The sequence below is a fragment of the Polynucleobacter sp. JS-Fieb-80-E5 genome, assembly GCF_018882015.1.
In the GTDB taxonomy this organism is placed as follows: Bacteria; Pseudomonadota; Gammaproteobacteria; order Burkholderiales; family Burkholderiaceae; genus Polynucleobacter.
Map to the genome: position 1 here is coordinate 115,344 of NZ_JACVPH010000005.1, position 57,671 is coordinate 173,014.

54 protein-coding genes (2 of these 54 cut by a window edge) are annotated in these 57,671 nt (G+C 45.7%); 41 read left to right on the forward strand and 13 right to left on the reverse strand.

The genetic code is table 11. The features are described from left to right. Nucleotides 1-993, reverse strand: the 5' portion of a protein-coding gene (locus tag ICN44_RS08735) for a [protein-PII] uridylyltransferase (RefSeq protein WP_216263569.1). Its footprint begins 1,605 nt before the window's first position; only the first 993 of its 2,598 coding nucleotides appear in the window; it begins with the start codon at nt 991-993; its stop codon lies off the left edge, out of view. 4 nt (nt 994-997) lie between these two features. Next, entirely contained in the window at nt 998-1,834 is an 837-nt protein-coding gene (gene map / locus ICN44_RS08740; RefSeq protein ID WP_216263570.1) for a type I methionyl aminopeptidase, read from the reverse strand. A 268-nt stretch (nt 1,835-2,102) separates the two neighbouring features. Here map and rpsB point away from each other — a divergent pair, with 268 nt between their 5' ends. The 16 genes from rpsB (at nt 2,103) to ICN44_RS08820 (ending at nt 17,085) form a co-directional block, all read left to right on the forward strand. After that, nucleotides 2,103-2,852: a 30S ribosomal protein S2 gene (rpsB, locus tag ICN44_RS08745; RefSeq protein WP_071465348.1), complete on the forward strand. Its 750-nt coding sequence runs from the start codon at nt 2,103-2,105 to the stop codon at nt 2,850-2,852. Further along, nucleotides 2,852-3,736 carry a translation elongation factor Ts gene (gene tsf / locus ICN44_RS08750; protein WP_215392247.1) on the forward strand — a complete coding sequence of 295 codons (885 nt, stop codon included), beginning with the start codon at nt 2,852-2,854 and terminating at the stop codon, nt 3,734-3,736. The genes rpsB and tsf overlap by 1 nt, the downstream gene beginning before the upstream one ends. Nucleotides 3,737-3,921: 185 nt before the next feature. Continuing rightward, the gene (pyrH, locus tag ICN44_RS08755; RefSeq protein WP_216263571.1) at nt 3,922-4,632 is read left to right on the forward strand and encodes a UMP kinase; all 711 of its coding nucleotides are present in this window, start codon (nt 3,922-3,924) and stop codon (nt 4,630-4,632) included. A 24-nt stretch (nt 4,633-4,656) separates the two neighbouring features. After that, complete coding sequence (gene frr, locus ICN44_RS08760; protein WP_215321691.1) at nt 4,657-5,217, forward strand: ribosome recycling factor; 561 nt, start codon at nt 4,657-4,659, stop codon at nt 5,215-5,217. Nucleotides 5,218-5,242: 25 nt separating this feature from the next. After that, complete coding sequence (uppS, locus tag ICN44_RS08765; RefSeq protein WP_216263572.1) at nt 5,243-6,016, forward strand: polyprenyl diphosphate synthase; 774 nt, start codon at nt 5,243-5,245, stop codon at nt 6,014-6,016. A gap of 28 nt (nt 6,017-6,044) precedes the next feature. Next, nucleotides 6,045-6,872 carry a phosphatidate cytidylyltransferase gene (locus ICN44_RS08770; protein ID WP_216263573.1) on the forward strand — a complete coding sequence of 276 codons (828 nt, stop codon included), beginning with the start codon at nt 6,045-6,047 and terminating at the stop codon, nt 6,870-6,872. After that, nucleotides 6,872-8,068, forward strand: coding sequence for a 1-deoxy-D-xylulose-5-phosphate reductoisomerase (gene ispC / locus ICN44_RS08775; protein ID WP_216263574.1), 1,197 nt, complete (start codon nt 6,872-6,874; stop codon nt 8,066-8,068). Before ICN44_RS08770 ends, ispC begins: the two co-directional genes overlap by 1 nt. After that, the gene (locus tag ICN44_RS08780) at nt 8,056-9,189 is read left to right on the forward strand and encodes an RIP metalloprotease (protein ID WP_216263575.1); all 1,134 of its coding nucleotides are present in this window, start codon (nt 8,056-8,058) and stop codon (nt 9,187-9,189) included. Before ispC ends, ICN44_RS08780 begins: the two co-directional genes overlap by 13 nt. After that, the gene (gene bamA, locus ICN44_RS08785) at nt 9,186-11,525 is read left to right on the forward strand and encodes an outer membrane protein assembly factor BamA (RefSeq protein WP_370624893.1); all 2,340 of its coding nucleotides are present in this window, start codon (nt 9,186-9,188) and stop codon (nt 11,523-11,525) included. The genes ICN44_RS08780 and bamA overlap by 4 nt, the downstream gene beginning before the upstream one ends. Before the next feature lie 18 nt (nt 11,526-11,543). Continuing rightward, nucleotides 11,544-12,071, forward strand: a complete 528-nt coding sequence (locus ICN44_RS08790) for an OmpH family outer membrane protein (RefSeq protein ID WP_216263576.1) — start codon at nt 11,544-11,546, stop codon at nt 12,069-12,071. Between the two features lie 5 nt (nt 12,072-12,076). After that, nucleotides 12,077-13,144, forward strand: a complete 1,068-nt coding sequence (gene lpxD / locus ICN44_RS08795; RefSeq protein ID WP_216263577.1) for a UDP-3-O-(3-hydroxymyristoyl)glucosamine N-acyltransferase — start codon at nt 12,077-12,079, stop codon at nt 13,142-13,144. A 46-nt stretch (nt 13,145-13,190) separates the two neighbouring features. Then, nucleotides 13,191-13,640 carry a 3-hydroxyacyl-ACP dehydratase FabZ gene (fabZ, locus tag ICN44_RS08800; RefSeq protein ID WP_216263578.1) on the forward strand — a complete coding sequence of 150 codons (450 nt, stop codon included), beginning with the start codon at nt 13,191-13,193 and terminating at the stop codon, nt 13,638-13,640. Continuing rightward, nucleotides 13,640-14,437 (forward strand): acyl-ACP--UDP-N-acetylglucosamine O-acyltransferase, encoded by a 798-nt coding sequence (lpxA, locus tag ICN44_RS08805; RefSeq protein ID WP_216263579.1) that lies wholly within the window; start codon nt 13,640-13,642, stop codon nt 14,435-14,437. The genes fabZ and lpxA overlap by 1 nt, the downstream gene beginning before the upstream one ends. After that, entirely contained in the window at nt 14,397-15,653 is a 1,257-nt protein-coding gene (gene lpxB / locus ICN44_RS08810) for a lipid-A-disaccharide synthase (RefSeq protein WP_216263580.1), read from the forward strand. The genes lpxA and lpxB overlap by 41 nt, the downstream gene beginning before the upstream one ends. 10 nt (nt 15,654-15,663) lie before the next feature. Beyond that, a complete protein-coding gene (gene rnhB, locus ICN44_RS08815) occupies nt 15,664-16,257 on the forward strand; it encodes a ribonuclease HII (protein WP_216263581.1) in 594 nt (197 codons plus the stop codon). A 3-nt stretch (nt 16,258-16,260) separates the two neighbouring features. After that, complete coding sequence (locus ICN44_RS08820; protein ID WP_216263582.1) at nt 16,261-17,085, forward strand: RNA methyltransferase; 825 nt, start codon at nt 16,261-16,263, stop codon at nt 17,083-17,085. Nucleotides 17,086-17,101: 16 nt separating this feature from the next. Here ICN44_RS08820 and ICN44_RS08825 read toward each other — a convergent pair whose 3' ends face one another. Then, a complete protein-coding gene (locus ICN44_RS08825) occupies nt 17,102-17,929 on the reverse strand; it encodes a pyruvate, water dikinase regulatory protein (RefSeq protein ID WP_216263583.1) in 828 nt (275 codons plus the stop codon). Nucleotides 17,930-18,035: 106 nt separating this feature from the next. Here ICN44_RS08825 and ppsA point away from each other — a divergent pair, with 106 nt between their 5' ends. After that, nucleotides 18,036-20,441: a phosphoenolpyruvate synthase gene (gene ppsA, locus ICN44_RS08830; protein ID WP_216263584.1), complete on the forward strand. Its 2,406-nt coding sequence runs from the start codon at nt 18,036-18,038 to the stop codon at nt 20,439-20,441. An 89-nt stretch (nt 20,442-20,530) separates the two neighbouring features. Here the strand turns inward: ppsA and ICN44_RS08835 are convergent, their stop codons facing one another. The 5 genes from ICN44_RS08835 to smpB form a co-directional block, all read right to left on the reverse strand. Beyond that, nucleotides 20,531-21,427: a peptidase gene (locus ICN44_RS08835; RefSeq protein ID WP_216263585.1), complete on the reverse strand. Its 897-nt coding sequence runs from the start codon at nt 21,425-21,427 to the stop codon at nt 20,531-20,533. A 56-nt stretch (nt 21,428-21,483) separates the two neighbouring features. Then, nucleotides 21,484-22,281 (reverse strand): transglutaminase family protein, encoded by a 798-nt coding sequence (locus ICN44_RS08840; protein WP_216263586.1) that lies wholly within the window; start codon nt 22,279-22,281, stop codon nt 21,484-21,486. Nucleotides 22,282-22,298: 17 nt separating this feature from the next. Then, the gene (locus ICN44_RS08845) at nt 22,299-23,276 is read right to left on the reverse strand and encodes an alpha-E domain-containing protein (RefSeq protein ID WP_216263587.1); all 978 of its coding nucleotides are present in this window, start codon (nt 23,274-23,276) and stop codon (nt 22,299-22,301) included. 26 nt (nt 23,277-23,302) lie between these two features. Next, nucleotides 23,303-24,715 (reverse strand): circularly permuted type 2 ATP-grasp protein, encoded by a 1,413-nt coding sequence (locus tag ICN44_RS08850; RefSeq protein ID WP_216263588.1) that lies wholly within the window; start codon nt 24,713-24,715, stop codon nt 23,303-23,305. A gap of 144 nt (nt 24,716-24,859) precedes the next feature. Beyond that, entirely contained in the window at nt 24,860-25,312 is a 453-nt protein-coding gene (gene smpB, locus ICN44_RS08855) for an SsrA-binding protein SmpB (RefSeq protein ID WP_072583017.1), read from the reverse strand. A gap of 25 nt (nt 25,313-25,337) precedes the next feature. Between smpB and ICN44_RS08860 the strand changes: the two genes are divergently transcribed. The 4 genes from ICN44_RS08860 to guaA are packed head-to-tail and all read left to right on the forward strand — an operon-like array spanning nt 25,338 to nt 29,246. Further along, nucleotides 25,338-25,769: a type II toxin-antitoxin system RatA family toxin gene (locus tag ICN44_RS08860; protein WP_216263589.1), complete on the forward strand. Its 432-nt coding sequence runs from the start codon at nt 25,338-25,340 to the stop codon at nt 25,767-25,769. After that, nucleotides 25,762-26,112, forward strand: a complete 351-nt coding sequence (locus ICN44_RS08865; RefSeq protein WP_216263590.1) for an RnfH family protein — start codon at nt 25,762-25,764, stop codon at nt 26,110-26,112. The genes ICN44_RS08860 and ICN44_RS08865 overlap by 8 nt, the downstream gene beginning before the upstream one ends. A gap of 26 nt (nt 26,113-26,138) precedes the next feature. Further along, complete coding sequence (guaB, locus tag ICN44_RS08870; RefSeq protein ID WP_216263591.1) at nt 26,139-27,602, forward strand: IMP dehydrogenase; 1,464 nt, start codon at nt 26,139-26,141, stop codon at nt 27,600-27,602. A gap of 36 nt (nt 27,603-27,638) precedes the next feature. Continuing rightward, on the forward strand, nt 27,639-29,246 hold the full coding sequence (guaA, locus tag ICN44_RS08875; protein WP_216263592.1) for a glutamine-hydrolyzing GMP synthase: 1,608 nt from the start codon (nt 27,639-27,641) through the stop codon (nt 29,244-29,246). Between the two features lie 326 nt (nt 29,247-29,572). Here guaA and ispH read toward each other — a convergent pair whose 3' ends face one another. Next, nucleotides 29,573-30,520, reverse strand: coding sequence for a 4-hydroxy-3-methylbut-2-enyl diphosphate reductase (gene ispH, locus ICN44_RS08880; RefSeq protein ID WP_216263593.1), 948 nt, complete (start codon nt 30,518-30,520; stop codon nt 29,573-29,575). 173 nt (nt 30,521-30,693) lie between these two features. Next, entirely contained in the window at nt 30,694-32,466 is a 1,773-nt protein-coding gene (locus ICN44_RS08885; protein WP_216263594.1) for an ABC transporter transmembrane domain-containing protein, read from the reverse strand. A 323-nt stretch (nt 32,467-32,789) separates the two neighbouring features. Between ICN44_RS08885 and ICN44_RS08890 the strand changes: the two genes are divergently transcribed. The 5 genes from ICN44_RS08890 (at nt 32,790) to bchL (ending at nt 38,156) form a co-directional block, all read left to right on the forward strand. Then, nucleotides 32,790-33,767: an NAD(P)-dependent oxidoreductase gene (locus ICN44_RS08890; protein WP_216263595.1), complete on the forward strand. Its 978-nt coding sequence runs from the start codon at nt 32,790-32,792 to the stop codon at nt 33,765-33,767. A gap of 122 nt (nt 33,768-33,889) precedes the next feature. Then, nucleotides 33,890-34,093, forward strand: coding sequence for a hypothetical protein (locus ICN44_RS08895; RefSeq protein WP_216263596.1), 204 nt, complete (start codon nt 33,890-33,892; stop codon nt 34,091-34,093). A gap of 270 nt (nt 34,094-34,363) precedes the next feature. Further along, nucleotides 34,364-35,647: a ferredoxin:protochlorophyllide reductase (ATP-dependent) subunit N gene (locus ICN44_RS08900; protein ID WP_216263597.1), complete on the forward strand. Its 1,284-nt coding sequence runs from the start codon at nt 34,364-34,366 to the stop codon at nt 35,645-35,647. After that, nucleotides 35,644-37,212: a ferredoxin:protochlorophyllide reductase (ATP-dependent) subunit B gene (gene bchB, locus ICN44_RS08905; RefSeq protein WP_216263598.1), complete on the forward strand. Its 1,569-nt coding sequence runs from the start codon at nt 35,644-35,646 to the stop codon at nt 37,210-37,212. The genes ICN44_RS08900 and bchB overlap by 4 nt, the downstream gene beginning before the upstream one ends. A gap of 59 nt (nt 37,213-37,271) precedes the next feature. After that, nucleotides 37,272-38,156 (forward strand): ferredoxin:protochlorophyllide reductase (ATP-dependent) iron-sulfur ATP-binding protein, encoded by an 885-nt coding sequence (gene bchL / locus ICN44_RS08910; RefSeq protein WP_370624898.1) that lies wholly within the window; start codon nt 37,272-37,274, stop codon nt 38,154-38,156. A 44-nt stretch (nt 38,157-38,200) separates the two neighbouring features. Here bchL and ICN44_RS08915 read toward each other — a convergent pair whose 3' ends face one another. Beyond that, nucleotides 38,201-39,184 (reverse strand): protochlorophyllide reductase, encoded by a 984-nt coding sequence (locus tag ICN44_RS08915; RefSeq protein ID WP_216263600.1) that lies wholly within the window; start codon nt 39,182-39,184, stop codon nt 38,201-38,203. Between the two features lie 61 nt (nt 39,185-39,245). Between ICN44_RS08915 and ICN44_RS08920 the strand changes: the two genes are divergently transcribed. Next, nucleotides 39,246-40,172: an alpha/beta fold hydrolase gene (locus tag ICN44_RS08920; RefSeq protein WP_216263601.1), complete on the forward strand. Its 927-nt coding sequence runs from the start codon at nt 39,246-39,248 to the stop codon at nt 40,170-40,172. A 2-nt stretch (nt 40,173-40,174) separates the two neighbouring features. Further along, a complete protein-coding gene (bchO, locus tag ICN44_RS08925; protein ID WP_216263602.1) occupies nt 40,175-41,029 on the forward strand; it encodes an alpha/beta fold hydrolase BchO in 855 nt (284 codons plus the stop codon). 8 nt (nt 41,030-41,037) lie between these two features. Here bchO and ICN44_RS08930 read toward each other — a convergent pair whose 3' ends face one another. Then, nucleotides 41,038-42,966, reverse strand: a complete 1,929-nt coding sequence (locus tag ICN44_RS08930) for a VWA domain-containing protein (protein ID WP_216263603.1) — start codon at nt 42,964-42,966, stop codon at nt 41,038-41,040. A 27-nt stretch (nt 42,967-42,993) separates the two neighbouring features. Beyond that, the gene (gene bchI, locus ICN44_RS08935) at nt 42,994-44,040 is read right to left on the reverse strand and encodes a magnesium chelatase ATPase subunit I (protein WP_216263604.1); all 1,047 of its coding nucleotides are present in this window, start codon (nt 44,038-44,040) and stop codon (nt 42,994-42,996) included. 256 nt (nt 44,041-44,296) lie between these two features. On the opposite strand from bchI, the gene ICN44_RS08940 reads away from it, so the two are divergent. From ICN44_RS08940 to pufM, 13 genes are all read left to right on the forward strand, one after another. Beyond that, nucleotides 44,297-48,115, forward strand: a complete 3,819-nt coding sequence (locus ICN44_RS08940; protein ID WP_216263605.1) for a magnesium chelatase subunit H — start codon at nt 44,297-44,299, stop codon at nt 48,113-48,115. 10 nt (nt 48,116-48,125) lie between these two features. Further along, the gene (locus tag ICN44_RS08945; protein WP_216263606.1) at nt 48,126-49,028 is read left to right on the forward strand and encodes a polyprenyl synthetase family protein; all 903 of its coding nucleotides are present in this window, start codon (nt 48,126-48,128) and stop codon (nt 49,026-49,028) included. A gap of 39 nt (nt 49,029-49,067) precedes the next feature. Next, nucleotides 49,068-50,195, forward strand: a complete 1,128-nt coding sequence (locus tag ICN44_RS08950; protein WP_216263607.1) for a methyltransferase — start codon at nt 49,068-49,070, stop codon at nt 50,193-50,195. 153 nt (nt 50,196-50,348) lie between these two features. Further along, entirely contained in the window at nt 50,349-51,296 is a 948-nt protein-coding gene (gene bchC / locus ICN44_RS08955; RefSeq protein WP_112294332.1) for a chlorophyll synthesis pathway protein BchC, read from the forward strand. Beyond that, nucleotides 51,293-52,300, forward strand: a complete 1,008-nt coding sequence (locus ICN44_RS08960; protein ID WP_088524707.1) for a chlorophyllide a reductase iron protein subunit X — start codon at nt 51,293-51,295, stop codon at nt 52,298-52,300. The genes bchC and ICN44_RS08960 overlap by 4 nt, the downstream gene beginning before the upstream one ends. Nucleotides 52,301-52,324: 24 nt before the next feature. Continuing rightward, nucleotides 52,325-53,863, forward strand: a complete 1,539-nt coding sequence (gene bchY, locus ICN44_RS08965) for a chlorophyllide a reductase subunit Y (RefSeq protein WP_255537544.1) — start codon at nt 52,325-52,327, stop codon at nt 53,861-53,863. Continuing rightward, entirely contained in the window at nt 53,863-55,320 is a 1,458-nt protein-coding gene (gene bchZ / locus ICN44_RS08970; RefSeq protein ID WP_216263608.1) for a chlorophyllide a reductase subunit Z, read from the forward strand. Before bchY ends, bchZ begins: the two co-directional genes overlap by 1 nt. Beyond that, nucleotides 55,317-55,466: a hypothetical protein gene (locus ICN44_RS08975; RefSeq protein WP_216263609.1), complete on the forward strand. Its 150-nt coding sequence runs from the start codon at nt 55,317-55,319 to the stop codon at nt 55,464-55,466. Before bchZ ends, ICN44_RS08975 begins: the two co-directional genes overlap by 4 nt. Then, a complete protein-coding gene (gene pufB / locus ICN44_RS08980; RefSeq protein ID WP_112294336.1) occupies nt 55,463-55,615 on the forward strand; it encodes a light-harvesting antenna LH1, beta subunit in 153 nt (50 codons plus the stop codon). The genes ICN44_RS08975 and pufB overlap by 4 nt, the downstream gene beginning before the upstream one ends. A gap of 27 nt (nt 55,616-55,642) precedes the next feature. Beyond that, nucleotides 55,643-55,867 carry a hypothetical protein gene (locus tag ICN44_RS08985; RefSeq protein ID WP_215304490.1) on the forward strand — a complete coding sequence of 75 codons (225 nt, stop codon included), beginning with the start codon at nt 55,643-55,645 and terminating at the stop codon, nt 55,865-55,867. Nucleotides 55,868-55,876: 9 nt separating this feature from the next. After that, entirely contained in the window at nt 55,877-56,083 is a 207-nt protein-coding gene (pufA, locus tag ICN44_RS08990; protein WP_216263610.1) for a light-harvesting antenna LH1, alpha subunit, read from the forward strand. A gap of 91 nt (nt 56,084-56,174) precedes the next feature. Continuing rightward, nucleotides 56,175-56,993, forward strand: coding sequence for a photosynthetic reaction center subunit L (gene pufL / locus ICN44_RS08995; protein ID WP_255537546.1), 819 nt, complete (start codon nt 56,175-56,177; stop codon nt 56,991-56,993). Between the two features lie 16 nt (nt 56,994-57,009). Continuing rightward, nucleotides 57,010-57,671 carry the 5' portion of a photosynthetic reaction center subunit M gene (gene pufM, locus ICN44_RS09000; protein WP_216860498.1) on the forward strand. The gene runs 352 nt beyond the window's last position, so 662 of the gene's 1,014 nt are visible here — the first part of the coding sequence; it begins with the start codon at nt 57,010-57,012; the stop codon falls past the right edge of the window.

A 57,671-nucleotide genomic window follows, 5' to 3' on the forward strand; every position in this document is an offset into this window, starting at 1 on the left:
GTACTCATTACCCTCGCCCGGAATAGAGAGGATTGTCTTAGACTCTTGCGGAAAGAGAAGAGCTTCAATGTTTTGCAAGAGAACGTCATTGAGCTGGGTAACTGCTTTTGCTGCCCAGTAATAGCGACGCATAATGGCTTCACTTGCTTGACGGGAGGATTCTTGTTTGATTCCCATCGATGCTGCTAATGCTGCTTGCAAATCAAATGCAAGAACGTCTTGCCTACGTCCGGCTAACAAATGGAGGTTGGCGCGTAGGGTTTCCAGGAAGCGTTGATTGCGTATGAGTTCAGTGAGTTCGCGCTGCGTCACCAGACCAGCTTCATTGAGGTCCTTGAAGGTATCACCCAATAATGCAGCCTTACTTACCCAAGAAATCACCTGTAAGTCACGCAAGCCCCCAGGACTCTCTTTGCAATTAGGCTCTAGGGAGTAAGGGGTATTCTGATATTTGTAATGGCGCTGAATTTGTTCGGCTTGTTTGGCCTGAAAAAAGGCTTTCGGATCCATCGCCGCTTCAAAAGCTTTGGCGAAGTCTTTAAAGAGTTGCTTCTTGCCGCAAATGAGTCGCGCCTCTAAGAGGGAGGTCCGCACAGTAATGTCTTGCTCTGACTCAGAGATGCATTCAGCAACATTTCTGACTGAGGAACCAATCTCTAATCCAGTATCCCAGCAGCTTGCAACAAATTGCTCAACTTGCTTTGAAAGAGCTCTAGCCTGTTCTTCATCAGCGGGCAGCAAAATCAGAATATCAATATCGGAGTAAGGAAATAGCGCACCTCTACCGAATCCGCCAACTGCGACTAAGGTAGCTTCATTATTTAAGCCGCAGTTACTCCACAGATGGGAGAGGAGTTGATCGCTTAACTTAGAAAGTTGTTTAGTTAATTTACCAACAGACTGTGTTTTTCTAAACTCGTCGTAAGCTATTTCGCGAGCGGCACGCAGGCTAGCTGCATCAATAACATTGCTAACTGCTTGCGACTGACCCATTTTATTAAGCGCTTACTAATGTCGGTCTAAATGAAAGGCCTTTAACGCAATCAGGAGGTGGGTTGCTACCTTCTGACCAAGTCAGTACCTCAACGCCTGTTGGGGTAACCAACAGCGTATGTTCCCATTGGGCTGACAAGCTACGATCTTTTGTCTTCACGGTCCACTGGTCAGGCATGGTGCGAATGTCTCGTTTGCCCGCGTTGATCATTGGCTCGATCGTAAAGGTCATGCCGACTTCTAGCTTTTCACCAGTACCCGGTTTGCCGTAGTGAAGAATCTGTGGGTCTTGGTGGAATACTTTACCAATGCCATGACCGCAGTATTCGCGTACGACTGAGTAACCTGCTTTTTCTGCGTGAGTTTGTATCACGTGACCGATATCGCCAAGAGATGCGCCTGGTTTCACTTGAGCAATTCCCAGCCACATGCATTCAAAAGTAATTTGCGTAAGGCGTTTGGCCATGACAGAAACTTCACCCACCATGAACATGCGACTAGTGTCGCCATAGTAACCATCGGGAGTAATCACTGTGATGTCTAAGTTAGCAACATCACCAGTCTTGAGGACTTTGTCACCCGGGATGCCATGACAGATCACATCATTTACAGAGGTGCAGATGGATGCTGGAAACGGCGGGTATCCAGGCGGTTGGTAATTTAATGGAGCAGGAATGGTCTTTTGGACGTCGCGCATGTATTCATGGCAAATCCGGTCTAGCTCTCCGGTAGTAACCCCGGCCTTGACGTGGGGAGTCACATGATCCAAAACTTCGCTGGCTAAGCGGCCAGCTTCGCGCATCCCAAGGATATCTTTTTCTGCAGTAAATACACTATTCATGCCTTGATTATCAACGACTTGGAGAGTTTTAGCTTGCCATTATTGCCTAAAATTTAGGCAAGTATCCCGTTTTTGGGGCTTCTGGGGGTCATTTTGAGGGTAAGTCCCTTTTATTGCTTGGGGGTTAGGGTGGCTAGAGCATTGATATTTAAGCTATAATTTCGATCTCAGGTCTATTTTGGACTTGAAATCGCGAGTTGAGTCTTCCAGGGTGGCGTTTTTTAGCGCAGCTAGGACTCAACTTTAGAAACAACCCTTAGGAGAAGTTATGTCAGTAACTATGCGTCAAATGCTGGAAGCCGGTTGCCATTTTGGTCACCAAACTCGCTTCTGGTCACCAAAGATGGCCCCATTTATTTTCGGTCATCGCAACAAAATCCACATCATCAACTTGGAAAAAACATTGCCAATGTTTCAGGACGCCCTGAAATTTGCAAAACAAGTTGCTGCTAATCGTGGCACGATTTTATTTGTTGGTACTAAGCGTCAATCACGCGAGATCATTGCTGAAGAAGCTGCTCGTGCTGGTATGCCTTACATCGACAGCCGTTGGTTGGGTGGCACACTCACCAACTTCAAAACTGTTAAAGGTTCCCTCAAGCGTTTGAAAGACATGGCAGTTGCTAAAGAAGCTGGCGACTGGGAAAAGCTTTCTAAGAAAGAAGCTTTGACTAACGACCGTGATCTCGACAAATTGCAAAAAGCACTTGGCGGTATTCAAGATTTGAACGGTGTTCCTGATGCGATTTTCGTAGTAGACGTTGGCTATCACAAGATTGCTATTACTGAAGCTAACAAGCTTGGTATTCCAGTAATCGCTGTTGTAGATACTAACCACTCACCAGAAGGTGTTGATTACATCATCCCTGGTAACGATGACTCCAGCAAAGCGGTTCTCCTTTATGCACGTGGCATTGCTGACGCAATCCTCGAAGGCAAAGCTAACTCTGTTCAAGAAATTTTGACAGCAGTTAAAGAAGGTGAAGAAGAGTTTGTTGAAGAAGGGAAAGCTGAATAATGGCCGCTATTACCGCTGCAATGGTTGGCGAGTTACGCGCCAAAACTGATGCTCCGATGATGGAGTGCAAAAAAGCTTTGACTGAGGCTGATGGTGATATGGCTCGTGCAGAAGAAATTCTGCGCGTTAAGCTGGGTAGCAAGGCTGGTAAAGCAGCTTCTCGTGTAACAGCCGAAGGTATCGTTGCTACTTCTATCAATGGCACTACTGGTGCTTTGTTAGAAGTGAACTGCGAAACCGATTTCGTTTCTAAGAACGACGATTTCTTGGCATTTGTAAATGACTGCGTGAAGTTGGTTGCTGAAAAGAATCCAGCTGACGTTGCTGCATTGTTAGCTTTGCCATTGAATGGTCAAACTGTTGATGAAGTTCGTAGCGCATTGATCGGTAAGATCGGCGAGAACATCATGCCGCGTCGCTTCAAGCGTTTTGCTGGTAGCAATAAGTTGGTTTCTTACCTCCATGGCACTCGTATTGGTGTAATGGTTGAGTTCGAAGGCGACGAAACTGCTGCTAAAGACGTAGCAATGCATATTGCTGCCATGAAGCCAGTGGCCTTGTCTATGGCCGACGTTCCTGCTGAAGCGATTGCTGTTGAACGTAGTGTTGCCGTTCAAAAAGCTGCTGAATCTGGCAAACCACCAGAAATCGTTGAAAAGATGGTTGAAGGTTCTATTCAGAAGTACCTCAAAGAGGTTTCTTTGTTGAACCAGACTTTCGTTAAAAACGACAAGCAATCTGTAGAGCAAATGCTCAAGGCTGCAAATACAACAATCAAGGGTTTCACCATGTTTGTTGTAGGCGAGGGCATTGAGAAGCGTCAAGACGACTTTGCGGCTGAAGTAGCTGCACAAGTAGCTGCCGCTTCTAAAGCAACAGCTTAATAGGCTAGTTTGGGGCTTGCCCCACTGGTTGGTAATACCCAAAAGGGCATAGAAACCTTAGTTTCTGTGCCCTTTTCTTTGATCCCTCCTAAGCCCTTTATAATTTGGCGGAGATATTAAAAAGTGCTTAAAGATCAATAAGCTAAGTAAGTTAATTACTTGGCAAATTACGGAAAATAAAAAACATGCCAGCCTACAAACGAGTCCTCCTAAAACTATCTGGTGAAGCCCTTATGGGTGATGATGCTTTTGGCATCAATCCAGTCACTATCGATTCCATGGTTAAAGAAATCGCCGATATTGTGAATATTGGAGTAGAGCTAGCGATTGTGATTGGTGGCGGAAACATTTTCCGCGGAGTTGCAGGTGGTGCCGCCGGTATGGATCGCGCAACTGCCGATTACATGGGCATGTTGGCAACCATGATGAATTCCTTAGCATTGCAAGATGCGCTGCGTCAAAAAGGTGTTGAAGCGCGCGTGCAATCCGCTCTTCGTATGGATCAAGTGGTTGAGCCCTATATTCGTCCACGTGCAATTCGCGCGATGGCTGAGGGTAAAGTCGTTATTTTCGCAGCGGGTACGGGCAATCCATTCTTCACTACTGATACTGCTGCCGCTCTGCGTGGGGCTGAGATGGGTGTTGAGATCATGCTCAAAGCAACCAAGGTAGATGGTATTTACAGTGCCGATCCAGTAAAAGATCCAACTGCCACTTTATATAAAACTATTACGTTTGACGAAGCGTTAATCAAGAATCTACAAGTCATGGATGCAACTGCATTTGCACTATGCCGTGATCGCAAATTACCAATCAAAGTATTTTCAATTCTCAAGCCAGGCGCATTAATGCGTGTAGTGCAAGGTGAACCTGAAGGTACTTTAGTACACGTTTAAGGTGCATTTTTAATAGGGGGCCTGATGTCTGCAGCAGAAATTAAAACCAATACCGATCAAAAGATGCAAAAGTCTCTAGAGGCTTTGAAGACCAATTTAGCCAAGATTCGCTCTGGTCGTGCTAACCCAGGAATTCTGGAGCACATTCAGGTGGATTATTACGGTAACCCAACGCCATTAAGTCAGGTTGCTAGCCTAGGCTTAGCAGATGCGCGCACTATCAACGTTCAACCATTTGAAAAAACGATGGTTGCGGTGATCGAAAAAGCAATCCGTGATTCAGATTTGGGTCTAAACCCAGCATCTCAGGGCACTGTAATCCGCGTGCCTATGCCTGCTTTGACTGAAGAGCGTCGCCGCGATCTCACTAAGGTTGTAAAGAATGAAGGTGAAGAAACTAAGATTGCTGTTCGTAATTTGCGTCGTGATGCAAATGAGCATTTAAAGCGCCTTACTAAAGATAAAGAAATTTCCGAGGATGAAGAGCGCCGTGCTACTGATGACATTCAGAAGATGACGGATAAAGCAGTGATTGACGTTGATAAGATCGTTTCTGAAAAAGAAAAAGAGATCATGACGGTTTAAAACCGCCTTGAATTCTTTGCCTCTCATGACTCAACACTCTAGTTCAACCCTAGCCATCCCCGAGGTAAGTGCTATACCTCGCCATGTGGCGATCATCATGGATGGCAATGGGCGTTGGGCTAGTAAGCGAATGATGCCTCGTGTTGCTGGGCACTCAGAAGGCTTGAGCGCTGTGCGAAAAATCGTTGAAGAATGCCGTAAGCTTGGCGTTGAATATCTCACTGTATTTGCCTTTAGCTCAGAGAACTGGCGTCGCCCACCAGAAGAAGTGGGCTTCTTGATGAAGTTATTCCTGAAGTCACTCAAGGGTGAAGTATCTCGTCTGGCAGAAAACGATATCGCTTTGCGATTAATTGGCGACTTGAGTCGATTTGATTCTACTATCCAAGAGATGGTGCAATTCTCTGAGCAAAAGACTGCTGGATGTAAAAGCTTAACTTTTACGATTGCCGCTAATTATGGTGGCCGCTGGGATATCTTGCAGGCAATGCGCCAATGTCTTTCTGCTAATCCCAATTTGAAGCCAGAACAGGTTACTGAAGAATTGCTTCAGCCTCATCTTTCAATGGCTTACGCACCAGAGCCGGATTTATTTATTCGTACTGGTGGTGAGCAGCGCGTCAGTAATTTCTTGTTATGGCAACTGGCATACACCGAGTTGTACTTCACAGATGTTTTGTGGCCTGACTTTGATGACAAAGAATTGCACAAGGCGTTTGATTGGTTTAGCCAGCGCGAGCGCCGTTTTGGTCGTACCAGTGCTCAGCTTGCATCCCAAGCAATGAGTGATGCAGTTTGACTCTACCAATTACTAAGCTAAATTCCCTATGTTAAAAACCCGAGTCATTACCGCCCTTGTTCTATTGGCGGTATTGCTACCTATTCTGTTTTTGCTCCCGGCAATGTATGTTGGCGCATTCTTTTTGGTGGCTTTATTGGTAGCTGCTTGGGAATGGAGCCGCTTATTGGCGCCTGAGGCAGGACGTGCTGCCTGGCTATACGCATTATTTTGCTTGGCCATTATTTTGTTTTTGCTGGGCATGCAAAACGCCTCATGGCAATTTGCCTTATTACTTCTAGCCGTTATTTTCTGGTTCTTCGTTGCGCCGTTTATATTGGCCAAAGGTATGAATCTTTCTCTAGAAAAGTTACGACCTTTTTATGTGGTGCTCGGCTTAATTTTGTTGCCAGCTACCTGGTTTGCATTGGTGTTCTTGCGTGAGTTAGGTCTGATCTTTTTGCTCAGTAGTATGGCTCTAGTTTGGGTTGCCGATATTGGTGCTTACTTTGTTGGTAAGGCCTTTGGTAAGCACAAACTTGCATTGCAAATTAGCCCAGGAAAATCAATTGAAGGCGCAATTGGCGGCTTAGTGCTTTGTTATGTTTATGCGTTTGCATGCGTTTACTTTCTATCTTTTGAATCTACTTTGTTTGGTGCATGGGCTATTCGCTTTGGTTGGGTTCCCATGTTCCTGATGGTGACAGTATTAACAGCCTTTAGTATTTTTGGAGACTTATTTGAGTCTCAGTTAAAGCGTTTAGCTGGCGTCAAAGATTCAAGCCATCTATTGCCAGGCCATGGCGGCGTATTGGATCGAGTGGATGCTTTGATTCCGGCAATGCCAATCGCAGCGCTCTTAGCGGGATTTGTGTAATGTCGGTCAAGCAGGTCGCGATTCTAGGCTCAACCGGGTCCATTGGCGTTAACACGCTCGATGTGATTCGTGCCCACCCAGATCGCTTTAAGGTGGTCGCACTTACTGCAGCAAAACAGGTTGATCTGCTGGCTGAGCAGTGTGTTGAATTTAAGCCAACCATTGCGGTAGTGGCAGATGCTGATGGAGCCGCTCGCTTAAGCAAGATTTTGCTCGAGAAAAAAATCAAGACTCAGGTCTTGCATGGACCGCAAGCTTTAGTTAGCGCTGTTACTGAATCGGATTGCGATACCGTTATGGCTGCGATTGTAGGTGCTGCAGGATTGATGCCCGCTTTGGCTGCTGCAAAAGCTGGCAAAAGAGTGTTACTCGCAAATAAAGAAGCCTTGGTGATGTCTGGCGATTTATTTATGCAGGCGATGAAGGCAGGGGGCGGAGAATTGCTGCCAATCGATAGTGAGCACAATGCCATCTTTCAATGTCTGCCTAATCAATTTTCTAAAGCCCCTAATCCGAGCTTTGGGGTTGAAGAGCTGTGGTTGACTGCCTCCGGTGGACCATTCAGAAATACGCCTCTTGATCAATTGGCCAGCATTACTCCTGAGCAAGCTTGCGCACATCCGAACTGGGTGATGGGTAGAAAAATTTCAGTTGATTCTGCGACGATGATGAACAAGGGTCTTGAAGTGATCGAGGCGTTTTGGTTATTTGGTTTGCCTTTGGAAAAAATTAAAGTATTAATTCATCCGCAAAGCGTTGTGCATTCGATGGTTCGTTATCGTGATGGTTCTGTACTTGCTCAACTGGGTCAGCCCGACATGAGAACTCCTATTGCTTATGGCCTGGCGTGGCCAGAGCGTATTGAGGCGGGTGTGGCTCCACTGAGTTTGGCGCAGTTGGCGAATTTAAGTTTTGCCGATCCGGAGCTAGAGCGCTTTCCTTGTCTCTCATTGGCGTTTGCTGCCGCTAAAGCTGGGGGTACTGCACCAGCGGTTTTGAACGCTGCCAATGAAGTTGCAGTAGCAGCATTCTTAGATGAGGGCCTGCCGTATTTGCAAATCCCCCGTGTGGTGGACAGTGTGTTGAACTCCATTTCTTCCGTCAATGCAGATTCCCTAGAGTTAATTTTGGATGTTGATGCTCGCGCTCGTCAAGCGGCGCAAGTAGTGGTGAAGGAAATTCTTTGCAGGCATTGATTACTATTGCGGCTTTTTTGTTAACCCTGGGTGTCTTGGTTAGCTTTCATGAGTTTGGGCATTTCTTTGCTGCTCGTTGTTGTGGTGTTCGGGTCCTTCGCTTCGCAATTGGCTTTGGTAAACCGCTATTCACTTACCATGCAAAAAATAATACAGAGTGGGTATTAGCTTCAATTCCATTGGGCGGCTATGTGAAATTACTCGATGGTCGCGATCGTCAGCAAGTGATTACTCCGGCCGATGAATCCGAAGCTTTTGATAAAAAGCCCTTATGGCAGAGATCATTGATTGTGGCTGCGGGCCCATTAGCTAATTTCTTTTTAGCGATTGTCTTTTTTGCCCTGATCTATATTTCCGGCGCCCCACAATTACCAGCCGTTCTGCAAAGTCCCCCTGAGCATTCTGTTGCTGCCAAGCTGGGGGTAATAGCGGGTGATCGGGTGGTCGGTTGGCAGAATTTGGGCTCCGAGGAGGGTAGTACGCCCCTTTTAGGGGATTTTGATGCTGTGCCAAGCTGGAATGCCTTGCGCTGGAACTTGATGGATGCGCTTACCGGAGAGAGTGGATTTGCCCTAGAGCTAGCAACACCTACTGGCGGAAGCGCAATAAAGTCCTTTTATGCCAAGGATTTACCCAAAATCAGCCCTAATCAGGATCCGATGTTGGCTCTGGGTATTCTGCCGGCATCAACGCCCTTGGGACAGTGGCAGGACCTGAAATTGGGGCCAATAGATGCGCTCATTTTTGCCTCAAAGCGGGTGTGGGTAATTACCAAGGTTTCTGCAAGGCTAATGGCAGGATTATTCACCGGAAATACCTCCTTAAAACAGCTGGGCGGACCCCTCAGTATTGCGGACATGGCGGGGAAATCAGCCCAGGTAGGGTGGCAGCCATTTTTAGCCTTTTTGGCGCTTATGAGTATTAGCATTGGTTTACTGAATTTGCTCCCTTTTCCAATGCTTGATGGGGGTCAGCTACTGTATGATGCATGGGAGTTGGTCGCCGGTAAGCGGATTTCGACATCAATGCAGGAGCGGCTCCAAAAAGTGGGCTTTATTTTGCTGATTTCTATGTCATTACTGGCCTTGTTTAACGATTTACAACGCTATATTTCGCCTTGAATCCTCTGACACATTCTTTCCGTATTTTTGCCCGCTTCATTACTTATATCTTGGTATTTTCTGCGCTTGGGTTGAGTTTGAATGCCTCTGCGGCCGAGTCATTTGTGGTGAAAGATATTCGTGTTGAAGGTTTGCAGCGTGTAGAGCCTGGAACAGTATTTAGCTATTTGCCTGTTCAGGTGGGCGACACCTTTACCGAAGAAAAAGGTGCGGAATCTATTAAGGCCTTGTATAGCACTGGATTTTTTAGGGACGTGCAAATTCAAGAGCAGGGCAATGTTCTGATTGTGATTGTGGAAGAGCGCCCAACAATTTCTCGTATTGAATTTACGGGGATGAAAGAGTTTGATCCCGAAATCGTGCGTAAGTCTTTAAAAACAGTTGGCGTTGCAGAAGCGCGTTTTTATGACAAAGCACTTATTGATAAAGCAGAACAAGAATTAAAGCGCCAATACGTTGGTAAAGGTATGTATGCGGCAGAGGTTGTTGCTACAGTTACCCCGGTTGAGCGCAATCAGGTGGCCGTCTATTTCAATATCGACGAGGGCCCTGTTGCCAAAATTCAAGAGATTAATTTTATTGGTAACGAAGTGTTCAGTGAAGGCACTTTAAAAAGTGAGATGCAGTTAAAAACTGGCGGTTGGTTATCTTGGTACAGTAAAGACAACCTTTATTCCAAGCAAAAGCTCACTGCCGACTTGGAGTCCATTCGCTCTTATTACCTCAATCGTGGGTATCTTGAATTTGTAATCGAATCCACGCAGGTGTCAATTACTCCGGATAAAAAGGGTATCTACCTCACTATTAGTATTCGCGAAGGTAAAAAGTTTACCGTTAAGGATGTGCGTTTAGCAGGTGAAACTTTAGGTAAAGAAGCTGAGTTGATGCAGTTGATTGTGTTAAAGCCTGGAGATACTTTCTCGTCAGCTAAATTAACCGAGAGCACCAAGGCAATTGCTGAAATCTTGGGTTCTTATGGTTATGCATTTGCAACCATCAATCCGCAACCAGATATTCGTCGCGACGTAGCTGAGGTAGATCTGACCTTGGTGGTGGATCCTGGCCGTCGTATCTATGTGCGCCAAGTGGCAATTTCTGGAAACGCCAGAACTCGCGATATGGTGATTCGTCGCGAAATACGTCAGTTTGAAAGCTCTTGGTTTGATAGCGACAAGATCGACTTATCTAAAAAACGTTTAGGCCGTTTAGGCTACTTCACTGAAACCGACATTACTACTGAAGATGTCCCTGGATCTCCTGACCAGGTGGATGTCAATGTCAAGGTCACTGAGAAGCCAACGGGAGCAATTACTGTTGGCGCAGGCTTCTCCTCAACTGAGAAGTTGATTTTGTCTGCAGGTATTAATCAAGACAATGCCTTTGGCACCGGTACATCTGTGGGCTTAAATGCTTCCCTCGGTAAGATCACTCAAAATCTAACCCTATCTAACTATGACCCATACTTCACTGAAGATGGTATTAGTCGCTATACCGATCTTTACTATCGTTCATCCAAACCTTTGTACTACGCCGGGGATCCAGATTATCAAATTAAGTCGGTTGGTTCCAACATTAAGTTTGGTGTTCCGTATACCGAGGTTGATCGTGTGTTCTTCGGAACCGGTATTGAGGTGTTTAGTATCTATGCCACCACCAATACGCCGATCCCTTATCAGAATTATGTAACTAGCTATGGCGGAACAGTACCGGGCCGCTTGCAAACTTATAACGTACCGGTAACTGTAGGTTGGGCGCGTGATGGCCGTGACAGCACATTGATTCCTTCTGAGGGCTCCTTGGAGCAATTATCTGGTGAAGTTGGTACACCTGTCGGTGATCTCACTTTTTATCGTATCTATGGCCAGTACCAGAAATATCACTCCTTCTCGAAGGGCAATATCTTGTCCTTTAATGGCGAGATTGGTTACGGCGAGGCTTATGGCACAAAACCATTCCCAATTACGAAAAACTACTATGTTGGTGGTATTGGATCAGTTCGCGGCTATGCTCCTGGATCTTTGGGGCCTCAGTACTACAACACCCAGATTGGCGCTTATCAGCCAACAGGCGGTCAATCTAAGATTGTTACTAATGTGGAATACACCTTCCCCGTTCCGGGATCTGGTGTTGATAAGACCTTACGTCTATTTACCTTCGTAGACGGCGGTAATGCCTTTGGGGAAAACATCAATCTAGTTCTGCGATATTCCTACGGATTGGGTTTATCATGGATATCACCGCTAGGACCACTGAAATTCAGCTACGGTATTCCGTATAAGTCACAACCAACGGACAATATCCAGCGTTTGCAGTTCCAAGTGGGTACAGCGTTTTAATTGTTTAAGGAAAGTTTTATGAAGCTTTATCAAGCTACTAAATGGATTCGAGTTGGCCTGATTGCTGCTATGACAGTGATCGCAACTCCTCAAGTTTTTGCTCAAGATGCAGGAACGCGCGTTGCAGTTGTGAACTCTGAGAAAGTCTTCAATGAGTCCAACTTAGCAAAAGCAATGCAAACTCGCTTGCAGAACGAATTTACTAAGCGCCAAAACGATTTGCGCGATAGCGCTCAAAAAATTAAATCTGCTGCTGAAAAGTTAGATCGTGATGCTGCCGTGATGAACGAAGCTGAGCGCGTTCGTCGCCAACGTGAGTTGGCTGATCAAGATCGTGAACTGCAACGTAAGCAACGCGAATTTACTGAGGATCTCAATCAACGTACTTTCGAAGAGCGCGCCAAGATTGCAGAGAAAGCAAATGCAGTATTGAAGCAAATTGCAGAACAAAGAAAAATTGATGTCATTGTTCAAGAAGCCGCTTATGTCAGCCCTAAGGCAGATGTAACCGATGACGTTATCAAGGCTTTAAATAGCCAGAAGTAAGCTTTATGCCGACCGCCATTGAGCTGGCCGAACAGTTTCAAGCAAGCTTAGTGGGGGAGGCTTCCCATGGATTAACTGGCCTCGCTCCTTTGGAGCGAGCGCAGCCAGATCAGATATCCTTCCTATCCAATCCCCTTTATAGACAGCAAGCAAGCGATAGCGCTGCTGGCGCCTTGATTGTTGGCAAGTCTGATTTAGAGTTTTTGCAGGCAAATCCTAGCGTGCATTCTGCAAAGCGGGTGTACTTTGTTTCTAAAAATCCATATGCTACATTCGCAAGAATGGCGCAGCACTTTGCAAAAGTAAGTAGCCCAATTTACGCTCCCGGCATTCATCCTAGTGCAGTCATTGATTCCACTGCAATCGTTCCATCTTCCTGTCACATTGGACCATTTGTTCAGATTGGCGCAGGTGTAAAGTTAGGCGAACGTGTTTCGATTCTGGGAAATACCACCATTGCCAAAGATAGTGTTATTGCCAGCGATACCTTGATCTATCCATCGGTTTCCATTTATTACAATACTCAGATTGGTGAGCGTTGCATTATTCATAGCGGCGCTGTGCTCGGTGCCGATGGCTTTGGTTTTGCTCCAGACTTTTCTGCTTCAGGTGGGGAGTGGGTCAAGATTCCCCAGACGGGGCGAGTGGTTATTGGCAATGATGTGGAGATTGGCGCCTCAACCACGATTGATCGTGGTGCAATGAGTGACACAGTTGTAGGCGCAGGAACAAAAATTGATAACCAGGTGCAAATAGCGCATAACGTTGTGATCGGTAATTGCTGCGTTGTTGCTGGATGTGCTGCCATCTCTGGCAGCACCAAAATTGGTAATTTCTGCATCATTGGCGGCGCAGCAAACTTTGCGGGTCATCTCACGATTGCCGATAGAACAACAGTTTCTGGTAATACTTCCATAATTCGATCTATTACAGAGCCTGGGCAGCATTTCACAGGCGTTTATCCATCAATGCTCCACGGCGCCTGGGAGAAAAACGCTGCCATCTTGCGTGGGCTAGATAAAATACGTCAGCGCTTGCGCTTGTTAGATAAAAACAAAACTACAGAGTCTTGAGATTCTGTAGAACCAAAATTAATATTTACTTTTCAGCGGGTCATTTATGAGTACACCAATCGCAATCGACATCAATAAGATTCTTCAATTGCTACCGCATCGCTATCCATTCCTATTGGTAGACCGGGTATTAGAAATTACCCCGCGTGAGAGTATCACCGCATTAAAAAACGTCACCATGAATGAGCCTTTCTTTCAGGGTCATTTCCCAGATTTCCCAGTTATGCCTGGTGTGTTAATTATTGAGGCTTTAGCGCAAACAGCTGCTTTACTGACTTTCTCTGAAGAACGCGCGGAAGATGCAATCTATTACTTTGCCGGTATTGATGGCGCGCGCTTTAAAAAGCCAGTGTTGCCTGGGGATCAACTCATCATGACTGCAAAATTAGAGCGTGAACGCGCAGGTATTTATAAATTTTCAGTGCAAGCATCTGTAGATGGTGAGATTGCTGCAGAGGCTAACATTACTTGTGCAGTACGTTCGAAAGGCGCGTAATGACTCGTATTCATGGAACTGCTGTAGTCGATAGTAAGGCTGAGCTGGCTGGCGATGTTGAGGTTGGCCCGTATTCCGTCATTGGCCCTAACGTGAAGATTGGCGCTGGTACTAAAGTAGGCTCTCATACAGTGATTGAGGGTTACACCACAATCGGTGCGCAAAATAGCTTTGCCCACTTTGCAGCTATTGGTGGCCCTCCGCAGGATATGAAATACCGTGGCGAGCCAACCCAGTTGATTATTGGTGATCGTAATACTGTGCGTGAATTCACGACGATACATACGGGTACATCGCAAGACGAAGGCATTACTCGCATTGGTAACGATAACTGGATCATGGCGTATGTGCATATTGCGCACGACTGTCAGGTTGGTAATCACACAATTTTTTCAAGCAATGCGCAAATCGCTGGCCATGTTCAGGTTGAAGATTGGGCCATCATGGGGGGCATGTCTGGTGTGCATCAATTTGTTCGCATCGGTCAGCATGCAATGTTGGGCGGTGCTTCTGCGCTAGTGCAAGATATTCCGCCATTTGTAATTGCTGCTGGAGATAAAGCTTCTCCTCATGGTATCAACGTTGAGGGTTTAAAGCGCCGCGGTTTCTCAAGTGAGACTATCTCAGCCTTGCGTCAAGCTTATAAAGTACTTTATAAGGATGGGCTCAGTTTTGAGGACGCTAAAGTAGAGATTCAGAAGCTGGTTGTTGCTTCTGCGGCAGATACAGCTACTGCTGAGAAGCTCGCACAGTTCCATGACTTTATTGCCGCCTCTACACGCGGCATTATTCGGTAACGGAAATACTTTGCCAAAGTTAGCTTGTGTGGCTGGCGAACCTTCTGGCGATCTATTAGCAGCGCCAGTTCTTGGTGCGCTAAATCAAATACCGGACATGGCTGGTCTTGAGGTTTATGGCATTGGTGGTCCTCGCATGCAAGCCGAGGGTATGCGCTCCGATTGGCCAATGGAAACCTTAAGTGTGCGCGGTTATGTAGAGGCTATTAAGCAGCTTCCAGCTATTCTGAAACTGCGTAAAGAGCTCATTCAAACTCTCCTGAATGAAGGTCGTCCAGACGTTTATCTGGGTATTGATGCCCCGGATTTTAATTTGGGTGTCGAACTGCAATTACGCAAAGCAGGTATCCCCACTTTGCATTTGGTCTCGCCTTCTATTTGGGCATGGCGAGCAGGGCGCATCAAGAAGATCTCCCAAGCAGTAGAGCGCATGCTGTGCATCTTCCCCTTTGAAACTGACATTTATGACAAAGCTGGTGTGGCATCGACTTATGTTGGCCATCCATTGGCTAGTGAAATTCCGCTTGAACCCAATATTGAGCAAGCGCGAGAAAAATTAAGTAAACACCTCAAAATTCCTACTACCTCCCTTGAAGGATTGGTAATTGCTGTCTTACCTGGAAGCCGTGGATCAGAGATTGAGCTCATAGCCCCCGTCTTTTTTGAAACCATGCAGATCCTATCGGAGAGATTAAAAGGTCAGAAGCTTCACTTTTTAATTCCAGTAGCGACACCGCGATTACGTGAGCCTCTTGAGCAACTTTTACTTAAGACAAAAAACACCAATCCAGATATCCAGATTCATCTGCTGGATGGCATGGCTGATGAAGTGCTAGAAGCATCGGATGTTGTACTTATTGCTAGTGGTACAGCCACTTTGCAAGCAGCTCTATGGAAAAAGCCGATGGTGATTTCTTATAAGGTGCCTTGGTTAACTGCGCAGATCATGAAACGCCAAGGCTATATGCCTTATGTAGGCCTGCCAAATATCTTGTGCGGTGAGTTTGTTGTTCCTGAGCTCCTGCAGGATGATGCTACTCCAGAAAAACTGGCTAATGCTGTACAAGCCTGGTTAGAGCATCCAGCTAAAGTTGCCACTCTCAAAGAACGCTTTGCGCAGATGCATGAAACTTTGCGTCGTCCAACGGGTTTATTGGTTGCGCAAGCGATAGCTCAGACGATCGCCAATAATCGCAAGAAGCAAGTAAGCGCATGAAAGTAAGCACATGAGTCTCATTTGGGTTTGCGGCGTAGATGAAGCGGGGCGAGGACCATTGGTTGGTGCAGTGGTTGCTGGTGCCGTAGTGCTTGATCCCAATAATCCAATTGAAGGTTTAAAAGATTCTAAGAAGTTAACTGCTGTTCGTCGTGAATACCTCTATGAGCAGATTATGGAAAAGGCAAAAGCCTGGGGCGTTGGCGAAGCCAGTCCGGCTGAGATCGATAAGATTAATATTTTGCAGGCCACGATGCTGGCAATGCGCAGGGCAATTGAAGATCTCACCATTCGCTTAGGCGCTTGGCCTGATAAAGCATTGATTGATGGCAATCGCTGCCCAGAATTGCCAATAGCTGCAGAAGCAATTGTGAAGGGTGATGCTAAGGAGCCTGCAATATCAGCGGCATCGATCGTTGCCAAAGTCACGCGTGACCGCCAAATGCAAATATTGCATGAGCGCCATCCGGAATATGGATTTGCACAACATATGGGTTATCCAACGGAAGCGCATTTTGCTGCACTTAAACAATTTGGCGCATGCGATCAACATAGAAGAAGTTTTTCACCGGTGCGCAAAGTTCTAGAAAATCAAAACTATTAAGTCATGAACTTCGATCTCATCACCTCCAAAGAGAATCCTTTGTTTAAAGAGATTCGTAACCTACAGGCCACTGGATCTAAGGGGCAGAAGGCTAGGCTCGCTAGCGGCCAAGCATTATTGGAAGGTATTCATCTGGTGCAGACTTGGGTAGGTGATCCAGCCTTAAAGACATTGCTTACTTCAGAAATTGGTTTGAAGAATGCGGAAATCTCACAAGCTGTCTACGAACATATCGAGATCTGTCCAAAAACTAAGGTATTTCAGTTAGATAGCGCTCTCTGGGACTTGCTTTCTGATTTAGTGAATGCGCCGCATATTGCTGGTTTACTTGATCTTCCAAAATCTACACTCACAACACCTCAATCTATTACAAACTTTGATGGTGACGTGGTGATACTGGACCGGGTACAAGATGCGGGTAACGTTGGCTCTATTCTGCGCACTGCAGCAGCCGCAGGCTTTACCCAAGTCATCGCTTTATCAGGCTGTGCCCATCTGTGGTCTACAAAAGTATTGCGCGCAGGTATGGGCGCACACAAACTTCTAGATTTATATGAAGGCTGGTCTAACCAGCAATTACTGAGTGCAGTTACAGCACCATTACTTGCAGCTACAGCAGATGCAGAGCAAGATCTCTACGCCCTGAAAAAAGAACTGTTCCACCCAGTCGCCTGGGTAATGGGCAGTGAAGGGCACGGTGTATCTGGCGATTTACTTGCTCAAGCTAAAGGGGTGTCAATCCCGATTGATCCGCGGGTGGAATCGCTTAATGTCTCAACTGCGGCGGCGGTATGTCTGTTTGAGACTCTGCGGATTAGGCGTACTTAAACCATGGGGTTAAAGCTTACCCCAGTATTGTTTTATCCGACTTGATTGCTTGCAGCACAGTAGTTGCAATCTCTTCAATGGATTTGCTGGTAGTGAGCACCCATGGAATGGACTGCTTTTTCATCATCGCTGTTGCTTCATTAATTTCATAGCGGCAGTTTTCTAGCTTGGCGTAGTTACTACCAGGTCTGCGTTCATTACGAATCTCTGAGAGTCGCTCTGCATCAATCATCAGGCCAAAGATTTTTTGGCGATATGGGACTAAATCCTTCGGAAGTTGTCCTCGTTCGAAATCTTCCGGTATCAGGGGGTAGTTAGCCGCCTTAAGTCCGTATTGCATTGCCAGATAAAGACTGGTTGGTGTCTTACCAACCCGGGAGATGCCAATCAGAATGACATCGGCTTCAGCCAAGTTTTGATTGGACTGGCCATCATCATGGGCCAAGGAATAGTTAATGGCCTCAATTCGGTTTTTATAGGCCTCGGTATCTGCATTATGGTGAAGGCGATTCATGGCATGGGTGGATTTCATGCCCAAAGCTGCCTCTAATGGGGCTACAAAAGTCTGGAACATGTCTAGGATCAGTCCATTTGCCTTGCCAACAATGGCATTGAGCTCGGAGTTCACCAAGGTGGTGAAAACAATCGGCTGAGCCCCATATTTACTGGCTGCCTGGTTGATGCTGCTGACGGCGTCATGGGCCTTGTCTACGCTATCCACAAAGGGCACCCGAATATGCTTAAAAGTGGCCTCAAATTGGGCCAAAATCGACTGGCTGAAGTTCTCGGCAGTAATGCCGGTGCCGTCAGAGACAATAAAAACAATGCGGGTTTCGTTAGACATGGATTTGGCTTAAAAGTCAGGGTCAGCACTACAATAGAATCATATTAAAGCATGCCCCCTTTAGGGCGGCCGCTACACCAGTTTCCTTATCTTTTGAGAGTATTTTATGTCCAACCAACAGCAACAAAATAGCAGTATGGCTGATGCCTATGTTTTGCCTTTTGAACAACTCCGCATGACTGATGTTGAATCAGTGGGCGGTAAGAATGCGTCATTGGGAGAGATGATTTCTCAGTTGGCTTCTACTGGAGTTCGTGTTCCTACAGGTTTTGCTACGACTTCGTTAGCATTCCGTGACTTTCTAAAGCACAACAATCTGACTGAGCGTATTCAACAGCGTTTGGATGGTTTGAATATTGATGATGTGCGTGCATTAGCGCAAGCCGGCTCAGAAATTCGTGGCTGGATCGAAACTGCGCCATTTCAGCCAAAGTTGGATGAAGAAATTCGTAAAGCATTTGCAGTGTTGGATGATTCTGGTAAAGGCTCGTTTGCAGTTCGTTCATCAGCGACTGCTGAAGACTTGCCAGATGCTTCCTTTGCAGGTCAGCAAGAAACATTCTTGAACGTCGAAGGTATTGATGATGTTCTCAAGAAAATTCGTGAAGTATTTGCTTCTTTGTATAACGATCGTGCGATCTCCTACCGTGTTCACAAGGGCTTTGCTCACGCTGAAGTAGCCCTATCTGCTGGTATTCAACGTATGGTTCGCTCTGACTTGGGAGCTGCTGGCGTGATGTTTACTCTGGATACCGAGTCTGGATTTGAGGATGTGGTTTTCATTACCTCTAGCTATGGCTTGGGTGAGACTGTTGTTCAGGGTGCAGTAAACCCGGACGAGTTTTATGTATTCAAAACCACTTTGGCTCAAGATAAGAAGGCAATTATTCGCCGCTCCTTGGGTTCAAAGTTAATTCAAATGCAATTTGCCCCTAAAGGCTCTGCAGAAAAAGTACAAACTGTTGATGTCACCCCAGAAAAGCGTAACCGCTTCTCTTTGGAGGATGCCGATATCACTGAGTTGGCTAAATATGCAGTGATCATTGAGAAACACTACGATCGTCCAATGGACATCGAATGGGGTAAAGATGGTCAAGATGGCCGTATCTACATTCTGCAAGCACGTCCTGAGACTGTGAAGAGTCAGGCAGCTGGCCAAGTAGAGATGCGCTACAAGTTGAAAGGCAGCTCAAAGGTATTGGCAAAAGGTCGCGCAATCGGTCAAAAGATTGGTGCAGGCCCTGTACGTATTATTCGTGACCCAAGCGAAATGGATCGTGTTCAGCCAGGCGATGTCTTAGTCGCCGATATGACTGACCCTAACTGGGAACCAGTCATGAAGCGTGCTTCAGCGATTGTGACCAATCGTGGTGGACGTACATGCCACGCAGCAATTATTGCTCGTGAATTAGGTGTACCTGCAGTTGTTGGTTGCGGTGATGCCACTGAGCATTTGCAAGACGGCATGATGGTGACAGTTTCTTGCGCCGAAGGTGATGAAGGTCATATTTATGATGGCTTGATCGAAACTGAAGTCACTGAAGTATCCCGTGGTGTATTGCCTGAGATTCCAGTGAAGATCACGATGAATATCGGAAATCCTCAGTTGGCATTTGATTTCTGTCAGATTCCGAATGCTGGTGTTGGCTTAGCTCGTCTTGAGTTCATTATTAACAACTACATTGGTGTGCATCCACGTGCTGTATTGGAATATCCAAATATTGATCCTGACCTCAAACGTGCAGTTGAGAGCGTTGCTCGTGGCTATGCTAGTCCGCGTCAGTTCTATGAAGATAAGTTGGTTGAAGGTGTAGCAACGATTGCTGCTGCTTTCTATCCAAAGCCAGTGATTGTTCGTTTGTCAGACTTCAAATCCAATGAATATAAGAAGTTAATTGGTGGATCACGTTATGAACCAGATGAAGAAAACCCAATGTTGGGATTCCGTGGTGCGTCACGTTACGTTTCTGAAGACTTTGGTGAAGCCTTTGCTCTCGAGTGCGCTGCAATGAAGCGTGTTCGTGAAGATATGGGCTTGGACAACGTAGAAATCATGGTTCCGTTTGTACGTACCATCAATCAGGCTAAGCGCGTGATCGACATGATGGAGAAGTTTGGTCTCAAGCGTGGTGTGAATGGTTTGCGTCTGATCATGATGTGCGAGATCCCATCTAATGCGATTTTGGCTGATCAGTTTCTTGAGTACTTTGATGGTTTCTCAATCGGCTCAAACGACATGACTCAATTAACTCTGGGCCTAGATCGTGACTCCGGTATGGAATTGTTGGCTATCGACTTTGATGAGCGTGATCCAGCGGTAGAGTTCATGATTGCTCGTTCAATTGATGCTTGCCGTAAGCAAAATAAATATGTTGGTATTTGCGGTCAAGGCCCCTCAGATCACCCAGACTTTGCTCGTTGGTTGGTTGAGAAGGGAATCACTTCAATCTCATTAAATCCAGATAGCGTAGTGGCTACCTGGGAGATGTTAGGTAAGAATTTAAAAGCCTAAACCAAAGCGGATAGCGTTAAAGCAAAAGGCCTAGAAAAAATCTAGGCCTTTTTGTTTATAAATGCATCCAACGCTTCAATATTGGAAACTTACTTTTTCTTTGCAGTCGCCTTCTTCGGCAAAACTTTCTTTGCCGCCTTATTTACGGGAGTGGCCTTAGTTGTTCTTGTGGCCTTTTGAGCTCTTGCCTTAGATGGCGGATGATTGATAGGAACAATCCCCATTTTTTTAGCGGGAGTGGAGATATCGCTCGATTTATGAGCGCCGCTCCAACTGGGTTCCGCTATGGAATTAAAGGCCTCGCGTAGTTTCTCGCCCCATGCTTGATGGATCATTGCGAAATAGGGGTTGGCATCATCTAGAGTGACGAGCTTCGTGGCTTTCAGAGAATTTTTTTCGTAAACCAGCATATCCAGAGGTAGTCCAACGGAAATGTTACTCTTCAGAGTCGAATCCATAGAGATGAGGGCGCACTTGGTTGCCAGATTAAGTGGTGTATTGAAATTGAGTACTCGATCTAAGATGGGCTTGCCGTACTTAGATTCACCAATCTGGAAATAGCAAGTCTCGGGAGTAGCCTCAATAAAGTTCCCAGCCGAATAAATATTAAATAGGCGCGGTTTCTCGCCTTTCACTTGACCACCAAAAATCATATTGCAGTTAAATTCAAGGCCCGATTTTTCAAGTGCAATATGATCGCGTTCATACACTTGTTTAATGGCGTCACCCACAACAACTGCGGCTTCATATGAGTTTTTAGCTGTCCAGAGGTTTTTGCCCTTAAAAAGCTGTCCTTGCAGCAGGATTTCTTTAACGGATTGGGTAATGGCAAGATTGCCGGCACTCATCAAGGTAAAGAAGCGATCCTTGTTTTGAAACAAAGACATCTTTCTAAAAGTGCCAATTTGGTCTACGCCAGCATTTGTCCGGGTATCAGATAAGAAAACAAGACCATCTTTAAGGCAAAGACCAACGCAATACGTCATACACAGACCCTCTTCATTATTTCTTGGAATTATCTCTTAAATATCCCAGAGGGTTGCTATGGCAACTGTTGAATCGAAATATTGGCGCTAAGTTCTTCTCCGCCGCCGCCAGAGCGTACCCCTTTAACAGGAGCGGCGGAATAATAATCTCTACCAATGGCAAGGCGAATATGACGTGAGTCAACTAAGCAGGCGTGGGTTATATCTACGCCGGTCCAGATACCTTTATCGATATCACTGCAAAAGTCAATCCAAGCATGGCTAGCAAGATTTGGAGACTCTTCTGCAAAGAAATAACCACTGACATATCGCGCTGGAATTCCAGAGGCGCGGCATAGACTCAACATAATGTGCGCATGATCTTGGCAAACACCAGATTTCATGGCAAAGGATTGAGCTGCAGTCGTGGCAAAGTTCGTTTGGCCAGGAGAGTACACAATCAAGCCTTGAACTGCCTCAGCGAGTTTTAGCACTTGATCAACTGAATTTTTCTTTGGAATGCCATAAGAGAAATATTCCAACATTTCATCTGTAGATTCAGTGAGATTCGTTTGCTGCAAAAGATAGTAGGGCGAAACTGCTTTAGCATCATCAACAAATTCAAATGCATCTTGTGTATGCACTTCACCTTCAGCCTCAATCATCATTGAGGTGTAAGGGGTTTCCTGTACAAATACACTGCAAAGATTGCCAAAAGTATCTATAGAGCTAGATGCTTTAATTGGCGTACTAATTCTCCATTTATCGACTTGTTGGCCAGCTAGAGCGGGAGGCGTCAAGCGCAACTCTTGTATGGAATAACGCACGGGTGTTTCATAGCGATATTCTGTGCGATGGCGAATTTTAAGATGCATATAGTCTTTGTGATTTCTTAGGCAACAGCCAGTGGAATGAGATAAGCATTGCTAAACTCATCGGCTATGTAGTTAATGCGCTCTAAGAAAGCCTCAATAAATTCTTCCAAGCCTTGCTCAAATACCTCATCAATATCAGAGTAATCCAAGCTTGCCTTGAGCTTTCCAAGTAAACGTTCAATTTCTTTGGATTGCTGATTCTTGACCTCAGAAATGAGGGGGATTAATTCATTGACGCAGGATACCAAGGAGCGAGGCATCTGCTTGTTGAAGATGAGTAGTTGTGCGACTTGTTTTGGTGTGACTTGATCAGAATAAATTTGACGATAGATCTCAAATGCGGATACGGAGCGCAGTAAAGCTGCCCAGTGATAGAAGTCAAAGAATTCACCATCAGTGCCATCTTCCGAAGATTTCTTAGCGCCAAGAACCCGCAGTACTGCTGGGTCCTCATACTTAGTTTCCAAAATACGTGCGGTGTTATCGGCGCGCTCTAGCAAGGTTCCCACGCTGATAAAGTAAAAGGCCTCATTCTTCAGCATCGTGCCGTATAAGACGCCCCTAAAGAGGTGGCAACGGTGCTTCACCCACTCCAAAAGGCGACTAGGATCGGCTTGATGTCTTGCTTCTAGGATGCGCTGTAGCTCAAGCCAAGTGGTGTTTTGGGTTTCCCAAACTTCGGAAGTAATCTTGCCGCGGATAACGCGGGCATTCTCACGCGCAGCAAACAAGCAAGAAACGATGCTCGAAGGATTGCTGGTTTCATAAATCATGAAGTCCAAAACATTCTCACGATTAACCACATCATATTTGCTGAGGAAGGCTTCTTCCAGCTTGGAAATTGTGAGTAGTTTTTTCCAACTCTGCTCTAAAAACTCTGCAGGCTGTGGAAGCAGGGAGGTTTGATGGTTTACATCGAGCATGCGGGCAGTATTCTCTGCGCGCTCGGTGTAACGGGCCATCCAATAAAGACAATCAGCGGTACGACTCAACATATTTTCTTATTCCCCATACTCATCTCTCACTCTTCCAATACCCAAGTATCTTTAGTTCCGCCACCTTGGGAGGAGTTCACTACTAAAGAACCTTCTTTGAGTGCGACCCTAGTCAATCCGCCAGGAACCATCTTGATCGTTTTGCCCGAGAGAACAAAAGGCCTTAAGTCGATATGTCTTGGTGCAACACCAGACTCTACAAAGGTAGGGCAGGTGGATAGCGCTAAGGTAGGTTGCGCAATATATTTGTCTGGATTGGCAATAAGGTGCGTTCTAAATTCTTCAATCTCTGCTTTGGTTGATGCCGGACCAACTAACATGCCATATCCACCGGCGCCATGAGTCAATTTCACTACCAACTTATCTAGATTGGCTAAGGTATAAGCTAAGTCATCTGCCTTGCGGCACTGGAAAGTAGGAACGTTATTAAGAATTGGTTTCTCGCCAAGATAAAACTCGATCATCTCGGGTACATAGGGATAGATGGATTTGTCATCAGCAATTCCGGTGCCAATCGCATTTGCCAGTGTCACGTTACCAGCGCGGTGTGCTGATAAGAGTCCCGCAACGCCTAGAGTGGAATCAGAGCGGAATGCCAATGGATCCAGAAAGTCATCATCAACACGACGATAGATGACATCAACGCGCTCAGGTCCTTGAGTGGTCCGCATAAAGACTTGTTCATTTTTCACAAATAAGTCTTTACCTTCTACTAACTCAACACCCATCTGCTGCGCGAGGTAGCTGTGTTCAAAGTAAGCAGAGTTATACATGCCTGGAGTCAACACAACGACGTTTGGTTTTTTAACGTCATCTGGTTTAACTGACTTGAGACATTCCAATAAAAGATCAGGGTAGTGCTCTACAGGAGCAATGCGATATTTTTGGAAGAGATCAGGAAAGAGTCGCATCATCATCTTACGGTCTTCAACCATGTAAGACACGCCGGAAGGAACTCGCAAGTTATCTTCTAAAACGTAGAACTCACCCTCACCGGCGCGAACAATATCGATGCCAGCAATTTGTGCGTAGATGTCGCGTGGTATGTTGACGTTGCGCATCTCAGGGCGATATTGCGCATTGTTATAAATCTGTTCGGCTGGAACAATGCCCGCCTTAATAATGTCCTCATCGTGATACACGTCGTAGATAAAGCGATTAAGTGCTTTGACTCGTTGACGTAATCCCGCTTCAAGTTGCTCCCATTCTTTGGCAGTAAAGATGCGTGGCACTTGATCGAAAGGAATGGTTCTTTCCGACCCCAGATCATCTCCGTAGACGGCAAAGGTAATGCCCACTCTTCTAAAGATCAGGTCTGCTTCAGCACGTTTGAGACCCATGAGGGTGTCACTTTGCTGTTTAAGCCAATTGTGAAAGATTTGGTAGTGGGGACGCGCTTGGCCTGCGGCGTCGAGCATTTCGTCAAAAGGCAATTTCATAGTTACCAAACTAATGCCTATATAAAAGCTGGAATGAATGATTTGAAGCGGCTTGGTGCTGAATTGCACTATAAAAGTGCATAAATGCTCAAATATTCGCCCTAAGGGCAGTCTACCCCAGTTTTTATGGGGTTAAGCGAGAAATTAAGCGTTTAGATCGCCTCTAGCGATACGACCTTTTTGGACTTCCCACTCACGTTCTTTAGTGGCTGCACGCTTGTCATGTTGCTTCTTACCTCTAGCCAGACCAATCTCACACTTCACATTGCCTTTGGAGAAGTGCAGGTTTAGGGGTACCAGGGTATAGCCCTTTTGCTCTACTTTGCCGATGAGTTTTTTAATTTCAATCGCATTCAGAAGCAGTTTTCGAGTACGAGTGCTGTCTGGAACGATATGGGTGGAGGCTGAGAGCAGGGGGGTGATATGGCAGCCGATCAAAAATAGCTCCGCCTTGCGAATCACAACATACGCTTCTTTGACGTGCACGCGACCTGCGCGGATGGCTTTTACTTCCCAGCCTTCTAGCACAAGCCCTGCCTCAAAGCGCTCCTCGATAAAATAATCAAAGAAGGCTTTTTTGTTATCGACGATACTCATATTTATTTAGCTCTCAAGAACGATTATGGCAGACGTCTACAAGACCGTTTTAATTGGCCAATCAGCCGACCGTATGTATAGCTTGGTGACGGATGTCGCCCGCTATCCTGAGTTTTTGCCTTGGTGTGGCGGTGTAGAGATTTTTGAGCAGACTGAGACCGTGCTCGACGCCAAAATTAATATTCATTTCAAGGGCATTACCCAGTATTTTCATACTCGGAATGTGAATCACCGCCCTGAAACGATTGACATGGTCTTTGTAGATGGCCCGTTTAAGCACTTTTCTGGGCAATGGAACTTTATCCCTTTGCGGGAAGACGCTTGTAAGGTGGAGTTCAAGTTGCACTGGGAGTTCAAGAGCGTGATTTTGGACAAGATTATTGGCCCAGTATTTGGTCATATAGCCGGCACCTTTGTTGACTGCTTTGTAAAGCGTGCCGAGGACCTCTATGGCTGAGCGCTCACTTGACCTCATTCTCTGTGATGCCAGGCAGGGTGAGCCAGAGCTTAAGGCGTTCAAGCTCTTTCTGACGGACAACGAGTTGCCTACGATTGGTCTAGCCCTCATGAGAGCTGGAATTGCAGTTGGTCCAGACGACCCTGTTTTAGCCAGAAAAGGCTGCTTTGGGGTCTTTGGTAAGCGCAAGGACTGGGATAGTCCCATTTATGCTGGAGATCGCCTAGAGCTCTATTCCCCGCTATTAATCGACCCTAAGACGGTTCGGCGTAAGAAGGCTAATCAGAACCAGGATGCCAAATTCCAGGCTGCCGCAGCTAAAAGAAAGGCTAGGAGGCTATAATCTGTTTTTGCGACTAGGGGTTTTGCATGCGACTCATTCAAAAAGCACTCACTTTTGACGATGTGCTCCTCGTACCGGCTTATTCATCGGTACTCCCTCGAGATGCCAGCTTGGCAAGTAAGTTAACTCGAGATATTTCACTTAATACACCATTGGTGTCCGCAGCTATGGATACCGTCACTGAAGGTCGTTTGGCAATCGCCATGGCTAGTGAAGGTGGCATCGGCATCGTTCATAAAAACTTAAAGCCCGCTGAGCAAGCGCGTGAAGTAGCTAAAGTAAAGCGATATGAATCTGGTGTTCTGCGTGATCCAATCACGATTAGCCCGGATGTCACTCTTCGTCAGGTGATCCAACTTTCTCGTGAGCATGGTTTCTCAGGATTCCCAGTACTTGTTGGTAAAGAGGTTGTTGGCATTATTACGAATCGTGATTTGCGTTTCGAAGAAGACTTAGATGCTCCAGTAAAAACCAAAATGACTCCACGTGAGCGTTTGATTACCGTGAAAGAGGGTTGCTCATTAGATGAAGCAAAACGCTTAATGAGCCATCATCGTTTAGAACGCGTATTGGTTGTCAATGACAAGTTTGAACTGCGTGGCCTCATTACCGTTAAAGACATTCTCAAGGCAACTGAACACCCGAATGCTTGTAAAGACAGCGAAGGTAAGTTGCGCGTTGGTGCCGCAGTAGGCGTTGGCCCTGATAACGATGAGCGTATTGAGTTATTGGTACGCGCTGGTGTTGATGTGATCGTAGTTGACACAGCTCACGGCCATAGCCAAGGCGTATTGGATCGCGTGAAGTGGGTTAAGAAAAATTTCCCTCATGTACAAGTGATTGGCGGCAATATTGCTACTGGTGATGCTGCTAAGGCATTGGCTGATCATGGTGCTGATGGTGTCAAGGTTGGTATTGGTCCTGGTTCAATCTGTACAACTCGTATTGTTGCTGGCGTAGGCGTTCCACAAATTACTGCGATTGTGAATGTGGCAACTGCACTTAAGGGCACTGGTATTCCATTAATTGCTGATGGTGGCATACGTTACTCGGGTGACGTTGCAAAAGCATTAGCGGCTGGCGCTAGTTCGGTCATGATGGGTGGCATGTTCGCTGGCACTGAAGAAGCTCCAGGCGAAGTGTTCTTATACCAAGGACGTTCTTACAAGAGCTATCGCGGTATGGGTTCTTTGGGCGCGATGGCGGATGGCTCTGCTGATCGTTACTTCCAGAGCGATATTGTTGCGAATGCAGAAAAGTTAGTGCCAGAAGGTATTGAAGGTCAGGTGCCATACAAAGGTAGCGTGCTGGCCATCTTGCATCAACTGACCGGCGGCATTCGATCTTCTATGGGTTATCTCGGCTGCAAAACGATTGATGAGCTCCATGAAAAAGCCAATTTTGTAGAAATCACTTCAGCTGGCGTGCGAGAGTCGCACGTTCATGACGTGAAGATCACTAAAGAAGCGCCAAATTATCATATTGATTAACAACTAAAAAAAGCTGAAATAAAGGCTGATCTTTTCGTGCACGACAAAATACTGATTCTCGACTTTGGTTCACAAGTAACTCAACTCATTGCTCGGCGTGTACGTGATGGACGAGTGTATTCAGAGATCCATCCCTACGATTGCGACCCTGAATTCATTCGAAAATTCATTCAAGAGCAGGGCGGTAAGGGCATCATTCTCTCCGGCGGCCCTAGTTCGGTAACTGAAGACGGCAGTCCCCGTGCACCCCAAATTGTTTTTGAGCTTGGTGTACCTGTTTTGGGGATTTGCTACGGCATGCAAACCATGGCCACCCAATTAGGTGGCGCAGTTGCTTCCGCAGAGTCTTTGGGTAAAGCGCGTGAGTTTGGTTACTCAGAAGTTCGTGCGCATGGCCACACCAATTTGCTTAAAGGCATTCAGGACTTCTCCACCAGTGAAGGTCATGGGATTTTGAAGGTGTGGATGAGTCATGGTGACTCAGTCACCTCAATGCCACCTGCGTTTAAGTTGATGGCCTCTACGGAGTCTTGCCCAATTGCTGGCATGGCGGATGAAGAGCGTCGCTTCTATGCATTTCAGTTTCATCCAGAAGTCACACATACCATTCAAGGTGCTGCAATCATTGAGCGCTTTGTACACGAGATTTGCCAATGCAAACCTGACTGGGTAATGGGTGATTACATTGCTGAAGCGGTAGAGAATATTCGCAAGCAGGTGGGTGATGAAGAAGTCATTCTTGGCTTATCTGGCGGTGTTGACTCTAGCGTTGCCGCGGCCTTGATTCATCGCGCGATTGGCGATCAATTGACTTGCGTATTTGTGGATCACGGCCTGCTTCGCTTGAATGAAGGCGATATGGTGATGGAAATGTTTGCACGCAATCTTGGTGTGAAAGTGATTCGCGTTGACGCTAAAGAGAAATTCATGGGTGAGTTGGCTGGTGTTGCCGACCCTGAAGCTAAGCGCAAAATTATTGGTAAAGAATTCATAGAGATTTTCCAGGCCGAGTCTGGCAAGATCGAAAATGCCAAGTGGCTTGCGCAAGGCACTATTTATCCAGACGTCATTGAGTCTGCTGGTAAAGGTAAGAAGGGCGCGCATACGATTAAGAGTCATCACAATGTTGGTGGCCTGCCTGAGGATATGCATCTCAAGTTACTTGAGCCATTGCGTGAATTATTTAAAGATGAAGTGCGTGAGCTTGGTGTTGCATTAGGCTTGCCACGTGAGATGGTCTATCGCCATCCATTCCCAGGGCCTGGCCTTGGTGTTCGCATCTTGGGTGAGGTTAAAGCAGAATTCGCAAGTCTTTTGCAACGTGCTGATGCCATCTTCATTGAAGAATTGCGCAATACCATTGATGAAGTAAGTCAAAAATCTTGGTATGACCTGACCAGCCAGGCCTTTGCCGTCTTCCTACCTGTGAAGTCTGTAGGTGTGATGGGCGATGGCAGAACATACGAGTATGTTGTGGCCTTGAGGGCGGTACAAACGCAAGACTTCATGACTGCGCATTGGGCGCACTTACCTCATGATTTACTGGGAAAAGTCTCCAATCGCATTATTAATGAAGTGCGTGGTATCAATCGGGTGGTCTACGATATCAGCGGAAAACCACCGGCAACGATCGAGTGGGAGTAGGGGTTCTTGCACGAGTGCATGAAACCCTTTTTTGTCTTAAGATAGTCGAATATTAAAAATACAACTTTTAGGAATTATTATGTTTGCTAAAACAATACTTAGTGTTCTCTCCCTTGGAATAACTATTGTGGGCTTGCTCTATTTTTTCAACACTGGCGAGTATTTCATATTTGCTATTGGTTTCGCACTATATTTCATTCTTTCTATTTCCAGCTCTTTTTGCAAAAGAATGAGTAAGTGATTTTCTGTTGGGCACAGTTCTGATGCCCTAATCATTTTCTAGTTCTTGCTCGCTACTGACTAGACTTAGATAGAAAATCAAGCGACTAAATCAAACCCTTAGGCAAAGAAAAGTTGATGTTTTCATCAATGCCTTTCATGGGCAGTACTACACCTTTTGAAAATGTTTTAATGGCTTGGATAACTTTTGCCGTTAATTCTTCAGGGGCGGATGCACCAGCAGTAATACCAATATTTTTTACTCCGGCAAACCACTCTGACTCTATCTGCAGTGGATCATCCACTAAGAACGCAGGAACCTGCATCTTTAAAGACAATTCCTGAAGTCTTTTGGAGTTTGAGCTATTCGGGCTTCCAACAACGATCACGATCTCTACTAAAGGCAGCATTGCCTTAACAGCATCTTGTCTATTTTGAGTGGCGTAACAAATATCTTGTTTCTTAGGCGCATGGATGTGGGGATATTTTTTTAATAGAGCAGCAGTGATTTCAGAGGTTTCATCTACCGATAGGGTAGTTTGGGTGACATAGGCGAGCAAGTCATCCTCTTTAAAACTTAAAGTCTCTACATCAGCCACTTTTTCTATGAGGTGAACTGGGGCATCAATTTGGCCCATCGTCCCTTCAACTTCTGGATGCCCAAGATGGCCGATCATAATGATTTGGTAATCACTCGCATGCAAGCGAATGACCTCAGCATGCACCTTTGAAACTAATGGGCAGGTTGCATCAAAAACAGTGAGTTTGCGAAATTGAGCATCATTTTTAACTGCTCTAGCTACACCATGAGCGCTAAAGATCAGAATAGATCCCTCGGGTACTTCTGATACTTCATTGACAAAAATAACGCCTTTTGCCTCAAAATATTTTACAACGTAGGCATTGTGAATAATCTCATGTCTGACATAAATTGGGCTGCCATATTTTTTCAAAGCTTCTTCAACAATCGTGATTGCCCTTTCAACTCCCGCGCAAAACCCCCTAGGCTGAGCTAAAAAAATTTGTGTAGATTGATTGATATCTGACGAAAGCATTGATTAGTTAAACTTTTGCTAGTTGGCTGTTATTTAGCTGATTTTTAAAGCAATAAGCCTAACTGTCAATATTTTTTGTATTAAGTAAGGTTTACTCTGATCATCATTGGTATAAACCCTAGTGACTTAATAAATCACGAAGACGTCTGAACTTACAAGAGGATGACGCTGAGTTATCGGTCAGTGAATTGAAGTTTAGCTAAGCGAGCATAAAGTCCGCTTCGTTGAATTAAATCAGCATGTGTACCGGTTTCAATAATTCGCCCATTTTCCAGTACGATAATTTTGTCCGCTTGCTTTACGGTGGATAGTCTATGAGCAATCACAATGGTTGTCCTGTGATCCATTGCCGCCTCAAGGGCGCGCTGTACGAGTAGTTCGGACTCGGCATCTAAGGCGCTGGTGGCCTCATCCAAGAGCAACAAGGCTGGATTTTTTAACAAGACTCGTGCAATTGCAATGCGCTGTTTTTGTCCTCCAGACAAGCGGATGCCTCGATCGCCTAAGAAAGTTTGATAGCCCTCCGGTAGTTTGGAGATAAATTCATCCGCTATGGCGAGGCGAGCTGCAGCTAGAACTTCATCATCAGTCGCATCCATCCTGCCAAAACGAATATTCTCCATGGCGTTATCTGAAAAAATCACAATATCCTGGGGAACAACGCCAATTAATTTTCTCAGCGCTTCGAGTTCAAGCTTGCGAATATCGATGCCATTAAACAGAATTTCTCCGCTAGTGGGGTCATAGAAGCGCTGCAGTAGTTGAAAGAGCGTAGTCTTCCCGGCGCCTGAAGGTCCCACGATAGCAATTCTTTGACCGGGTTTAATCTCTAGAGATAAATCAGTTAAAACACTATTTGGATTCGATGGATATTGAAAGCTGAGATTCTCTATTTGCACTTCAATACCAGCTGCATTGACTTGGGGGATTGATTTCACATTAGCTAGAGCTTGGACTGAGGACTTCACATTTAAGAGCTCTAGAAGACGATCACTTGCACCAATGGCTCTTTGGGTATCGCCTATTACTTCAGAAATGCCTGCTATCGCTCCCGCAACAATCACGGCATACAAAATAAATTGAGACAATTCTCCGGCGGTTATTTGATTGTCCATGACCGCATATGCACCAAGCCAAAGTACCAAAATAATGCTGGTAAAGCCAAATAAAATGGCTACAAATGTCAGTAAGGCTCTTGCCCGTGTGCGAGTGATGGCTGCATCAAGAGCGGTATGAATGGATTGATTAAAACGGCCAATTTCAATGTTCTCATTGGTGAAGGATTGAATGGTTGGTATCGCATTTAATTTTTCACTTGCCAAGGCGGAGGCATTCGCAATCTTATCTTGTGAATTACGAGAAAGCTTTCTTACTCGTCTACCCATGATGACAGTTGGAATGATCGTGAGTAATAGCGTAGCGAAAATCAGTACCGATAATTTGGGGCTGGTAATAAACATCATTACTAAGCCGCCAGCCAGCAACAGAAGATTTCTGATGGCCATCGAGACGCTGGTTCCAATGAGTGTTTGGATTAGAACCGTATCCGTATTCAGGCGTGAGAGTATTTCACCGCTATGAGTAGACTCAAAGAACTCTGGACTCTGCTTGATGACGTGGCTATAGACTGCTGAGCGAATATCAGTTGTAATTTTTTCGCCCAACCAGGACACCATATAAAAACGCAGAGACGTTCCTAAGGCCACTAAGCCAGCAACAATAAACAGAGTTAAAAAAGTGGTGTTGATTTGGTTGCCACTATTGGCGTTAAATCCCAAATCAATGATTTGTCTAAAAGAGAAGGGGACGGCTAAGGTTGCGCTTGCAGCAAGTACTAGACTGAAAGTAGCCAATACCAATTGTTTTTTATATGGCTTTAAAAAAGGGAGTAGTGCTGCTAAGGTGCGAAATCCTCGGGGATTTGTGTTGTTGCTCTGCTTTGTCATTGAATAATCCCTAATAATTAACTATGATAATTCACTTGGATTAGATTGAATTTGTTTTTTAGTGATGCCAGGAAGATGACAGGCGAAAGCTCCGTAACCCATAAAGAACCCCTCTATAAAAGAAGTCCTTGGCTACCTCGTGGTCAAGTGCGCAAGTTCATTTTTCTAGGGCTAATGATATTGGGTGTCTATGGAGTAACTAGGCATTGGTCCTTCTATCTCTTATTGATTATTTCGATTGTCGCGCTCTCCCCAAGAATATTGTTAGCAAGCGCCCATTACTATGGTCGCTCTGCATTATTTCTTGGTCAGCTTTTTAGTAAATGAAGATCTTTTTGACTGGGGCTAGTGGTTTTGTAGGCAGTCACTTAGCCCAGTCTTTGATTGCAGCAGGTCATGAGCTTGTATGCCACTTTCGTAAGCCGCTGTCTATTGAAGCTGAATCTCATCGTAATTTTGAAATTTGGTCGGGAAATCTGAATGATGTGGAAGGTCTATCAAAGAGACTTCAGGGTTTAGATGTCTTGATTCACTGTGCAGCAGAGATGAAGCTGTGGAATTCAGATAAAGCGTTGCTAGAGACTAATGTTTTCATGACGAAAAGCATCCTAGAGTCAGCAAGTCAAGCTGGAATGAAGCAGTTTATTTATATGAGTGATGCCTCGATTGCTAAAAATCCATTGGCACCAAATCTCAATGTTTCAGAATCTCTACCTTTACCCCCATTACAAAGCTTTGCATACACTCATAGCAAGTCTCAAGCAGAACAGTTAGTCCTTCATGCTGGAAATGAAATGCTCCACACTATCAGTCTGAGGCCGGCATCCATCTGGGGCAAAGGCGATGTCGTTGATCGGACTTTAGGTAGAGCTGCAGATCTCAATAAATTTGGCTGGTTTGATCAGGGTGATTACCCATTTTCAACTTGCTATATTCAAAATCTTTGTGAAGCGGTTAAAAAAGCGCTGTTGTCGAATTCAAATCAAGAAAGTTTCTTTATTAGCGATGGGCCGCCAACGCAATTTAGGCAATGGATGACTAGAAGGTTGAAGGCGGGTCAATATAAAGTGCCGACTCTATCTATACCTCGGCCCCTTGCCAGACCCTTGGCGCGTTTTACAGAAAATGGCTGGAAATACTTACCCCTGCCTGGCGAGCCTCCCTTAATTAGAGAAATGGTTCATTTAATGGCCCACCCTTTTTCTGTCTCTATTCAAAAAGCCAAAGATCAATTGGGGTATGAGCCGCTCTACGCTATGGAAGATGGCATGCTCGAAATAGAGCAATCAGCAGATCGATAAGGGGTTTACCCTAGTCATATTGACTCCACCAATAACGAGGTTTAGAGTTTTCTCAACCGGCGGGGAATCAATAAGAGATCCTCTGATGTTTAGAAAAGATGAACCTTGAAAGGATGCAGAGCATGTTTAAATTTCACGATATGAGAGATCGGATTTCCAAGATAGCAGGATTTGTTGGGATGGTCATCAGCATTACCGTTGCCTTTTATCTGATCTTCCCCGCGGGGCAGACCCAATCTAAATTTGCCATGTTTTTAGTTTCCCTGGGGATCGGAATTGCCCTGAGCGTTCTGACATTCAAGGCATTACTAAAGTCACAAAGATAAGGTTCTACTCTTAGCTAGTAAAAACCCCAAATGCTCCAGTATTTGGGGTTTTTTCATTGGATTTGTGAATAAGTCATTTTTTGATTTTGGTCAATTGATGGGTATAAACACTTATATCTAATAGCGCTTATGAAGCTTTTACTGTGTAAGATTATTGTTACATTTAAATGAATAACTATTTTCTTGCTGCCTGACCCTTTTTGAAATTAATCCCATGATTCACAGCTTTAATCTTCAACTCAAGTCGCACATTAACGCCAGGGGCCAGAATTGAATTCTGCATCCCAAGAGGTAATAGTCGATTTTCAGCCCCTGAAGGAGCGCGGTCAAAGAGAGGTTTTCTGCGGACTTACTGGGATTATCTGGCTTCATCGAAAAATTCAAGATGCCTTTTTTCTAGTTGTTGGCTCTCGTACCTGTGCTCACTTGATTCAATCTGCAGCAGGCGTGATGATTTTCGCAGAGCCCCGCTTTGCAACTGCCATTATTGATGATCGTGATTTAGCTGGTCTTGCAGATGCTAATGATGAATTGGACAAGGTGGTGAAGCAATTGCTTGAACGTCGTCCAGATATTAAGTTGCTATTTTTGGTGGGCTCTTGTCCCTCGGAAGTGATTAAGTTAGATTTATCAAGGGCAGCACAACGTCTAGGTAAAACATTTGCTCCGAATGTGCGCATTCTGAATTACTCTGGCAGCGGCATTGAAACAACCTTTACCCAAGGCGAAGATGCTTGTTTGGCTGCCCTGGTGCAGGATTTACCCAAATCTAATCAATCCGATGAAGTTGAGCTATTGGTGGTAGGTTGCTTGGCTGATGTTGTCGAGGATCAATTCCATCGTATCTTTAAAGATCTAGGCTTAAAATCCTTCGCTTTTTTTCCACCGCGGGAATCCACTCAGCGAATCGTTGTCGGCCCAAAGACTAAATATTTGTTAGCTCAGCCATTTTTAACGGATACCGCTCGGTTCTTAGAAAATCTGGGGGCTCAAAGAATTGCTGCACCTTTTCCATTGGGGGTAGAGGGAACGGAGAAATGGTTCTCCGCAGCAGCTACCGCTTTGCATGTTTCTCCCGAGATATTTGAAAAAGTGATTGCCCCGCAACGGGATCGCGCCAATAAGTCACTTGAGCCGCATCGTGAAGTGTTGCAAGGTAAATCCATTTTCTTCTTTCCTGACTCTCAGTTGGAAATACCCCTAGCGCGTTATTTAAATAGAGAGCTAGGCATGAATCTGATGGAGGTCGGCGTTCCTTATTTGCATCGTCAGCATATGGCGGAGGAATTGGCGATGTTAGATCCCAAGACTCAATTGTCCGAAGGTCAAAATGTAGAGAACCAATTAGATCGTTGCCGTGCGCAGCAACCCGACATGGTGGTATGTGGCCTGGGACTGGCGAATCCCTTAGAAGCCGAGGGTTTCACTACGAAGTGGTCTATTGAGCTTGTCTTTACGCCGATTCAAGGATTCAATCAGGCGGCTGATCTAGCAGAGTTGTTTGCGCGCCCCTTAACGAGAAAAGCGAAGCTCATGATGACGGAGGCTGCATGAAGTTAACCCTCTGGACTTATGAGGGGCCGCCGCATGTGGGTGCCATGAGGATTGCTACGGCAATGGAGAAAGTACATTACGTGCTGCATGCTCCGCAAGGCGATACCTATGCGGATCTCCTGTTCACCATGATTGAGCGGATGAAAAAACGGCCGCCAGTAACCTATACGACTTTTCAGGCGCGTGATTTAGGTAGCGATACTGCAGAGTTATTTAAAGATGCCGCAAGAACAGCATATGCCCGTTTTAAACCCGACTTATTAATGGTGGGCGCTTCATGTACGGCTGAGCTCATTCAAGATGATCCGGGTGGCCTGGCTGCAGCCCTGGATTTGCCAGTTCCGATATTGCCGCTTGAATTGCCGGCATATCAAAAGAAAGAAAACTGGGGCGCAGCAGAAACTTTTTATCAGATGGTCCGTTTATTGGGGCAATCATTTATCTTGGCCCCAGGGCAACAGCGCCCAGCCCGAGCGGTGGATACAAAGCCAAGCTGTAATATTTTAGGGCCCACAGCGCTTGGATTTCGCCACCGTGATGATGTTGAAGAAATTTCTCGCTTATTGAGTGACTTGGGTATTGAAGTCAATGTGGTTGCACCCTTGGGTGCTGATCCAGCGGATATTGCCCGTTTGCATGAGGCAGACTTTAACGTCAATTTGTATCCAGAGACTGCCAATACTGCAGCCACTTGGATGAGTCGTAGCTTTGGTCAACCCTCGACTAAAACCATTCCGATTGGATTTAAAGGGACTCAAGCTTTTATCACTGAAGTTTGTCAACTTGCTGGCATTGAATGTGATGTGGAAAAATTAAGTCAATCATCTAAGGCGCGTTGGTATGCCTTATCAGTAGATTCGACATACCTCACTAATAAACGCGTATTTATATTTGGTGATGCTACCCATGCAATCGCTGCGGCAAAAGTAGCGGCTCATGAAATGGGTTTCAAAGTCGTTGGATTGGGAACCTACAGTCGTGAATTGGCTCGTGAAGTGCGTGAAGCAGCTGCTGAGCTTGGGCTTGAAGCAATCATTACGGATGACTATTTAGAGGTTGAGGAAAAGATTACCGAGCTTCAACCAGAATTAATCCTAGGAACCCAGATGGAACGCCATATTGCCAAGCGCTTGAAAATACCTTGTGCAGTGATTTCATCTCCAGTACACGTGCAAGACTTTCCATCTCGCTATTCACCGCAAATGGGATTTGAGGGCGCATGCGTGTTATTTGATTCCTGGGTTCATCCTCTCATGATGGGTCTTGAAGAGCATTTGATCGGTATGTTCAAAGGGGATTTTGAATTTCATGATGGAGCCATGCCATCGCATCTTGGACATGCCTCTACTCCTGCCAGGGAAAGTGCAGATAAAGCACCTGCTATGGTTGCCTCCCAAAATGGAGCGCCCTCTTGGGAAATCGACGCAGAAAAAGAGCTCAACAAGATTCCCTTTTTTGTCAGAGGCAAAGCGAGAAGAAATACAGAGCGTTATGCGGTAGAGCAGGGACTTATTAGTATTACATTAGAAACTTTGTATGATGCAAAGGCACATTTTAGAAGTTAAATATCGACCCGCGTCGAGAAGAGTGAAGGTTAGAAAGCATGAAAGAAATTAATATTCCCATTTCAGATTTTCGTAGCGCACCACCTGATGGTGAAGGCAGCCTTCAGGTACCGCTTGATCCTAATTTGAAGATTGGCAAGGCTAAGGTATTTGCGATCTACGGAAAAGGTGGTATTGGTAAGAGCACCACCTCATCTAACCTATCAGTCGCTTTTTCTAAATTGGGAAAACGTGTCATACAGATTGGTTGCGATCCTAAACATGACTCGACATTTACCCTAACCAAAAAACTGATGCCTACGGTAATCGATGTTCTTGAGAAAGTGGACTTTCATTCAGAAGAGTTACGCATTGAAGACTTTGTGTACGAAGGTTATAACGGCGTGATGTGTGTTGAGGCAGGCGGGCCTCCGGCTGGTACAGGTTGTGGCGGGTATGTGGTAGGGCAAACAGTGAAGCTTCTGAAGGAGCATCATTTGCTGGACGATACCGATGTCGTGATTTTTGACGTTTTAGGTGACGTAGTGTGTGGCGGCTTTGCTGCGCCACTTCAGCATGCTGATCGGGCGCTGATCGTCACCGCCAATGATTTTGATTCTATTTTTGCGATGAATCGCATTATTCAGGCCATTGGAGCGAAGGCAAAAAACTACAACGTTCGATTGGGAGGTGTGATTGCCAATCGCAGCAAAGATACCGATCAAATCGACAAATTTAATGAGCAAGTGGGATTAAAGACCATGGCTCATTTTCCAGATTTGGATGTGATTCGTCGTAGTCGCTTGAAGAAATCGACTTTATTTGAAATGGAATATTCTCCAGAGCTTGAGTTAGTCCAGCAAGAGTACATGCGTTTGGCCGCAGCGCTCTGGTTGGGAACCGATCCACTGCCTTCAGTACCAATGAAGGACAGGGATATATTTGATTTGCTGGGCTTTGATTAACTAGCTTAGTGAGGTCTTAGCTGGCTACTTAGTTAACTGCTTAATTAATCGTTGGGCATCCCAACGAGCTTGGCGGTAATTTCCCAGAGATCCTTACTGAGCTTTTCACTCTTGGCTTTCATGGAGAGCTCTTGGGCAAAGGGCTCTCGAATAGCTGAGTTGCGATTTCCCCAACTCCAGTGAACGCCGGATTGGGTAAAGCGTGAATCGGCTACGACCTGAGCAACCCGCTCGCCCGCAAGCTCTTGACTCACAAAACCTTTAGTAATGTTTTTCTGAAACCAGGGAAATATTTTCTGGAAGAGTGGGGGCGTATCTCGAAACAGTGCCGTCTCAGCTACGCATCCAGGGTAGAGGGTATTAAAGATCACACCTGTGCTGGCGTGATATCTCTTTTGTAGCTCTCGATTCATCACCATATTGCATAACTTACTGTCTTTGTAGGCTTTGCCTGGCTTAAAGGGCTTTCCGTTAATCATGGCAATAGGTGCTTTAAAACCAGCCATGAGGCCCTCTAGGGCACCAATATCTGCAGGAGCTGGAATTGGAACTTTGCCACCAAACTCTTCTGAGTTGGCGGTCACAGTCCCCAAGGTGATGAGGCGCGCATGCTCATTTTGTGCAGCCGTTTTCTTCAGATTTTCAAGCAGCATTCTGCTTAATACATAGTGCCCAAAGTAATTCGTTGCCACGCTGATCTCAAATCCTTGAGGTGAGCGGGCTGGTTCTTTTAGGAGTGGTAGGTAGGTGGCTGCATTGCAGAGCAAGGCATTGAGTTTTTGACCACTTTCATTAAAGCGCTGGACAAATGCCTTCACACTATCCAGATTGCCTAAGTCTAGTTGCCAGATTTCATATTGGCTTGAGTCAAATTGATGAGCCTTGGCAACCAACTCCATCTTTTGGGGATCTCGGACAGCTAGTACCAGTCGCCAGTTTCGAGCCAGCAGGGCTTTGGAGGCATATAAACCAACGCCAGATGAGGAGCCAGTAACAATTGCAAGCGGTTGATTTGTGGTGGTTGTCATTTTTCTATTAAAGTCTTAATTTTAGTAATCATGAATTATTGTCATATTAAGGCTAAAAGTAATGTTTCTAAAAGTACTCAAGATTATTGCTGTTGTGTTAACGGCATTGCTATTTCTTGCTGCCCTCTATTTATGGACTCCTGACAAGTCTAAAGCAGAGTTGGAGAAAGTCTATGGATCACCTAAAACTGCTTATGTCAGTGCCTTGGGAGTCAATATTCATTATCAGGACACTGGACCATCTAAAAATCCAGTCCCCATTTTATTTTTGCACGGCTTCGGATCTAGCTTGCAGACTTGGGATGCCTGGACAGAGGCTTTAAGTAGTGAGTACCGTGTTATTTCCCTTGATTTACCAGGCTTTGCTCTCACGGGCGAAGATCCTAGTGGCATCTACACCGATGAGAGAAGTGTGGCAGTGATCGAAGCCTTCTTGAAGGAGTTACAGATTCCAAAAGTGGTACTGGTAGGTAACTCGATGGGCGGTAAGTTTGCTTGGCAGTTTGCCGCACGTTATCCGGATCAGGTTAGTAAGTTGGTACTCATATCCCCAGATGGGTATGCCAGCCCAGGAATGGAGTACGGTAAAAAGACGGAGGTTCCCGCCATCGCTCAGCTTTATCGATACTTCTTTTCTAAAACTTTTTTGGCGATGAATCTTGAGCCGGCCTACGCTAATCCAAATACATTAAATGATGCTTTAGTGAATCGTTACTATGACCTGATGTTAGCGCCAGGAGTGAGGGGGGCAATTTTGGCTCGTATGCAGCAAACGGTTCTGCAGGATCCAGTACCCGCTCTGACCAATATTAAAGTTCCTACACTGCTCATCTGGGGTGAAAAGGATGCCTTCATTCCCATTGCCAATGCAAACGATTACTTAAAGGTGATGCCGAATGCGAAGAGAGTATCCTTGCCTAATATTGGTCACTTACCGCAAGAAGAGCAGCCAAATATTGGCCTTGCCGCACTCAAAGAGTTTTTATAAGAATGAAACGAATCCCCTTAGATTGGCCCAATCGACAACATAGCAGGCTTATCTCTGTTGGGGGTTTGGATTGGCATGCGCAGCTCACCGGTAAGGGCCCCGTAGTTTTGCTATTGCACGGCACTGGCAGCTCAACCCACTCTTGGTCAGATTTGATTCCTCTGTTAGAGCCTCATGCGCAAGTACTGGTACCAGATTTACCAGGCCATGCCTTTACTCAAGGCGCAAAATTAGAAGACCTCAAGCTTGATGTCATCGCGCGCTCATTGCAACTACTCATTGAGCAATTAGGAATTGAAGCGCCATCGATCGTAGTGGGGCATTCTGCTGGAGCTCCCTTAGCGCTTCGTTTTGCAGTGGCAGCACCTAAGCAGCCGAAGCTAGTGATTGCTTTAAATCCATCTTTTATACCGCCACCACCTGTCTATACCAGCTTCTTTGGGCCGCTCTTAGGCCCCATTACCAGATCTTCAACGCTCTCCAGTTTGCTTGCTTCGCTGTCACCTAGTTTGGGGATGGTAGATAAGCTACTGGATTCAACGAATACCATTTTGCCAGAGGCTCGCCGAGTGCATTACCGAAAACTCTTTGAACGCTCAGATCATGTGCGTGGTTCCATGAATTTCATGGCTGCAGCTGACATTCAAAAAGTATTGGCTGAGGCAGACTTATATCAAGGTAAATTAATCTGTGTATTGGGCAATCAAGATATGTGGATTCCGGTTAAACCTTTAGAGAAGATTATTCAGGATTACTTTCCAGCTGCGGAGATTGTGAAGTGGGAGGGTGGCCACATCATGCATGAGCTTGAGCCAAACAAGGTAGTGCAAATCATTCTCGAGGGTTTGAAGACTTAGTTTGGTGCTTAAGCCTTTTTAAGGCCTTGCATAATTGCTTGAGAAACCTCATTTGCACCTGCATTTGGTAGGGGTAGGTACATCGATCCAAGTAATGCGGCAATTGCCTTACCTTCGTCTCGAGCTTGCGGGGAAGTGTCAATCCATAATGACTTAAAAGAGTAATGAGAGGCAGCACGTGCTGACTGCTGTGCATCTTCCATTGCTTTTGGTCTTCCTGGGGAGCCGTCCTTAGCGATATTGGCGCGACCATCCGTTAGGAAGACAAGAGCAGGGGTGAGACCTTTTCTCATGGATGTACTGGCTATCTCAAAAGATTCATCAATGGCACGAGATAAAGGAGTCCCGCCTCCCCCTGGTAACCCACTTAAAGCGCGCTTCGCCTTTACCAATGAACGCGTAGGGGCAAGAACGAGTTCAGCAACACTGCCCCTAAATGACATTACTGCCACTTGGTCTCGTCGCACATAGCATTCTGCTAAGAGGAGTTCTACAGCGCCTTTAGCTTCTGCCAGGCGATGCATTGCAGAGGAGCCAGAAGCGTCTACGATAAACATCGTTAAAGTTTGGGTCCGCTCTTGATAACGCTTGATCCTAAAATCTTCTTTGCGAATAAGGATTTTTCCTGCGGGGATAAGTTTGCCAGCCGCCTTTATTTCCGCTCTACGAACAGCTTGCCAAGGAACGGCAGCACGAAGCGTATCAATAATGCTCAGTGTTTTGCCACCTTCAGGCATGCCCGGCATATTGCCTAGGGGGCGACCACGTACACGACCGACTTTAATAGCACCTGTCTTACCACCCATTCCTTTGGGCGTTTTCAAATCAGCTAAATCAGCCAAACGAGCTAAAAGATCAGCGGGTATAGCCGCTTGGGCAGCTTCGAGAATTTCATCTTCAAGCGCTTGAGGATTTTGTGCATCACTTTCTTGCTCCTCATCCTCTCGATCATCTTCATTCTGATTCTGATCTTTAGTTGGATCGGGCGGCGGTATTTCTGGCGGTGGCGGCGGTGGCTCTTGATCCAATGGATCCTGCTCACTTTCGTTTTGTTCGTCTTGCTCTGATTCAGGTGGAATTTCTTCCTCTTCTGGGGGAGCGCTTTGTGGCATTCGTGTGGCGCGTGGGGATAAAACTAAAGCAATAGCGCGTTGGAGATGTATGCTGCTGACTTCGTCTTCCCTATCAAAGGCGGCTAAGCATTTCGCAGTATTGAGTGCTAAGTTCAATGCACGAATTGATGCAATACCGAGTTGCTCGGCAACTCCTACGAGCGCACTAAGACTATCTTCACTAATGCTGACATTTGAAAAATGTTCACTAGCATATTGTAGTGACTCTGCATCCGGTAGAAAATCATCATCCGTTTCTGGTAGATCTCTCCAGCCGATGATGTCGAGATTTAAAAGAAAGGCGGTTCTTTGCCTAATCTTTTCATTGGGTTGTTCGTCGTCTTCGATCCCTTCATCTAAGGCCACAACACTAAAGCGACTATCAATTCTTTTACTTTGACCATCACGCTCAATGGCAATAAATCCATTATCTAGAGCGCTCACTACTTTTGCTGCAGCGCCGACCTCTACTCTTTCAGCCATTGGTATGATTAAAAGCTGCTGATCGCATTGGGCGAGGAGTCCTTGTCTTAGAATGGCCTTACCTGTGCGCAATGTTTGATCGAGATCGATTCCGCCAATCAGATCTTCATCAGAGATTCCGAGTGGCATTTTGCGCAATGGCAGGCGCATACCGCCTAATTGAGCAACAGTGTTGAGATAAGCTAACCAACGATCTCTCACAGGCCCAGAACGCGCGCGCAAAATCACGCCTCCCAGACCATGTGGATTGATGACTAAGAGTTGAGCAACTTGAAGTGCCCGCAACCAAGTTTCGAGTTTGGCACTCTTGCTGATCTCTTGGGTTTGTTCTTGAGTTTCCAAAAGACGGTATTTATTGATTGAACTTACTTACTTGCTTGTTTCGGGGAATAGCTCTTCTAAGGCTCTTCTAACTCGAACAGCGGAGCTAGAGTCATCTAGGGGATTGCGTCTGAGACGGTGCTGCAAAGCAGGCACGGCAATCTTTCTCAGATGCTCAATCGTGACATGACTTTTTCCGCACAAGGCTGCATAAGCACGAGTTGCGCGTAGTAGTGTTAACTCTCCACGCAAACCATCTGTTCCCAAATGGCTACAAAGCTGAGTGACTTTTTCCAGCATGGCATCATCCACCTTCACAGATGACAACTTCTTTTTCCCTGCCTGAATTTGCTGCCGAATGACCTCATCTTCTTTTTCCCAGATCGCCATGAATTTTTCTTGGTTGCGCTCAAACTCATCACGGCGCTTGATGATTTCTACTCGAGACTTTGGATCTTGAGGTGTTTTGACTTCAACTGCTAGACCAAAACGGTCCAATAGCTGTGGACGCAATTCACCTTCCTCTGGATTCCCACTGCCGACCAATACAAACTTAGCTGGGTGACGAATACTCAAGCCTTCTCTTTCAACTACATTTACCCCGGAAGCGGCAACGTCAATCAATAAATCAACTAAGTGATCCTCTAAGAGATTGACCTCATCTATATACAAAAAGCCGCGATGCGCTTTGGCAAGTAGACCGGGTTCATACGCTTTCTCTCCAGAGCTCAACGCTTTTTCAATATCCAATGATCCGATGACTCGGTCTTCAGTGGCGCCTAATGGCATGTCAACCACAGGAACGGGCTTCTTGACGGCTTTGAGTTTTCCACCAATCTTGAGTTTCACTCTCATTGCATCACACACAGGGCAGGTTCCGCTTGCAGCATTTGGATCGCAGGCATATACACAGTCTTGAACCGAGTTCATCTCTGGAAGTAATGCTGCAAGTGCGCGAACTGCAGTGGATTTACCGGTACCGCGGTCTCCCATCACTAGCACTCCCCCAACACTCGAATCGAGTGCCGCAATTAGGATTGCTAATTTCATGTCTTCTTGACCAACAATTGCAGAGAAAGGGTAGTTACGTGCCATTCAGATTCCTTGAAATTGTTTAATTCAAACCCTAAAAGTTCATTTATTGCACAGCAGCAAATCTATTAATGCGCATTACATTCCGTAAATATACTGGCATTAAATTTTTACTAGGACTTACCCTTAAATAATAGCTTTATAGCAAATTTAGTGTCAATTTTAGTTGACAGTATTGTAGGATTCTTAAAGAATCAAACCGAGACAAAAAGTAAAAAGTAAATTTTCTAAATTTGACCTTTTTAATGCTACTTATTTAATGCTTACAAAAACAAAAGCTTCTAACCTGCATGAGCCAATTCGGCTGGTGCTGGTGACAATGGATACTCATTTAAATAGTGCCGCAAACCGTGCCTATGAGGATCTCAAGAAGACGATTCCAGGAGCAACCCTAAGCATCCATTCGGCTAGTGAATTTGCGGGTAATCCTGAACATTTACAAAACTGCAAGGATGACATTGCTAGTGGCGACATTGTGATTGCCACGATGTTATTCCTTGAGGATCACTATTTGCCTATCTTGGATGATCTCAAAGCAAGGCGAGATCATTGTGATGCCATGGTTTGCGCCATGTCTGCCGGAGACGTTACTAAGTTAACAAAAATTGGCAAGCTGGATATGAGTCAGCCAGCCAGTGGTTTGATGGCGATGCTCAAAAAGTTGCGCCCAAGCGCTAAAGATAAGGATGGCAAGAGTAAGGCGTCCACTGCTGGTGCAAAGCAAATGAAGATGTTACGTGTGATTCCGCAGATGTTGCGTTTTGTGCCAGGTACCGCGCAAGACCTCAGGGCCTATTTCTTATCTTTGCAGTATTGGTTAGGCGGCTCTCAAGAGAACATGTACAACATGATGGCCAATCTGATTAATCGCTATGCCTCTGGATCACGTGAGGCTTTGCGTAAAAATGCGAAGGCGCTTGATCCAGTTGAGTATCCTGATTCTGGTGTATACCACCCGCGTATGAAGAATCGCCTTAGCAGCAAGTTAAGCGATTTACCTAAGGTGGTACCAGATGCAAAAGCGCGTGGCAGAGTGGGGCTCTTAGTACTTCGCTCTTACTTAGTGTCTGGCAATAGCGGTCACTATGATCCCGTTATTGCCGCATTAGAGGCTCAAGGTTTGCAGGTGGTGCCTGCCTTTGCTGCCGGCTTAGATGCTCGTCCAGCAATTGATGATTACTTCAGTCAAGACGGTAAACCAACCATCGATGCCATGATTTCTTTAACGGGCTTCTCTTTGGTGGGTGGACCAGCCTACAACGATGCCCATGCAGCTGAAGAGGTATTGGCTAAATTAGATATCCCCTACATTGCTGCTCACCCAGTGGAGTTTCAGAATCTGGAGCAGTGGGGAAGTTCTGAGCGCGGTTTACTTCCAGTCGAAAGCACCATCATGGTGGCGATTCCTGAGTTAGACGGCTCTACCATTCCGATGGTTTATGGCGGACGTCCTGGTGCATCTGGTACGACTTGCACGGGTTGTCATAAGCAATGCTCATTTACGGATGATCACAACCCTCAGGATATGTTCACCTGTACTGAGCGTGTAGGGATGTTGGCTGCACGGGTTGGTAAATTAGTTGACCTGCGTCGTTCGGAACGCGCAGAGCGCAAAGTGGGCATCGTATTGTTTAACTTTCCGCCAAATGCCGGCAACATTGGTAGTGCAGCTTACTTAAGCGTATTCCAATCGGTTCAAAACTTATTGATTGGGATGAAGGAGCGTGGTTATACCGTTGACGTTCCAGAATCTGTTGATGAATTACGTGATTCGATTTTGAAAGGCAATGCTCAGCAATATGGTGCTGATGCAAACGTTCATGCTTTGATTCCAGTAGACGACCATGTGCGTCGCGAGCGCTGGTTAAAAGAAATCGAGGCTCAATGGGGCCCGGCTCCTGGTAAGCAACTTTCAAACGGTAGCTCGATCTTTGTGCTTGGCAAGCAGTTCGGTAATGTACTGCTTTCTGTTCAGCCTTCTTTTGGTTATGAAGGTGATCCAATGCGTTTATTGTTTGAGCGTGGCTTTGCACCAACCCATGCTTTCTCTGCTTACTACCGCTATTTGCGGGAAGACTTTGCTGCCACTGCAGTAATCCACTTTGGTACGCATGGTGCACTTGAGTTTATGCCTGGCAAACAAACCGGTATGAGTGGCGCTTGCTGGCCTGATCGTTTAATTAATGATTTGCCGAATATTTATTTGTACGCATCGAATAATCCTTCTGAGGGCGCGATTGCTAAACGTCGCTCTGGTGCAACGCTCATTAGTTACCTTACTCCGCCAGTGACTCAAGCGGGTTTATATGCTGGGTTGGCAGATTTGAAAGCATCCATTGAACGCTTTAGATCTTTAGATCTAGATGCACATCAAGAACGGCTTGATTTAGCTGAACTGATACAGGCCCAAGCGGCTGAGATTGATCTGTGTAAAGCAGAGCCGGTATGGGATAAGTCTGATGTTAATGGCTTGCAAAATACGGTCAGCAATCTCTTCAATGAATTGCTTGAACTCGAGTACACCTTAATACCCCATGGCTTACATGTAGTTGGTGCTGTACCTCCACTTGCTGAGCGCTTTGGTTTATTGAAGGCGATGGCTGATGTGGCATTGGATCACCCTATAGAGGACGCTGTAGTCGAGGCTCTCATGAATGGTGAGAAGTTTGACAAAGTGATCGATGCCAATCCGGAGTTACTTGAACTAGGTAGTCGAGAAACTCTAGAAGATTTATTTGGCAAGATGGTCAAGTCTAATGAGCTGATGTCTGCAGAGACAGAGGTGACTGGGATGCTGGATGCCTTAGATGGCCGTTTCATTCGGCCTGCTGCAGGCGGTGATGTGATGCGTAACCCCGAAGTACTTCCTACGGGTCGTAATTTGCATGGCTTTGACCCTTTTAGAATCCCGAGCGTCTTCGCTGTTAAGGATGGCGCTAAGCAAGCTCAGCGCATTCTGGATAAATACCAAGAAGACAGTCATGAACTCCCAGAATCGATTGCGATGGTTTTATGGGGTAGTGATAACTTGAAATCCGAAGGTGGGCAAATCGGTCAGGCCCTTGCATTGATGGGCGCTAAACCACGCTTTGATAGTTACGGCCGTTTAGCTGGCGCACAATTAATTCCGTTGAGTGAGCTTGGTCGCCCAAGGGTAGACGTAGTGATTACCTTGTCTGGCATATTCCGCGACTTACTGCCACTACAAATTAAGTTATTGGCTGAAGCCGCATTTATGGCTGCCTCTGCAGAAGATGAACCTCTTGAGCAAAACTTTATTCGTAAGCATGCTTTGGCTTATCAAAAAGAACATGGTTGTGACTTAGAAACTGCATCATTACGTGTTTATGGGAATGCTGATGGCGCCTATGGGTCTAACGTTAGCAATATGGTGGAAAACAGCGTATGGGAAGAGGAAGATGAGCTAGCTGAAACCTATACCCGCAGAAAAGGTTTTGCTTTCGGACGTGCTGGTGTGCCGATTCAGAACAACGCTTTATTAAAGAGTGTTTTATCCGATGTGCAAATGACATATCAAAATCTGGACTCGATGGAGTTGGGAGTTACTACGATTGATAACTATTTTGATACCTTGGGCGGCATTACTAGAGCAGTAAAACGTGCCAAGGGTGGGGCAGATGTGCCGGTATTTATCGGTGATCAAACAAAGGGTGAGGGCGCAGTCAGAACGCTCTCCGAACAAGTGTCTTTAGAAACTCGTACTCGCATGCTTAATCCAAAGTGGTATGAAGGTATGTTGGAAAGTGGTTATGAGGGTGTGCGCCAAATTGAAGTTCACATCACCAATACTATGGGTTGGTCAGCAACTACAGGTCAAGTTCAACCCTGGGTTTATAAGCAGCTAACTGAAACGTTCATGCTAAATCCAGAAATGCGTGAACGTTTAGCAAAACTGAACCCTACTGCCGCAGCGCGTTTAGCGAATCGCTTGACTGAGGCGTCACAAAGAAATTATTGGCAGCCTGATGAGGAGATGCTCAAGCAAATGCAAGAGGCAAATGATGAGCTTGAGGATCGTCTCGAGGGTATTTATGACAACGTTACTGTAGCCGCTTGAGAGAATAAATATGAGCATGCTAGATCGAATCAATCAAAGCCTTGAAGATGCAATGCACTTGTCCCACTCTAAACAGGGGCCTCAATTGTTACAGGAGGCAATGCATTACTCCGTATTTCCTGGAGGAGCCAGAATTCGTCCTCAATTATGTTTAGCAGTGGCAGCTGCTTGTGGCGATGATGATCCCGCTCTATCCAATGCAGCTGCTAGCTCAATCGAATTGTTGCATTGCGCGTCATTAGTCCATGATGATTTACCTTGCTTTGATGATGCAGAGTTAAGGCGAGGAAGACCTTCTGTACATACAACTTATGGTGAGCGAATCGCTGTTCTTGCAGGTGATGCCTTAATCGTTTTAGCTTTTCAGTGTTTAGCAAGCTCAGGTACTCGTTCGATTTTTCGCCTAGCGCCATTGATGAATACGATCGCAATGAGTGTGGGATCACCGCATGGAATTGTTGCTGGTCAGGCCTGGGAATGCGAGCCAAAAGTAGACCTGGGTGATTACCAGCGAGCTAAAACAGGATCGTTATTTGAGGCGGCGACTGCTGCCGGTGCGCAAGCTGCAGGAGCGGATGCGGCTACTTGGAGACCTCTTGGTCAGTGGTTGGGTGAGGCCTATCAAGTGGCGGATGATATTCGCGATGTGATTGTAGATCAAAGCACTTTAGGCAAACCGTCCGGACAGGATGTTGCTCACAATCGCCCTAGCTCTGCAAAAGATTTAGGCTTGACTGGAGCAGTACAACGATTTGACGAATTGGTGCGAAAAGCAATCACTTCTATACCGCATTGCAAGGGTGAGAAAATGTTGCGTGGCCTGGTAAGCCAGGAGTCTGAGCGTCTAATCCCATCCAATTGGTTCAAGGATTCAGAGAGAAAGATTCTATTCCGCCAAACCACGAATTCTTAAGCTTAAACCTGTTTTTATCTAATTTATAAATTGCCATTCATGGAATTTTTTCTCGATTGGCGAAATCGTCTGATTGCCTCGCCAAACTTTCAGCGCTGGGCTACTCGTTTTCCACTCACTCGCTGGATAGTTAGAAGGCAAGCTTCTGATATCTTTGATTTGATGGCGGGCTTTGTCTACACCCAAGTCCTGCTGGCTTGCACCCAGCTAAATCTTTTTGATATTTTGGCAAATGGCGCTTTGAGTTTTGGGGATCTTCAAAAACAAGTCTCCCTAAAACCAGCCGGCCTGAGGCGTTTGCTAGATGCAGCAGTTGCCATCCAGTTACTAGTCAAGCGTAGCGAGGATCGCTATGCCCTCAGCATGAAAAGTGCGCCATTGGTTGGCAATATTGCTATTCTGGATATGGTCAAGCATCATGCTGATTTTTATCGTGACTTGTCTGACCCAATTTCCTTGTTGCAGGGAGATAAAAGTTCTGTCGCTCTTAATGAGTACTGGTCCTATATCACGCCTGAGCAGGGCGCCGCACCAGAAAATTTATCAGCTGAAACAGTTGCTGACTACTCTAGATTGATGGCGCACACCCAATCACTGGTGACAGATGAGATTATCGATGCCTATCCAATGGGTAGGCATCACATGGTTTTGGATATCGGTGGTGGCCAAGGGGCTTTTATTAAAAGATTGGCTAACCGCTATCCCCACCTTACTTTTAAATTATTTGATATTCCTGGCGTGGCAGAGCTGTCTAATGCGCACTTTAAAGAAATCGGTTTATCCGATAGAGCGCGGGCCGTAGGCGGAAACTTTTTTCAAGACCCCCTTCCTAAAGACTGTGATTTGGCAACTCTAGTTCGAGTGATTTTTGATCATGATGACGTTCGAGTAAAGCAGTTGCTTGCCAATGTATTTGACGCCCTCACTCCGGGCGGGACTTTGCTGCTTGCAGAGCCCATGGCCGAGACCAAGGGGTTTGAGGCGATGGGGCATGCCTACTTCGGCTTTTATCTTCTGGCGATGGGGAGGGGGAGGCCGAGAACTGAAGCGGAAATTAGTGGTTTATTACGTCAAGCAGGCTTTACGGGTATCAAACTTTTAAATTCTTATATGCCGTTGAATGCACAAATATTGCAGTGCAATAAACCGAGCACTTCTGCCTCATAAAAGCGCTTTAAAGCCATTTCCAGACTATTTTTTCAAATTAATCTGGTTTATAGAGAAAACCCCTAGATGACAATTGGGCAAATACAGGTTAAAAACAAAGTGTAAATATTTTTATACACTTTTAATCCAAAAAACAAGAAGCCTTAGCGAGAAATGACCAATCAATATCAAACAAGAGCGATCGTTCTGGAAAGACCAGAAAGTGTCACTCTTACCGATCTTGAATTAACCCCTATGACCACCATAGACGTCTTAGTGGATATGGAGTGGAGCGGAATCAGTACGGGTACAGAAAAATTACTATGGACTGGAAAAATGCCTAATTTTCCAGGTATGGGCTATCCATTGGTCCCGGGTTATGAGTCTGTTGGCAGGGTAGTGGAAGCAGGTACAGATTCCAGCTTGAAAGTAGGGCAAAGAGTATTCGTTCCTGGAGCAAAGTGCTACGGAGAAATTAAGGGCTTATTCGGTGGCGCAGCGTCGCGGGTGGTTGTGGACAGTCAGCGCGTAATTGCAATTGACGACAACTTGGGTGAAGAGGCGATTCTGTTTGCGCTGGCAGCTACTGGCTACCACGTGACTTCTGGTCCTGGACAAGAGCAACCAGATTTAATTATTGGTCATGGCGTATTAGGTCGCTTGATTGCACGGATTGCGGTTGCGAAGGGTAAGCGCCCGGTAGTGTGGGAAACCAATGCAGGCCGCCGTGAGGGCGCCGTAGGTTATGACGCTATAGATCCTAAGGACGATCAAGTAAAGAAATATAAAACGATTGTAGATGTCAGCGGCGACGCCCGCCTAGTTGATACGTTAATCAGCTGTCTTGCACCTGGCGGTGAAATAGTGCTTGCTGGTTTTTATGACACGATTTCTTTTTCATTCCCCCAAGCTTTTATGCGTGAAGCCCGCATTCGTATCGCGGCGCAGTGGGCTCCTGGGGATTTAGTTGCAATCAAAGATTTAGTCGAGTCAGGAAAATTAAAGTTAGACGGCTTGATCACGCACCGCTCATCACCTAAAGATGCAAACGAGGCCTATCACACGGCTTTTAACAATATCGATTGTTTAAAAATGGTTCTAGATTGGAGAAATCTGCAATGAGTTCATCAAGCATCCCGGCAACAGCAACAATTCAGTTTATGGACTTAAAAAAAGAGGCTGCTATTGAGCCAGATCCAGTGTCCACTGGTCCAGTAACTAAAGAAACTCAAATCATTGCTATTTATGGCAAAGGCGGTATTGGTAAAAGTTTTACCCTTGCCAATCTGTCATACATGATGGCCCAACAAGGCAAGAAAGTGTTATTGATTGGATGCGATCCAAAAAGTGATACGACTTCACTCCTGTTCGGCGGCAAAGCTTGCCCAACCATTATTGAAACTTCTTCTAAGAAAAAATTAGCTGGCGAATCAGTATCGATTGGTGATGTGTGCTTTATTCGTGATGGTGTGTTTGCGATGGAGCTCGGTGGCCCAGAAGTAGGGCGTGGCTGCGGTGGTCGCGGCATTATTCATGGCTTTGAAACATTAGAAAAATTAGGCTTTCATGATTGGGGCTTTGATTATGTATTGCTCGACTTCTTGGGAGACGTGGTTTGTGGCGGATTTGGCTTACCAATCGCTCGAGATATGTGCCAAAAAGTAATCGTAGTTGCTAGTAACGATTTGCAATCTCTTTACGTTGCGAATAATGTTTGCTCAGCAGTGGAGTACTTCCGCAAGTTAGGTGGCAACGTTGGTGTAGCAGGCATGGTGATCAATAAAGATGACCTAACTGGTGAGGCGCAGGCTTTCGCTGAAAAGGCCGGCATTCCAGTTTTAGCGGCTATCCCTGCAAACGAAGATATTCGTCGTAAGAGTGCTAGCTATGAAATTATTGGTCAGCCTGGTACGCAGTGGGCGCCGCTATTTGAAGAGCTGGCTACGAATGTTTCAGAAGCTCCCCCAGTACGTCCTAAGCCACTCAGTCAAGATGAGTTATTAGGTTTGTTCTCTTCAGAAGTAACTGGTCGCGATATTGTTTTGAAACCTGCCACTGTGAAAGACATGATGGGTAAAGACGAAGTCATTAAGAAAACACTCGAAGTTATCTACGATCAAGCCTAAAGAGATAGAGAGCTATACGCTGCTATGAATAAAACCATTATTCCCATTACCCCAGAGGAAAAGTTAAAGACTGATCCTACTTTAGGAGATGGCTTAGGTTGTCACTCCGGTGAAGCAGAGATGCTTGCTGCTGCAAAAGCAGCGGGTAAGTCAGAAACATTGCAACAGTACGCGAAAGATTATCCAAAGGGTCCGCATGATCAGCCGCAAAGTATGTGCCCTGCGTTTGGAGCATTGCGTGTAGGGTTGCGGATGCGTAGAACTGCCACGATTCTTTCGGGTTCTGCATGCTGCGTTTATGGCCTCACTTTCACATCTCATTTTTATGGCGCACGTCGCAGCGTTGGGTATGTTCCGTTTAATTCAGAGACATTGGTTACTGGCAAGTTGTTTGAAGACATTCGTGATGCAGTCTATCAAGAGGCTGATCCAGAAAAATATGACGCTATTGTCATTATTAACTTATGTGTACCAACCGCTAGTGGCGTGCCACTACAGCTACTGCCAAAAGAAATTAATGGTGTACGCATCATCGGTATTGACGTGCCAGGATTCGGTGTGCCAACTCATGCTGAAGCTAAAGATGTATTGGCAGGCGCCATGCTTAATTACGCTCGCAATGAAGCCATGTCCGGTCCAGTCCAGGCACCACGCGCTGGTCGCTCGAGCAAGCCAACGATTACTTTATTAGGTGAAATTTTCCCAGCCGATCCCGTTGGCATTGGCATGATGATTGAGCCGATGGGTTTAGCGGTAGGTGCTTCGGTACCCACTCGTGAATGGCGTGAAATGTATCAAGCACTTGATTGTGTAACGGTTGCCGCATTGCATCCCTTTTACACCTCATGTATTCGCGAATTTCAAGCGGCTGGACGATCTATTGTCGGCTCTGCCCCAGTAGGCTACGAGGGCACTGCTCGTTGGTTGGAAGCTATTGGCAAATCCACAAATACTCCACAAGATTTAATTGCAGCTGCGCAAAACCGTATCCTCCCAGCAATTAAGGGCGTGCTTGCTGCTGCCCCAATTAAAGGACGCATTACCTTAAGTGGTTATGAGGGTTCAGAGCTCATCGTGGCACGTTTGCTGATTGAGAGTGGTGCTGATGTACGCTATGTAGGTTCTGCTTGCCCACGCACCCCATGGAGCGATGAAGATCGTGAATGGTTGGAAGCAAAAGGCGTTCACGTTCAGTTCCGCGCTTCTTTGGAACAAGATTTAGCCGCCATGAAAGAGTTCAAGCCAGACTTAGCGATTGGAACTACTCCAGTAGTGCAAGCCGCTAAACAGGCTTCGATTCCTTCGCTCTACTTTACCAATTTGATTTCAGCAAGACCCTTGATGGGGCCTGCAGGCGCTGGCTCACTGGCGCAAGTGATCAATGCTGCGATTGGTAATCAAGCACGCTTTGATGAGATGAAGGCCTTCTTTGGAGATGTTGGGTCTGGCTATAAATCAGGTGTTTGGGAGAATGTTCCACAAGATCACCCAGAGTTCAAGGCTGAGGTCCGTCGCAAGCTAGAGAAAAAATTGAAGAAGCGTAAAGCTGAGGAGATGATGTAATGTTTGTCATCGATCATGATCGTGCTGGCGGATATTGGGGTGCAGTGTATGTGTTTACTGCTATCAAGGGCTTGCAAGTAGTTATTGACGGACCGGTTGGCTGTGAAAATCTACCAGTAACCTCTGTTTTACATTACACCGATGCATTGCCTCCTCATGAGTTGCCGATTGTAGTTACCGGCTTAGAGGAAGAGCAGTTAGGCCGTGAAGGTACTGAGGGTGCAATGAAACGTGCCCACGCGACTTTAGATCCTGATCTCCCTGCAGTAGTGGTAACTGGCTCTATTGCAGAAATGATTGGAGGTGGCGTTACTCCTGAAGGCATGAATATTGCCCGTTTCTTGCCAAGAACCATTGATGAAGATCAATGGCAATGCGCTAACCGTGCAATGTATTGGTTATGGAGTGAATACGGTACTCGTAAGATTCCAGAGCGTAAACCAAGAGCAGAAGGTGAAAAGCCGCGCGTCAATATTATTGGACCCTGCTATGGCACATTCAATATGCCAAGTGACCTAGCGGAGATTCGTCGTCTAGTTGAAGGCATTGGTGCCGATATTAATATGGTGTTCCCGCTAGGGTCTCATCTATCTGAAGTGGAGAACTTGGTTAATGCAGATGTCAATATCTGCATGTATCGCGAGTTTGGTCGCATGCTTTGTGAGGCTCTTGAGCGCCCTTATTTGCAAGCTCCCCTGGGTTTACACAGCACTACCCAATTCTTGCGCAAACTCGGTGAATTGCTTGGCTTAGATCCAGAGCCATTTATTGAGCGCGAGAAACACACCACCATTAAGCCAATCTGGGACTTATGGCGTTCAGTGACCCAAGATTTCTTCAGTACAGCCAGTTATGCAGTAGTTGCTAATGAAACCTATACCCGAGGTATCCGTCACTTCTTATCAGATGAGATGGGTTTGCCTTGCAGCTTTGCTGTGCCAAGAAAGCCTGGGGAAAAAACCAATAATCAAGATGTTCGCAAGCTGACTAAAGAGAAGCCACCACTAGTGATGTTTGGTAGCTACAACGAAAGAATGTACCTGGCTGAAACTGGCAGTAAAGCTTCTTATATCCCTTCATCATTTCCTGGTGCAATTATTCGTCGCCACACTGGTACTCCATTTATGGGTTATGCCGGTGCGACATACATCATTCAAGAATTTTGTAACGGATTGTTTGATGCGCTGTTTTATATCCTGCCATTAGGTACTGATATGGATAAGGTAGATGCTTCGCTTACCCGTACTTATCGATCCAATGCATTACCTTGGAATCAGGATGCTCAGAAATTAGTTGCGGACTTCATTAAAACCAGGCCAGTACTGATTCAGATCTCTGCGGCTAAAGAGATGCGCGACCGCGTGGAACAGGATGCAGAAAAGGCTGGCGAAGAAAGAATTACAGCTGCAAGAGTGAAGTCCTCTTGCAAAGAAATTATTGAAGAGATCGAAGCATGATTTTTTCAACAGCAAAAGTTAATTACAACAAATTCATTGATTTGTTGGAAACGGAATGTGGCATGCCGTACGCTACAGCCCATGTCGCGCGGGTTAAGCGCGGTAACGGCCGCAAGGCTATTTTTGAAGGAGGTAATTGGTTATGAGTGATCACAGAACAGGTTCAATATCTGGCCTTACTGATGACGAAGCCAAGGAGTTTCACCAGTTGTACATCCAGGGTTTAGTTGGCTTTACTTCTATAGCTGTAGTAGCCCATATCTTGGTTTGGGCATGGCGTCCTTGGTTCCACTGAAAACGGAATAAATCTTAGGGGAATAATATGAAAATGAATCACGTTATGAGCAAAGAGAAAAATATGATCAGGGAGGATTCGATTACTTTTAATCTTATTTTTATTTTATGTTTTTTAGTGTGCTTTGCTATTTCTTTATTTACCCAGATTTTGCCAACGAAGTGGAGTTCTTGGCTTCCAGGGGCTGAAGAAAAATCACTTATCGATGGTACGAGGTCGGCAGTTTATGGCTTTATGTCTTACTTAAATTAGGAGAAGATTATGTGGAGAATTTGGAAACTTTATGATCCGTTGCGATCAATGGTTGTTCAAGGTATTTTTCTGTTTGGTCTTGCAGCGATGATTCACTTGATTTTGCTGAGTAGTGTTCGTTATAACTGGTTGGATGGTTTAAGCCAAGCCCAGTTCAAGGCGATGGAAGCAAAGACAGGATCTGCAATGCCGCCGTCAGTTCCAGCAGCAAAGTAATTTGTATAAAAAAATGGTGAATAGGGTTAGGTTAAATCGCTTCTTAGCTCAACCCTATTTATCCATTCATTGGAGAGCATAAAAAATGGCCATGCTTAGTTTTGAAAGAAAGTATCGCGTTCGAGGCGGTACATTAGTCGGTGGGGACTTATTCGATTTTTGGGTAGGGCCGTTTTATGTGGGATTTTTTGGTGTCACTACTGTTTTCTTCGCTTTTTTAGGTACCGCACTGATTTTGTGGGGTGCTTCACAGGGTCCAACATGGAACCCTTGGCAAATCAATATTGCCCCTCCAGACATTAGTTATGGATTAGGTTTTGCCCCCTTATTAAAAGGAGGGCTGTGGCAATTGATTACGGTCTGTGCTTTAGGTTCATTCCTTTCGTGGGCCTTACGTGAAATTGAAATTTGCCGCAAACTGGGCATGGGACTTCATGTCCCTTTTGCCTACTTAATGGCAGTCTTTGCGTATTTCACACTCGTGGTTATTAGACCTGTGCTGCTAGGCGCATGGGGTCATGGTTTCCCTTACGGAATATTGAGTCATTTGGATTGGGTCTCTAACACCGGTTATCAGTATCTGCATTTCCATTACAACCCAGCACACATGATTGCTGTGTCCTTATTCTTTGCAACTACGTTTGCTTTGGTGCTACATGGCGGCTTGGTTTTGTCCTCCACCAACCCACAAAAGGGCGAGTTTGTAAAAACTCCTGAGCATGAAGACACTTTCTTTAGAGATGCAATTGGCTACTCCATTGGTACTCTCGGTATCCATCGTCTTGGATTATTTTTAGCCTTAGCGGCAGTTTTCTGGAGCGCCGTTTGTATTGTGATTAGCGGTCCATTCTGGTCTCGAGGTTGGCCGGAGTGGTGGGGTTGGTGGTTGAACTTGCCAATTTGGCGTTAAGAGGAACATATACATTATGGAATATCAAAACCTATTTACTCAAGTTCAAGTAGTTGCTCCACCGCATCATGGGGTTCATATAGATCCTCGTGACGAACGTGAGCGTTTTGGCGAACCAGTCCTCATTCATTTATTTGGTCGTCTAGGTAATGCTCAGCTTGGACCTATTTATTTGGGCGGCCTAGGCATCGCCTCTTTATTTTTTGGCATTATTGGATTTCAGATTATTGGTTGGAATATGTTGGCCTCAGTTAATTGGAGTCCAATTGAATTCGTGCGCCAATTATTTTGGCTGTCATTAGATCCACCTCTGCCAAAGCATGGCCTGTCTTTATTTATGCCGCTCAATGAGGGTGGTTGGTGGATGATGGCTGGCTTCTTCCTAACTGTATCCATCTTATTGTGGTGGGGAAGAATGTATCGTCGCGCTATTGCCTTGGGTATGGGTACGCATATTGCTTGGGGCTTCTTGGCGGCAATCTGGTTATATCTCGTATTAGGATTTATTCGTCCCATCATGATGGGTAGCTGGAGCGAGGCAGTTCCTTTCGGAATCTTCTCGCACTTAGATTGGACTGCTGCCTTCTCATTGCGCTACGGTAATTTGTTCTACAACCCTTTCCATATGTTGTCGATTGTTTTCCTATATGGATCAGCACTCTTATTTGCAATGCATGG

Bases quoted from the DNA above. Each gene is read 5' to 3' on its own strand.
- map (WP_216263570.1), bottom strand. From the start codon at position 1,834: ATGAATAGTGTATTTACTGCAGAAAAAGATATCCTTGGGATGCGCGAA.
- rpsB (WP_071465348.1), top strand. From the start codon at position 2,103: ATGTCAGTAACTATGCGTCAAATGCTGGAAGCCGGTTGCCATTTTGGT.
- tsf (WP_215392247.1), top strand. From the start codon at position 2,852: ATGGCCGCTATTACCGCTGCAATGGTTGGCGAGTTACGCGCCAAAACT.
- pyrH (WP_216263571.1), top strand. From the start codon at position 3,922: ATGCCAGCCTACAAACGAGTCCTCCTAAAACTATCTGGTGAAGCCCTT.
- frr (WP_215321691.1), top strand. From the start codon at position 4,657: ATGTCTGCAGCAGAAATTAAAACCAATACCGATCAAAAGATGCAAAAG.
- uppS (WP_216263572.1), top strand. From the start codon at position 5,243: ATGACTCAACACTCTAGTTCAACCCTAGCCATCCCCGAGGTAAGTGCT.
- ICN44_RS08770 (WP_216263573.1), top strand. From the start codon at position 6,045: ATGTTAAAAACCCGAGTCATTACCGCCCTTGTTCTATTGGCGGTATTG.
- ispC (WP_216263574.1), top strand. From the start codon at position 6,872: ATGTCGGTCAAGCAGGTCGCGATTCTAGGCTCAACCGGGTCCATTGGC.
- ICN44_RS08790 (WP_216263576.1), top strand. From the start codon at position 11,544: ATGAAGCTTTATCAAGCTACTAAATGGATTCGAGTTGGCCTGATTGCT.
- lpxD (WP_216263577.1), top strand. From the start codon at position 12,077: ATGCCGACCGCCATTGAGCTGGCCGAACAGTTTCAAGCAAGCTTAGTG.
- fabZ (WP_216263578.1), top strand. From the start codon at position 13,191: ATGAGTACACCAATCGCAATCGACATCAATAAGATTCTTCAATTGCTA.
- lpxA (WP_216263579.1), top strand. From the start codon at position 13,640: ATGACTCGTATTCATGGAACTGCTGTAGTCGATAGTAAGGCTGAGCTG.
- lpxB (WP_216263580.1), top strand. From the start codon at position 14,397: ATGACTTTATTGCCGCCTCTACACGCGGCATTATTCGGTAACGGAAAT.
- rnhB (WP_216263581.1), top strand. From the start codon at position 15,664: ATGAGTCTCATTTGGGTTTGCGGCGTAGATGAAGCGGGGCGAGGACCA.
- ICN44_RS08820 (WP_216263582.1), top strand. From the start codon at position 16,261: ATGAACTTCGATCTCATCACCTCCAAAGAGAATCCTTTGTTTAAAGAG.
- ICN44_RS08825 (WP_216263583.1), bottom strand. From the start codon at position 17,929: ATGTCTAACGAAACCCGCATTGTTTTTATTGTCTCTGACGGCACCGGC.
- ppsA (WP_216263584.1), top strand. From the start codon at position 18,036: ATGTCCAACCAACAGCAACAAAATAGCAGTATGGCTGATGCCTATGTT.
- ICN44_RS08835 (WP_216263585.1), bottom strand. From the start codon at position 21,427: ATGACGTATTGCGTTGGTCTTTGCCTTAAAGATGGTCTTGTTTTCTTA.
- ICN44_RS08840 (WP_216263586.1), bottom strand. From the start codon at position 22,281: ATGCATCTTAAAATTCGCCATCGCACAGAATATCGCTATGAAACACCC.
- ICN44_RS08845 (WP_216263587.1), bottom strand. From the start codon at position 23,276: ATGTTGAGTCGTACCGCTGATTGTCTTTATTGGATGGCCCGTTACACC.
- ICN44_RS08850 (WP_216263588.1), bottom strand. From the start codon at position 24,715: ATGAAATTGCCTTTTGACGAAATGCTCGACGCCGCAGGCCAAGCGCGT.
- smpB (WP_072583017.1), bottom strand. From the start codon at position 25,312: ATGAGTATCGTCGATAACAAAAAAGCCTTCTTTGATTATTTTATCGAG.
- ICN44_RS08860 (WP_216263589.1), top strand. From the start codon at position 25,338: ATGGCAGACGTCTACAAGACCGTTTTAATTGGCCAATCAGCCGACCGT.
- ICN44_RS08865 (WP_216263590.1), top strand. From the start codon at position 25,762: ATGGCTGAGCGCTCACTTGACCTCATTCTCTGTGATGCCAGGCAGGGT.
- guaB (WP_216263591.1), top strand. From the start codon at position 26,139: ATGCGACTCATTCAAAAAGCACTCACTTTTGACGATGTGCTCCTCGTA.
- ispH (WP_216263593.1), bottom strand. From the start codon at position 30,520: ATGCTTTCGTCAGATATCAATCAATCTACACAAATTTTTTTAGCTCAG.
- ICN44_RS08885 (WP_216263594.1), bottom strand. From the start codon at position 32,466: ATGACAAAGCAGAGCAACAACACAAATCCCCGAGGATTTCGCACCTTA.
- ICN44_RS08890 (WP_216263595.1), top strand. From the start codon at position 32,790: ATGAAGATCTTTTTGACTGGGGCTAGTGGTTTTGTAGGCAGTCACTTA.
- ICN44_RS08895 (WP_216263596.1), top strand. From the start codon at position 33,890: ATGTTTAAATTTCACGATATGAGAGATCGGATTTCCAAGATAGCAGGA.
- bchB (WP_216263598.1), top strand. From the start codon at position 35,644: ATGAAGTTAACCCTCTGGACTTATGAGGGGCCGCCGCATGTGGGTGCC.
- ICN44_RS08915 (WP_216263600.1), bottom strand. From the start codon at position 39,184: ATGACAACCACCACAAATCAACCGCTTGCAATTGTTACTGGCTCCTCA.
- ICN44_RS08920 (WP_216263601.1), top strand. From the start codon at position 39,246: ATGTTTCTAAAAGTACTCAAGATTATTGCTGTTGTGTTAACGGCATTG.
- bchO (WP_216263602.1), top strand. From the start codon at position 40,175: ATGAAACGAATCCCCTTAGATTGGCCCAATCGACAACATAGCAGGCTT.
- bchI (WP_216263604.1), bottom strand. From the start codon at position 44,040: ATGGCACGTAACTACCCTTTCTCTGCAATTGTTGGTCAAGAAGACATG.
- ICN44_RS08940 (WP_216263605.1), top strand. From the start codon at position 44,297: ATGCTTACAAAAACAAAAGCTTCTAACCTGCATGAGCCAATTCGGCTG.
- ICN44_RS08945 (WP_216263606.1), top strand. From the start codon at position 48,126: ATGAGCATGCTAGATCGAATCAATCAAAGCCTTGAAGATGCAATGCAC.
- ICN44_RS08950 (WP_216263607.1), top strand. From the start codon at position 49,068: ATGGAATTTTTTCTCGATTGGCGAAATCGTCTGATTGCCTCGCCAAAC.
- bchC (WP_112294332.1), top strand. From the start codon at position 50,349: ATGACCAATCAATATCAAACAAGAGCGATCGTTCTGGAAAGACCAGAA.
- ICN44_RS08960 (WP_088524707.1), top strand. From the start codon at position 51,293: ATGAGTTCATCAAGCATCCCGGCAACAGCAACAATTCAGTTTATGGAC.
- bchY (WP_255537544.1), top strand. From the start codon at position 52,325: ATGAATAAAACCATTATTCCCATTACCCCAGAGGAAAAGTTAAAGACT.
- bchZ (WP_216263608.1), top strand. From the start codon at position 53,863: ATGTTTGTCATCGATCATGATCGTGCTGGCGGATATTGGGGTGCAGTG.
- ICN44_RS08975 (WP_216263609.1), top strand. From the start codon at position 55,317: ATGATTTTTTCAACAGCAAAAGTTAATTACAACAAATTCATTGATTTG.
- pufB (WP_112294336.1), top strand. From the start codon at position 55,463: ATGAGTGATCACAGAACAGGTTCAATATCTGGCCTTACTGATGACGAA.
- ICN44_RS08985 (WP_215304490.1), top strand. From the start codon at position 55,643: ATGAAAATGAATCACGTTATGAGCAAAGAGAAAAATATGATCAGGGAG.
- pufA (WP_216263610.1), top strand. From the start codon at position 55,877: ATGTGGAGAATTTGGAAACTTTATGATCCGTTGCGATCAATGGTTGTT.
- pufL (WP_255537546.1), top strand. From the start codon at position 56,175: ATGCTTAGTTTTGAAAGAAAGTATCGCGTTCGAGGCGGTACATTAGTC.